We start from the raw sequence: 50064 nt of genomic DNA on the forward strand, positions 1-50064 counted from the left end.
GCTTGATCAGGGTATCCTTGCCGTTTCGCCCATGCTCGCCCCAAAAAATGATGAACACATGCTCCTTGCGGTCGCGGATCAGGCCGTAGCCGAGGAGCCGCCAGATGAAATCGACAAGCCGCTGGTTGCCGTCCATGCTCCGGAGCAGAAAAGCGTTCGTCTCCGGGCAGGGGTCTTCAAGCTCCAGCATGTCCGGCGCGTACTCGGTCAGGCAGGCATTCAGCAGGTAATCCTCCGGGCGCCCATCCCGAAGATCTCCCGTGCGAAGATCAACAACGCCGTTCGGACAAGGCAGGGAGTAATACTGCTTGTCGATGAAGTCCGGCATGATCAACAGGGGCTGGCGTGTCCTCCGCGTCATGACCAGCAGATCATCCTGTCCTGTCTTGCTTCGGAGCCGATCCACCCGACGGTATCCCTTGTCGGCTATGCCCTGTATCTTTTTTTTCAAGTCCTTTTCTTCATCGGAAACGGAATCGGCCTCCTGCTGCTTTTTGTCCGCAGCTTTCAGGTACCGCTCGCAGACATTTTCGATAGACTGATAGGCTTCGTTCCAATCGTCTTCGCGCCAGTGGTGGCGATTCCAGACGAGGAAGCGTTCCCAGTGCTTGACGTAAACGATCAACCCTCGGTGCAGTCGGTTGTAGAGCTTGGCGTCACCGATGCCGTTCTCTTGCATGTAAGCGAGCAGCTCATCCACGGGAATGTCAGGAGCCGTAACCTCTATCGGATGATAGAGCGATTGGCGGAGCGTCCGATCCTGCTCTACCTTTGCAAGCATATTTTTCTCTGAGGCGTTGAGCGTTTCGGCCTCACACCGCTTTTTGACCTGCCCGGCATATTTGTTCTTTTTCACTATAACACCTTAATTTTATTTGAAATAAATATGCCAACATTTTAGACAGCAGCTAACATCCCCAGAAAACATCTCGTTATTTTGGGGAGTTCATTTCGCAAGTCGTAGCCACAGTATGGGGTCGAACCGCCGTTGTTTTCTTCGCCAGCCCGGAAGGACCCGCGAAGGATATGGCTGTAGACTTCGCCCAAAGGACTCTTGTGGGCGTGCTTTTTTTGTGAGAGGGGATGTGGGGAGAGAGCTAACCTTGCTTGAAAAAAAACTCTGGTTAGCAATAGGTTAGCAAAAAGAAATGACACAAAACGAATCAGGAAAATAAATACTGTAAGGACAACTTGATATATGCAGAAATGGTTTATGCATGTGGATATGGACGCATTTTACGCTTCCATTGAGCAGAAAGACCATCCTGAACTGCGCGGCAAACCGGTCATCGTTGGCGGAGGCGGTCCCAGGGGAGTCGTCAGTGCGGCTTCCTACGAAATCCGGAAGTTCGGCGTCCATTCCGCAATGCCCATAGCACAGGCATTGCAGCTCTGCCCTCATGCTATCCTCGTTCCCGTGCGTATGGCACGCTATGCCGAGGTTTCCCGAACCGTCATTGATGTCTTGCGCTCGTATTCCCCCCGAGTCGAAAAAGCGTCCGTCGATGAAGCCTATCTTGACGCGACGGGGCTGGAACGGCTCTTTGGCCCTGTGGAAGACATGGCCCGGCGCATCAAACGCGAAGTGAAGGAAGTAACCGGAGGATTGACCTGTTCCATCGGGCTGGCCCCCGTCAAGTTTCTTGCCAAGATAGCTTCCGATCTGAACAAACCTGATGGGCTCAGCATCCTTTACCCAGATAAACTGCCCGCCTTCCTTCAGTCGCTTCCAGTGGAACAAATACCGGGTGTGGGAAAAACAATGGTCAGAGAGCTCCAAAGTCTTGCCATCCGCACTGCAGGCGATGTCCCCCGTTATCCCAAAGTGTTTTGGGAGCGCCGTTTTGGAAAAGCCGGCATAACCCTCTACGAACGGGCACAAGGTATTGACCCTCGCGAAGTGGAACCCTATACGCCTCCCAAATCAGAAAGCGCCGAAACGACGTTTGACATCGACACCCGCGATATAGGCTTCCTCAAGAGCTGGCTTTTCCGCCATGCGGATCGGATAGGGCGCACCTTACGGAAACAAAAGCTTCAGGGCCGCGTGATCACGCTCAAAATCAAATATGCAGATTTTCGGCTCATGACCCGCAGGATCACGCTTGATGCCCCGACCAGCGCTACGGAAACCATTTATGAAACAGCGTGTGATCTGCTCGATCACATGCGTCTTGAGGAGAAAATCCGGCTCATCGGTGTAGGCGTCTCCGGTTTCGACAGCCCGCCGCACCAATTGCGGCTCCCTACCATCGGAAAGGACAGTCAATCCAACGAAGAACGCCGCACCAAGCTGGACAAGGTCATGGACGAGCTTCAAGACAAGTTCGGCCAAACATCAGTCGTACGCGGGCGCCTCTTCCAGCAGGCGGCACAGCCCAAAAAACGGACCTGATCCTTTCCCTTCTGCGGGAAAGCCCCCTATCCCTCTTCCTTTCTCTTCGGCGCACTGCTATACTCTTCCGCCATGAACATCATTATTATGAATAATAGGGCCAGTTTTCTGGTCAGCTTTTGGAGTGTGCTCATCTCCCGCCTACAGGAAGAAGGGCATCAGGTAACGTGCCTCGTCCCTGCGGGCGATTCCGAAGCCGAAGCCACCCTCAAGGGGTTTGGGGCGAGTATCCGCAACTATCCTTTGGACAACAAGGGGCTGAATCCAGTCCATGATTTAAAAACTTGCCTTGCCCTGTACAGGATCTTCCGTGAGGAACGCGCCGATATCCTGTATGCGTCCACCATCAAGTCGGTCATTTACGGTATTCCGATGGCAGCTTTGGCGGGCATCCGATCCCGCTACGCCATGATTACGGGGCTCGGGTATATGTTTGAGGCCAACACCCCAGTAAAAAAGATGCTCACGTATCTGGCCTCCTCCCTCTATCGTATTTCGCTTTCTTTTAGCGATGCCGTGTTCTTTCAGAATACGGACGATGTCCAGACGTTTCGGGATTGGTATTGCCTGCCGCGCGGTGCCCATGTCGTCATGACCAAAGGTACGGGAGTGGATACGGACAAGTTTGCCGTGGCGCCTCTTCCCGAAGCCCCCCTTACATTCCTTCTTGTGGGAAGGCTTCTTGAAGCCAAGGGATTGTATGAATATGCTGAAGCGGCCCGTCTGGTAAAGAAACGGCATCCCAATGCCCGTTTCCAGCTTCTGGGTGCTCCCGAAAGCTCCAGGGGCGGAGTCCCTCTTGAAACGGTCAAGGGATGGGAACGGGAAGGTATTATCGAATACCTCGGCGTCACGCGTGATGTGCGCCCCTATGTCGGGCAGGCGAATGTTGTCGTTCTCCCCTCCTGGCGGGAGGGCTTGCCGTGTTCGCTCATGGAAGCCATGAGCATGGGACGTCCCATCGTGGCAACCGATGTTCCCGGATGCCGGGACGTGGTCGTCGACGGGAAGAATGGTTTTCTCGTGCCTGTACGGACCCCCGAGGCCTTGGCAAAGGCGTTGGAGTCGTTTTTGGAGGATAGCGCTCTGACGGCCCGTATGGGGAAGGAAGGAAGGTTCATTGCGGAAACAGAACTGGATGCCCGCAAGGCTGCCGATCTTATCCTCAGCGTCATGAAGTTGGTTTCGTAACGAGGATTCACTGGAGGTTTCCCTTGCTTATCAGCGGTTATCGCAAAGGGCTGTTTAAAGTTCTGGATGCCGTCTGCATCCTTGCGGCGCTCAGCATTACCGGGTGGTTTATGCTGCCTGCGGATCTTTCCGTTCTGGACGACTACACAGGGGCGTCGCTGTTCACCGTCGTCTCCTATCTTTTCTTCTTTTACGTGCTGGATGCCTATAACGTCGGGGCTGAAGATTTCAAGGACACCACAGGCCGGGTCCTCATAGCCTTCTTCCTTGGCGCCATCGCTTCCGCCTCCGCATTTTATGCGTTCCAGCACTGGCGTTTCGATCGCAGGACACTGCTGCTGCTCTTCAGCTTGTGCCTTTTGTTCTGCCTTGGCTGGCGTGCGCTCTATTACAAGCACATCGGCCGCTTTGTGCATAAAGCCAGAATCCTGCTCATCGGGACCGACCGTGCCGGGAAGGTACGCCAGACCATTTCCGAATCCCTGACCGACGCCGACATCGTCGGTTATGTGGGCGACTGCGATAACGACAGGGAAATCCCCTATCTTGGCACCCCCATGCAAGTTGAGGAAATCGCCAAACAGCAGAACGTCACCATGATTGTCTTGCTGCCCGACGCCCCCATCGACGAAGACATCGCTACCGAACTGCTACATGCCAAACTGCACGGGCAGATGATCGTCGATGTCCGCTCCTTCTGCGAACATATGGTGCACCGGCTCCCCGTCTCACAGATCAGCTCCGAATGGTTGCTCACGGAAGAAGGCTTTTCGCTCAATACCCGAGGTTCCCTGCGCCGCCTCAAACGGGCTTTCGACCTGTTCGCCACGCTCGGCCTGCTGATCTGCACATCGCCCATCATGCTTCTCACCGCCATTGCCATCCGTGTGGAATCTCCCGGCCCCGTCATTTACCGGCAGCGTCGCGTGGGCCTGTTCGGGCAGGATTTCACCGTCTACAAATTCCGCTCCATGCGTACCGACGCCGAGAAAAACGGTGCTGTCTGGGCCATGAAATCCGATCCGCGCGTCACCAAGGTGGGGAAAATCATCCGCAAGACCCGCATCGACGAATTGCCCCAGTTGTGGAACGTGCTCAAAGGGGAAATGAGCCTCATCGGACCTCGCCCGGAACGCCCTGAATTCGTCAAGGAACTGGAGAAGGAAATCCCCTTCTACAGCCTGCGCCACGCGGTCAAGCCCGGCGTCACCGGCTGGGCTCAGGTGTGTTACCCTTACGGCTCCTCCGTCGAGGATTCCCGCCGCAAGCTGGAGTATGACCTGTACTACGCCAAAAACATGTCCATCCTGCTGGACGTCCGGATCATCCTCAAGACCATCGGCGTGGTGCTCTTCCCCAAGGGCGCGCGCTAACCCTTCCCCTTCTCTCGTCAGGGAAAAGGCATACCGGAAAAAACGGTATGCCTTTTTTGTTTTCTCGGCACATTCTAACGCCTCAACGCCTCCAATCCCGCATTTATCATAGGGATACAGCTATCATGCGGTTGACGGACATCCCCGAAAAGGCTTCAGTGTGAAACAGGTACGGCAGAAAAAGAAGCCGTCCGTGCGGATGTGTCTTTTGCCAAGGACCCGTCTTGAACACAACGCTGACCAAAAGAAGGATGTATCCATGTTCAACCCAGAGGAAACCCAGTACGAAGTGCTGCGCCGCAGAGGCATCTGTCGACGTGATTTCCTGAAATTCTGCTCTATGGCGGCGGTTGCCTTGGGTCTTGGCCCAATGGGCCACCTCGAAATCGCCCACGCTATGGAAACCAAACCCTATCTGCCCGTTCTCTGGATCAACGGCCTTTCGTGCTCCTGCTGCACGGAATCCTTTATCCGTTCGGCGCATCCTTTGGCTTCCGACATCATCCTTTCCATGATCGCGCTGGACTATCAGGACACCATCATGGCGGCTGCGGGCGATCAGGCTATGGAATGTTTCGAAGAAGCCATCAGCACCTACAAGGGGCGCTATATCCTCGCGGTGGAAGGCAATCCGCCTCTTGGCGAAGAGGGCATGTACTGCATCGACGGAGGGCGTCCCTTCATGGACAAACTCCAGCGCGGAGCCGCCGGAGCCAAGGCCATCGTCGCATGGGGGACCTGCGCCTCATGGGGATGCGTGCAGGCTGCCCGCCCCAATCCGACTCAGGCGACCCCTATCCACAAAGTCATTCACGACAAGCCGATCATCAAGGTCCCGGGCTGCCCCGCCATCCCGGACGTTATGAGCAACATCGTCGCCTACATCCTGACCTATGATCAAATCCCAAAACTCGACTCTCAGGGACGCCCAGAGGTCTTTTACGGCAAACGCGTGCACGACCAATGCGTACGCCGCGCCCACTTCGACGCGGGCCAGTTTGTGGAATCTTGGGACGACGCCGCGGCGAGCCTCGGCTACTGCCTCTATAAAATGGGGTGCAAGGGGCCGACGACCTACAATGCGTGCCCCGTCACCCGGTGGAACAACGGGGTTTCCTATCCCATCCAGTCCGGCCACGGCTGCATCGGCTGTGCCGAACAGAACTTCTGGGATCACGGTTCCTTCTACAGCCGCATCACCAACATTCCCCAATTCGGAACCAACACGACTGCCGAAACCGTGGGCGTGGCCGCCGTCGCCGGCATCGGTGCCGGCGTGGTGACGCACGCGGCCATCAGTACCGCCGTGCACCTCAAGCACCGCTACGGCAAGGACAGCGACTGCTCCAAGGAAACCAAGACCGCACAGGCTGAAAAACCCGCTTCCAACGATTCCACCCCTTCTGAAAGGAACTGATCATGGCCTACGAATACACAACGCAGGGATACACCGTTAACGACTCGGGGCGGCGTCTTGTCGTCGACCCGGTTACGCGCATCGAGGGACATCTCAGGTGCGAGGTGAACATCAACGACGACAACGTGATCACCAATGCCGTCTCATGCGGGACCATGTTCCGGGGACTGGAAATCATCGTCAAGGATCGTGACCCCCGAGACATCTGGGCCTTTGTGGAACGCATCTGCGGCGTCTGTACGGGCACGCACGCACTCGCCTCCGTCCATGCCATCGAGGACGCGCTCAAAATCGACATCCCCGACAACGCGAACATCATCCGCAACCTGATGCAGCTGGCCTTATGGTATCATGACCACCTGGTGCACTTCTACCAGCTCGGCGGGCTGGACTGGATCGACGTGGTTTCCGCTTCCAAGGCCGATCCCAAGGAAACGTCCAGGCTTGCCCAAAGCCTTTCCCCGTGGCCGCAATCCTCTCCGGGCTATTTCGCCTCCGTAAAGGAAAAGCTGGTCCGCATCATCTCCACCGGTCAGCTCGGCATCTTCAAGAACGGCTATTGGGGGCATCCCGGCTACAAGTTCCCGCCCGAGGCCAACCTCATGCTGGTGGCCCACTATATTGAGGCTCTCGACTTCCAGAAAGACGTCGTCCAGATCCATACCGTCTTCGGCGGCAAGAACCCCCACCCCAACTGGTTGGTGGGAGGCGTGCCTCTGGCCCTCAACATCAATGGCAAGGGCGGGGCCGACGTCATCAACATGGAACGCCTAGAGCTCGTCCTGTCGATCATCAAGCGCTGCCGTGAATTCTCGGCGCAGGTGCTCGTCCCCGACAGCATCGCCCTCGCCAAGTTCTATCCGGAGTGGCTGCACCTCGGCACGGGCCTCTCCAACCAGTCGCTGCTGGCGTATGGTGCGTTTCCGTCCATCGCCAACGACTACTCGCAAAAAAGCCTGCTCATCCCCGGCGGGGCAATCATCAACGGCAACTTCAATGAAGTGTTGCCCGTCGACCTGTCCGACGAGGATCAGATCCGTGAAGAAGTCGGGCGCTCGTGGTACACGTATCCCAAGGGCGTTACCTCCCTGCATCCCTATCAGGGCGAAACCGTGCCTCACTTCGAGCTTGGACCCGCCACCAAGGGGAGCAGGACGGACATCAAGCAGCTTGATGAAAACGCGCCCTATTCGTGGATCAAGACACCCCGCTGGCGCGGCAACATGATGGAAGTGGGGCCGCTGGCAAGGACGCTTATCGCCTACCAGCTCAAGCAGCCGGACATCGTCGCCCGCGTCGACGATCTGTGTGCCCGGATCGGGGCGCCCGTCACGTCGCTGCAATCGACTATGGGCCGCATCCTCACCAGAGCGCAGGAAGCGCATTGGGCGGCCGACACCATGCAGGTCTTCTTCGACAAGCTCATAACGAACCTCAAGAACGGCGACAGCACCGCCGTCTTCACCAACAAGTGGGATCCCGACACATGGCCCCAGGAAGCCCGCGGCGTCGGCTTCACCGAGGCCCCCCGCGGCGCGCTCGGGCACTGGACGGTCATCAAAAACAAAAAGGTGGACGTCTACCAGTGTGTCGTCCCTACCACATGGAACGCCGCACCGCGCAGCGACGGCGGCCAGCTCGGCCCGTATGAGGCCGCCCTGCTCGGCACGAAGATGGATGTGCCCAAGCAGCCGCTGGAAATCTTGCGTACGCTCCACAGCTTCGATCCCTGCCTTGCCTGTGCGACGCACGTCTTGGGGCCGGACGGCAGCGAACTGCTGACGGTCCATATGGACTAAGGAGAACGCCATGAACGAACCTATTCAGGAAGAGAAACCCATCTATGTCTTCCAGCTGCCGATCCGCATCTGGCACTGGAGCATGGTGCTCTCGTTTCTCGTGCTTATCCCTACGGGGTACATCATCGGCAAGCCGTGGCATTCGCTGGACGGCGACCCGACCTATCTCTTTTACATGGGCTATACCCGCATGGCCCACTTCATCGCCGGATTCATCATCACCATCGGCCTGCTCTGGCGCATCATCTTCGCGTTCTTCGGCAACAAATACTCCAGACAGGTTTTCATCATTCCGTTCTGGAGAAAAAGCTGGTGGCTGGACCTGCTGTCGGACTTCCGCTGGTACCTGTTTCTCGACAGGACCCCGCGCGAGCACATCGGGCACAATCCGCTGGCCCAGCTCGGCATGATGACCTGCATCAACCTGCTCATCATCATGATCCTGACGGGCTTCGGCATGTACGTCCAATCGTCCGACTCGGTCATCCTCCAGCCATTCCATCTGGTGGTGGACTTCATTTACTGGATCGGCGACAGCGGGCGGGATCTGCACAGCTACCACCGCTTGGGTATGCTGTTCCTCATGTGCTTCATCATCATTCACTTGTATATGGTCATCCGTGAAGAAATCATGGGCAAATCCACGCTCGTCTCGACCATGTTCAGCGGATTCCGGCTGCTGCGCTCAGGAAAGGGAGGCTGATCATGGAACGGATCGTCGTATTGGGGCTTGGCAATATCCTCTATGGGGATGAAGGCTTCGGCGTCCGGGTCGCGGAACGGCTCTATTCGCGGTATGCCTTTCCCGACAACGTGGAAATAGTGGATGCCGGAACACAGGGGCACCCCTTGCTGGCCTTCGTGGAGCGGGCCACGCGCCTGCTGTTGCTGGACGCCGTGGACTTCGGGCTCCAGCCGGGGACCACCGTCGAGAAGGACAGCACAGGCATCCCGGCCTATTTGAGCGCGCACAAGATGAGCCTACACCAGAACAGCTTTTCCGAAGTGCTGGCCCTTGCGGAGCTGAAGGACTGCCTCCCGGAGGAAATCCGGCTGATCGGAGCCCAGCCTCTGGACATGACCTATGGAAACACGCTGAGCCCCCTGTTGCTGTCGCGGCTGGACACGTTGGTGGACATGGCGCTCCATCAGCTTCAGGCATGGGGCGTGCCCGGCCGTCCGGCGTGTCCCGAATCCGTATTCCAGAACCCTGAGATCTCGCTTGAGCGGTATGTTCCCTTGCCTGCCTGAGCGTCCTGCACGCTGACCCAAAGAGCGGGGAGAGGAAAACTCTTCCCGCTCTTTTCCATGCCTGCTCAAACACCAACGGGGCACACGGCGGATCGGCCACCGCTCTGGTGCAAGAAGTTTCCGTCCCCCACACTGACCGCTCCGCCGCAACAAAACCCTCTTTCCCCGCACTGTCCGCCTCTGGACATTCCTTCCACCCTACGGGTATGAGACATAAAAATATCCGATAGGGAGACTAAGGAAGTGAACATAGACGGGAAAGCGTATCGGACGATCTGGCTTGATGAGGCGGATCGCCTGCATGTCATTGACCAGCATGTGTTGCCCCATCGTTTCGAGACAGCGACGATCACGTCGTTCAGTGCGCTTTGTGACGCCATCCGGAACATGCTCGTCCGAGGTGCGGGGCTCATCGGCGCAACAGCCGGATACGGCATGTGGCTTGCCGCCTGCGAAGCTCCCGCGAAGGACACTGAAGCTTTCGACACGTTCATGTCCGACGCCGCAACCGCCTTGAAGCGAACCCGCCCCACGGCCTCCAATCTGGCATGGGCCGTTGACCGCCAGCTTGCCGCCATGACGCGGGGAAGTTCCCCGGAAGAAAAGCGGCATATCGCCAAAGTTACAGCCCAAGCCATCGCCGACGAAGACGCCGAGGCGTGCAAGCGCATCGGCGAACACGGAAAAACGCTGCTCGAAGCGCTGGCGGCAAAGAAAGCGAACGGAGCCCCCGTCAACATCCTGACGCATTGCAACGCGGGCTGGCTGGCCTTCGTGGACTACGGGTCGGCCTTGTCTCCCGTGTACGCGGCGCACAACGCGGGCCTTCCCGTGCATGTGTGGGTCGACGAAACCCGTCCCCGTAACCAAGGTGCAAGCCTCACGGCGTGGGAGCTCTCCCGGCACGGCGTGCCCCACGCGCTGATCGCGGACAATGCGGGCGGGCATCTCATGCAGCACGGGCAGGTGGACATCGTCATCGTCGGCGCGGACCGGGTTACCCGCAGGGGCGACGCTGCCAACAAGATCGGTACCTATCTCAAGGCACTGGCGGCGCACGACAACGGCGTTCCTTTTTATGTGGCGCTCCCCTCCTCGACGTTCGACTTTTCCCTTGATGACGGCGTGGCGGAAATCCCCATTGAAGAACGCGGAGCTGCGGAAGTCCGCATCATGAGTGGGAAAACGCCCGACGGCAGCGTGCTTGACGTCCAGATTTGTCCGGACGAAACCCCCGCCCGAAACTGGGCGTTCGACGTCACCCCGAATAGGCTCATCACAGGGCTCATTTCCGAACGCGGCGTCTGTCAGGCTACTCAAGAAGGCATCGACTCCCTGTATCCCGAATCCGCAGGAACGGCACGCCATGACAGCTGAGCCGATTGACGGCGTCGTCAAGTACCAAGCGAGCCATACAAGGGGAGACGTCGAGACGTCCCTCCGTACCTTGCCCGCTGGAATACGCGAAACGGCGCTTGATGCGCTGACGCTTTTTCCCGAGCTGGATGCGGCGCGCACGACGCTTCATGACGCGGGGCTCATCGGCGTTTACCCTTCCGGCATCGGTTACGGGAACGTCTCTTTGCGGCTGGCGGGGAACCTGTTTCTCATCAGCGGGAGCGGAACGGGCTCCAGCCGCCTTCTGGGAAAACAAGGTTACAGCCTCGTCCGCGCGTTTGACCCCCTCGAAAATACCGTGGCATCCTTCGGCCCCGTCCAAGCCTCTTCGGAGTCCATGACGCACGGGGCCGTTTATGGCGCGGCCAACAAAGCGCGCTGCGTCATCCACATCCACAGCCCATTCCTCTTTACGTCCCTGCTGGCGGAAGGCTTCCCCCGGACTCCGGAATCCGTCGCCTACGGAACCCCCGCCCTTTCCCGCGAAGTGGCACGCTTGATCACGGAAGAGCTTTCTCCTTCCGAAGGAATCTTTGTAACGGCCGGGCATAACGAAGGTGTTTTCGCGTACGGTGAAAGCATCGCCTCCACCCTCAACCTCATTCTTTCCCTGAACATGACAAAGGACTGATCATGGGCATCAAAGTAGGCATCATCGGCGGCAGCGGCCTCGACAACCTGAACATTTTTACCAACGCGCGGGATACATTTACCGGCACGGTATGGGGCGAGCCGTCCTCGCCGCTCCGGGAAGGCGAAATCGCGGGCATTCCCGTGGCCGTATTGGCGCGTCATGGGCGCAGCCATACGATTGCGCCCTCTTCAGTCAATTACCGGGCTAACATCCAGGCCCTCAAAGATGCCGGATGCACGCACATCCTCGCAACGACGGCGACCGGTTCCCTCCGGGAGGAAATCCGGCGCGGCGATCTCGTCATCCTCGATCAGTTCATCGACTTCACCAAACAGCGGAAAATGACGTTCCACGATTATTTCAAGCCGGGCCAGCCCGTCCATGCGCCCATGGCCGAACCGTTCGACGCCTCTCTTCGCCAAATCCTGATCGACGGCTGCCGCAAAAACGATTTCCCTTTCCATCCCACCGGAACCGTCGTCACCATCGAAGGCCCCCGCTTCTCCACCAAGGCGGAATCCCGCATGTTCCGGATGTGGGGGGCCGATGTCATCAACATGTCCGTTTCCACGGAAACGGCGCTTGCCAATGAAGCGGGCATCCCTTATGCCGCCGTGGCGATGTCCACGGACTACGACTGCTGGAAGGAGGACGAAGCCCCGGTAAGCTGGGAGGAAGTCTCTCTCGTCTTCAAGCAAAACGCCGAAAAGGTGACGACGCTGCTGGTTGAAAGCGTCCCCGCCATTGCGCAGGCCGCGTTGAAATAACTCCATCCGCCGCCTTAACGCCCGCAGCATACGCACGGCAAAACAAAGACAGCCCGAAAGGATTCCGGGCTGTCTTTGTTTCTTTCTGCGAAGCAGCAGGTCCTAGTGGAACCACCATTCCGAGCCTTCCGGCTGAACCGTCGTTCCGTGATAGGCAATCATCACGCCTTCGTTATCTTCGTTACGGTGGCAATATCTTTGGGCGAAGCGAATGGCGGTTGCCTTGTCCACATTTTCCGCAATCATTCCCGCATTCTTGTTTTCCGCATTCTTGCGAGCGACAAAAATGACGTCATAGGTCTTATTGTCCATCTGTCCTGTGCTCATATCGTCTCCGTTCGGATGAAAGCTTGAAGAAGCACCGAGACCATCCGGGAACGCACCGGGTGAAGGCTTCTCTTTGCATGGTTCTTTTTTGAGCCTGTTTGCGTGCACTTGTCAACCCTGCCGGACGAGCCCCTTTTCCCTTTTGGTCAGATCACCTCTCCGTGCGCGGCATATTGTGTATGGAATACCGATTTACAATCTTTCAACCTAGTTACTTTATTTAATAAATAGAAAAACAATTAGTTCTTGTCCTTTGCGCCACAATTGTCTATGACCGTAGAGCCGTACCTTGGTTGCCCTTTTGCAGGCAGCCGTTTTGACTACATCAATCGTAGAGGGGAGGAGATTATGTCAAAGAAACATTCCAAAATGAGCCTTCCGGTGCAGATGGTCATCGGGCTTGTCCTTGGCGTCATCGTCGGGAGCATGACTTCCGCCGAGTTTACCGCCGCCTACCTGCGCCCGTTCGGGCAGCTTTTCATCACCCTGATCCGCATGGTGGTCGTGCCTCTGGTCCTTGCCACGATTATTGCAGGGGCCGCGGGCATCCATGACCTGAGCAAACTGGGGCGCGTCGCCACCAAAACGCTCGTCTACTACTTCCTCACCACGGGCGTGGCCGTGGCCATCGGTTTGTTCCTCGCCAACATCATGCAGCCCGGCATTGGGCTGGATCTTTCCACGAAAGGCCTGGAGGCAAAGCAGATTACGCCGCCCAGCCTGATCCAGACCCTGCTCAACATCGTGCCTATGAACCCCATAGATGCCCTCGCCAAGGGCAACATGCTGCAGGTCATCTTCTTTGCCGTTATTTTCGGCTTTGCCCTGAGCTCCCTCGGCGAAACGGGCAAACCGCTGCTCCGTATTTTTGAACTCATCGGCGACGTGATGATCCGCATGACCAATATGGTCATGATGTATGCCCCCATCGGCGTGTTCGGCCTCATTTCCTACACCGTCAGCCAGCATGGCCTCAAGGTGCTCCTGCCTCTCGGCAAGCTCATCCTCGTCTCGGCCATCGCGTCCGTCCTGCACGTCATCATCTGTTACAGCCCGCTGGTCAAATATGTGGTCCGTATCCCGCTTCCCACGTTCTTCCGCGGCGTTTTCGAACCGTGGCTCATCGCCTTTACGACGTGCTCCAGCGCGGCGGCCCTTCCCACCAACTTGCAATCCGTACGCCGCCTCGGGGCCTCCAAGGGCGTTGCCAGCTTCTCCATCCCGCTCGGCAATACCATCAATATGGACGGCACCGCCATTTATATGGGCGTCGCGGCTGTTTTCGCCGCCGAAGTGTATGGCATCCCGCTGACCTTGAGCGACCAGCTTACCGTCATGCTCATGGGGCTTCTCGCCTCGATCGGCACAGCCGGCGTCCCCGGGGCTGGCCTTATCATGGTCAGCCTCGTCTTCACCCAGATCAGTATCCCGCTGGAAGCGTTGGCCCTGATCGCTGGCATCGACCGTGTGCTCGATATGATCCGCACCTCCATCAACGTCCTCGGCGATGCCACGGGTGCCCTGCTCGTTTCCAAGCTTGAAGGGGATCTGAATACGGAGCCTTTCGCGGAGAATGAGGATGTCAGTGAGCTGAACACCGGCACGGAAACCTTCGAATAATTCACCGCAACATCTTTGGTATTGAGGCGTCTTCCCCAAAAGGAAGACGCCTCTTCCTTTGATCCGGCTCAGTTGCGGTAGAAACCAACACTATTGATACGGCCCCATGCCATATGCGGACTTTTGCCGACCTGGTGGAGGCTACACCGCTCGACCGGAATACGCTTACGTGATATGTATGAAAAAAACGGGGAGGAGCATGGCCTGTTTCTTCCTGTTTTCCCCGTCCGGTTTTGTCCATTGTGGTCAAGGCCATTCCCCAACGGACGGGTTTTCCGACACTGAACCGTGAGGGGTACTCATGGGTAAAGAAAATAAAGAAGCGTTGCAGGTTACGAAAGAAATCATCGTCAAATTCATCGAAACCCAGCGTATTTCTCCGAGCAACTTTGCGGAACATTTCCCCGCCATCTACAAGATTGTTCTCGATACGCTGGAAGACAACGCGACACAGGATGACACCAGTGAACGCTGAAAACTCTCAAGAACTACTTGAAGAAAAAACCGGAACGGCGACCGACGCACACGCGGCAAAAGTTTCGGGGCTCTTCGCCCGTATCGTCAAATGGTATGATCCGCTAAACAGGCTCTTAAGCCTGGGTTTGGACCAAGGCTGGCGAAAATGCCTTGCCGATGCCGTACTTCCCGGGCAGGCGGAAGGAAAGCGGGTTCTCGATCTTGCTGCGGGTACGTTGGATGTTACATTAGCGGTGCGCAAGCGCCACCCCGCCGCACAGGTGCTGGCAATGGACTTTTGCCCTCCCATGCTGGTGCATGGGCAAAAGAAGCTTTCGGGAGAAGACAAAGACTTCGTTCTTTCCGTCGGGGCCGACGCACGAGCCCTGCCTCTCCCCGACGCGTGTATGGACGGCCTCACCATGGCTTTCGGCATCCGCAACATTGCCCCCCGCTCAGCCTCCTTCGCGGAGATGGCGCGAGTCCTCAAGCCCAGAGGCCGGGCCTGTATCCTGGAATTTGGGACGGGAAAGACGCGTATTTGGCTCGGCATCTACAATTTCTATCTGAAAAGGATATTGCCTGTCGTCGGCAGGCTTTCCGGAGATCCCGGTGCCTATGCCTACCTCGCCAGGAGCATCATCGAATTCCCCTCGGCGGATGCCTTGAGCGATGAAATGCGCGCGGCGGGTTTCAAACGGATTTACCATATTCCGTTGTGTTCGGGCATTGTCTGCCTGCATGTGGCAGAGAAAGGATAGAGGCATTGCTGCGGCAGGAAACACAGGAATCATGCAGACTGGTTTGCTGAAACAAGGAGAGGACTGTGAAAACATTTTTCTTTTTTGGCGACTCCATCACTCTGGGGGTCAACGATACCCTTGCCGGAGGCTGGATCGGAAGATTTGCCGGATTGGCGTCCCAGCGCGCCGGCCTTCCCGTCCCGCCTTCCACCTTCTACAATCTGGGCGTCCGCAAACATTCGAGCCTTCAAATCCGAGAACGCTGGGCTTCCGAATACCGCTCCCGTGTCAATGACGCCACCGTGCCCTATTTGATTTTCTGTTTCGGCACCGTAGACATGGCGGCTCCCAACGGCAATGTCGCTGTCCCTATGCAGGAAAGCACCCAAAACGCCCAAGCCATTCTTTCCGAAGCGCAGATGGAAGCTCCGGTCCTCATGATGGGGCCTCCCCCGGTGAAAAACCCGAATCACCTGGAACGGCTGAACAAATTGAACGAAACCTATGCCGGGCTCTGCCTCGATCTCGGTGTCGCCTATCTTGATCTTCTCAAAGGGCTCCCCGCCGTATACGTCGCCGATCTGGATGACGGGCTCCATCCGGGAAAAACGGGAAACATGCTGATTGCCGAACAGCTTCTCAATGCCCCAATCGTACAGGGCTGGATCCGAAGCTGAACCGCCCATACCCATAACAAAAGCGCCCGCTCATGATGCATGAGAGGGCGCTTTATTGTATTCCTCCAAAGCAATCTGTGCCGGGAAGCGGGAAATGCGGAAGCGATGGGACAGGTACAAAAGCCTTTGAAAGGGAAGGACGTACTCAGCACAGGCAGAGCGAGAGAAGGGAGGGAAAGCTTTTTTCAAAACTTTTCCCTCCCTTCTCCATACATATCTTTCAACGTTAAAAGGGGCTAGGCTTCAACTTCCTCGCCGTTCAATTCCGCACGGAACTTGCGAGACAGACGGAACACGACCACCTTGCGGGGAGGGAGCGTAATGGTTTCATCCGTTTGAGGATTGCGGCCCTTGCGCGCTTCCTTGTCGTAAGCCTCGAATTTCCCGAATCCGCTCACCAAGAGGGCATCATCCTTCTTGATGGCCTGCTTCATCAGACCAAGCAGAATTTCCACCGTGTTCTTCACATCAGCGCGATTTCTGTCGGTCTTCTCATAAATGGCTTCTACAATATCCGCTTTGGTCAGTGCTCTGTTCATAGTTCCTCCATACTTCCCAAAATGTTCGAGCATCCAGAGCATTCCACAAGTATCGTTTCCTCCGCGAGACATTCCGTCGCAATGCCCTTTGACGAAAGGCCTCTCTTGAGGAGAACTGGAGACTCTTCGTTGTTGCCGACTCCCAAATATGCTTTTCTCAACGCCCTGTGCAACCCGTCGTCGCTCCTATCGGGCCCCTACACAGTTTTTTTGTAAAGAAAAACAGGCAAAACCACTTTTCTCGCTCCTTTTCGGACACATCTTCCCCCAAAGACGCACTATCACTCGAAACGAGGTTTGCCTGTCCCTAAGTATACTCTCTATTTATCTATAGTTCAAGAAGATTGCACGCCTACAGCGGGAGAATATGACCCTTTTCTGCTCATCCTTGAAATCGTCGGTTATAGTTTTTCCCGGATGGCGTCAGCAAGGGCCGCCATCTCCTGCATATCTTGATATGCTCCCTGCGGCCACGCCGTATAACCGTCATCAGCAAAACGAGGAATGAGATGCCAGTGCACGTGCGGAACTTGCTGCCCCGCAGCGGAATAGTTATTCTGAACGACATTCAGACCTTCCGCACCCGTCGCCTTCATAACGGCAGATCCCACCTGCTTCATAGCAGCAAATAACGTTTCGCCTATACCAGCGGGCATATCGAACAGCGTTTCCATATGCCCCTTAGGAACAAGCAGAGTATGTCCTTTGTTGACGGGGCTGATATCCAGAAAAGCTATCAGCTCTTCGGATTCAAAGACGGATGTGCAAGGGATATCCCCTCGTGCGATTTTACAAAAAATACAATCTTCATGTTGTGATGCAGGCATAGCGGCTCCTTTTTCTTACCTCGGGCTCGACCTCCACGGTGAACTGTGGAATAGTCTCTGAACAAAACACTGTGTACAAATCGATAAGCGCCAAGGTATACCAACACTTATCGTCTAATACCAAACAAATCAACAGGTATGAAAAAAAACTCTTCCACGGGACGCCATGCGCGCGAGTGCCTTTTTCCGGTCGGCAACCCCGGCTCATCAGACCCGCGACAGCGTCCCGCCATCGTCCCTTTCTTTTTGCCTTTTGCAGGCTGCCCACATCGTTGCCTCTTTTGCGCTCAAGACAAGCAGACGGGGCACACGCGACCTTCTGATTGCCTACCATACCCACAAGCTCTTGCCAATCTTTTGTCCGAGTTAGAGACGCATCACATGGAGCGGACGGCCTCTCGTCCCATCGAATTGGCCTTCTACGGCGGTACGTTCACCGCTCTCCCTGAACGCCTCCAGATGGAATGTCTGGCGTTGGCCATGCAAGCCAAAGAAAAAGGCATCGTATGCCGGGTCCGGTGTTCGACGCGCCCTGATGCGCTCCGCCCGGATCGGTTGCAGGCATTGCGCCATGCGGGACTGGATCTTGTTGAGCTGGGAATACAGTCATTCCATACCGAAGCGCTGTTGGACGTGCAACGGGGCTACAATGGCGATAGGGCACGGGAAGGCTGCCGTTTGATCAAGGAAAGCGGCCTCAAACTCGGCATCCAGCTACTCCCCGGTATGCCCGGCTCCACTCCGCAACGCTTCTCTGAAGATGTGGAAGAGGCCCTTGCGTTTTCTCCTTCCTGTTTGCGTTTTTATCCCTGTCTCGTCGTGGATGGTACGCCGCTGGCGGAACGGTGGAGGATAGGCCAATATGCGCCCTGGGAACTGGACACGACCATAACCACCCTCGGGAAAGCCCTTGCCTCTGCATGGGCACGGAGAATCCCCGTCATCCGGTTGAGCCTCGCCCCGGAGCGCGAACTGGATGAATCCGTATTGGCGGGGCCCCGCCACCCGGCACTCGGCAATATCATCCAAAGTGAAGCGCTGTTCGAAACGGTCCGTTCGCATTTCGCTTTGAACGGCTTCCTGCCGCCGGATGAACTCTTCTTCCCCCAATATTGCCAAGGCTTTTTCTCTGGCCATAAGGGGAGCCTGCTTCCCCGCTGGGAGAAACTCGGCATTCAGCCCTCATCCATCCAATGGGTTGAGGGTGAATATGCTTCGTTGCGCTGGAACAAGCCCTTAGAAGAGGTGTTATCATAGGAACGAGATCCTTCATGGGCTCTGCTCTCCGGAAAATACCCACGAAACGGCCTCTCTCAGAGCTTGCCTTGTGTGGCAGGTCTGTTATCATTCTTCGCTTGCGTTGCTGAGGTTTGGCTTTTTCTTTTTTCGACTGGCTGCCCAACATGCCGTCGGCTCTGCTTGCCGGAGACCGTACGAGACAATCCCTCGTAACGCCTTTGCCGTTTTTTGTTTGAAAAAATTTCCGCTCCGTACCGGGCAACCATCGTGCTATGTCGATTCGGCTTTCCGATACCTATCAAATAGGGACGTTCCCGGAGCCCGGAGTTCTCGTTTCACCTTTTCACTTTTGGACATCACATGACCGAACAAATGCAAGAGGCCAAGGCCACCCCGGCTGCCCAGAAGGCCAAAGCCAAGTCTCACCCCTCCAACACCATCCAGACGTCTTCTGAAATCATCTCCGTCGACGAGCCCGAAAACGCCCTCCCGGAAGTCTCCCTCGCCGATCTGCCTCAATTGCTTCAGACAGCCTGCGCCAAGGCCGGGTGGAACAACCTTATGCCCGTGCAGTCCCGCGCTCTCCCCTATCTGCTCGAAGGAAGGGATCTCATGGTCCAGTCCCGTACGGGCAGCGGTAAGACGGGAACCTACCTGCTTCCGCTCATGGCCCGCCTGAACCCGGCCATGCCCGCCGTACAGGCGCTCATTCTCGTTCCGACCCGCGAGCTTGCCGTTCAGGTGGAACAGGAAGCCAAAACGCTTTTCAAAGGGAGCGGCTTTACCGTGGCCGCCGTCTATGGCGGAGTCGGCTACGGCAAGCAGATGGACGCGCTCCGTCAGGGGGTCAGCGTTGTTGTGGGGACGCCAGGCCGTGTGCTTGACCATCTCCTGCGGCGCACGCTCAACCTTGATCATATTTCCGCTCTGATTTTTGACGAAGCCGACCGTATGCTTTCCATCGGCTTCTATCCGGATATGAAAGAAATACAGCGGTACCTGCCCGAAACGTCCATCCATGCGATGCTGTTCTCGGCTACCTATCCGCCCCATGTGCTCAAGCTGGCGGGAGAATTCCTGACCGATCCCCAGATGCTCTCCCTGTCCACGACGCAGATCCATGTGGCGGAAGTCCAGCATCTCTATTGCGAATGCAAGAGCATGGAAAAGGATCGCACGCTGATCAAGATTCTGGAAGTCGAAAACCCGGCCTCCGCCATCATTTTCTGCAATACCAAGGCTACGGTGCACTTCGTGACCGCCGTATTGCAAGGCTTTGGATTCAACGCCGACGAGTTGTCCGCCGACCTGTCCCAGAGCCGCCGCGAAGATGTCCTTTCCCGGCTGCGCAAGGGCACCATCCGGTTCCTCGTCGCCACGGACGTGGCCGCACGCGGCATTGACATTCCCGAACTCTCCCATGTGTTCCTCTACGAGCCGCCGGACGACAGGGAATCCTACATCCACAGGGCGGGACGCACCGGGCGCGCCGGAGCCGCCGGTGTGGTCATTTCCCTCGTCGACATCATGGAAAAAATGGAACTCCAGCGGATCGCCAAGTATTTCAAGGTACCGCTCACCCAACACATGGCCCCTACGGACGAAGAAGTCGCCCATGCGGTCGGTATGCGGGTTACGGCCCTCCTCGAAGCCCGTTTCCGGCAGCTCAACGGGCTGGAACGTGAACGCATGAAGCGTTTTGAGCCGCTGGTGCAAAGCATCGCGGAAGATCCGGAACAACGGCATTTGCTGACGCTGCTTCTCGATGATTGTTACCAGAAGAGCCTCAACCCCACGGCATTCCTTCCGGCGGGTACGCCGCGTAAGGAATCGGAGGGTGCAGCGCGGCCCCCCAAGCCCCATACCGGCGGCGGGCGGCGCGGCCCGCGGGAAAACGGTCCTCGCCGAGAAGGCGGCCGACGCGAAGGCCAGCCATTCTCCAAGGAAGGCAAGCGCGAAGGCGGCCGCGGCTTTAAGGGGCGCAAACGTTCTTCCGACAAACCTTCCGACTGATTCCGGAGCGGATTGTGTCAACAGTCTCTCAAGGCTCTCTGCCCGATATGACGGAAGAGGTGCTGGGAAACTTCTCCGCCATACTGGAAAGTATGGATTTTGCCCAGGAGCTCGAGCTCCTGGGCATACGGAAACTGCATTTTCGCCAGAGAAAACGGGCCATCCGGGAACTGCGCGCCATGGGTATCGGCCTCTGGCGTCTTGGGCTGAAACGCTCATTCCCCTCCGATGGCGAGTTCCTCTTCGAACGTTTCATGCTTGGGCTATACGAACAGGCACATACCAATAAAGAACGGGAACAGGCCAACGCCTTTGATCTCCTCGTGCGATCGTATATCGACAAATTCGGGGAGCGCGGCGATACGGACTTTACGACCGTAAGCGGGCATATCGTTTCCCTCTTCCGGCGCAAGCCTGGAGACACTGCGGCACAGCGGCTCAAGCTGGCCCTGCTCATGCGGAACACCTATACCGATATCTTTCGCCATCTTATCTGAGCAAACGCGTTTTCACACACAGCGCTCCGAAAGAGAGGACGTCATGCGCGTAATCATCATTACCTCGTCCAGCAACCGCAGCGGCGGTACACGCCAAGCAGTCTACCAAGCCCAGGGGTTGAGCGAACGGGGCCATGATGTGGCACTCTGTCTCCCCCATGATTCGACGCTCTGGGAATTGCCCAATGCGACATCCAATCCCCTCTGGAATATGTTGCCGGAAGATCCGGCGCAACACCGTACCTATGTGGAAAGCCTCTTCCCCTCGCCGGATACGCCGACCATCGTTCACGCCTTTCACAATAAGGCTGTAAAACGCGTTGCATGGTGGGGCCTGTTTTGGCGGAACCGGAAGCTGGCCTGCGTCGCACATCGCGGCGTCATATACCGCCCGGGTAATCCCCTCCCCTACCTTTCGCCTTCAATGAAGGCCTTCCTTCCCAATTCGGAAGCCTGTGCCCGGGCAATCAGCTGGTGTTGCCCCAAGCACAAAATCCACGTCATCCCAAACGGCATTCCCGATGATCGCGTGATTCCCACGCGCCCCGCCTCCGCCGTAAAACAGGAACTGGACATCCCCGAGCAAGCCCTTATCTTTACCTATGTGGGAAACAATAATCCTGCCAAGGGGATAGAACCGCTTCTGAAGGCTTTTTCCTCCGCTTGCCTTGACGCATATCTGGTCATGGTGGGAGCCAACCCCGATCTCTGGCTTCCTCTCTGCGATACGCTGGGAATCCGAGAAAAAGTCCGTCTCATAGGGCAGACCGAACGCGTCAGCGATTACCTCCAAATAGCCGATGCATTTGTCTTCCCTTCAAAGAATATGGACTCGGCTCCCAATACGCTTCTCGAAGCCATCCGCATGGGGTTGCCCGTAGTGGCGGCGACAGTGGGCGGAGTTCCTGAAATAGCTCAAAATAATGGGCTGCTGGTTCCGCCGGATGATACGGAAGCCTTAACGCGAGCCTTACAGGAAATGGCCTCTGATCCTGAGCGCCGGAAACTGTGGGGAGCGAACAGCGCCCGCAGAGGGCAAAGCTACTCCGTCGAAGCGCGATGTGTCGAATTGGAAAAAATATATCATTCCGTCCTGTAACCTGCTCTCGGAGCAAAAGGAAACGTTATGGATCTGTTGCAGAGCATCGGAAAAACGCCGCTGATACGGCTCGCCAAACTGACCGCAGGTCTTGACGCGGAGATTCTGGTCAAAGTCGAATCCCGCAACCCGGGAGGCTCCATCAAAGACCGTGCCGCCCTCCGTATGATTCAGGGGGCTCTCGAAAAGGGCACCCTCAAGCCGAACGGAACCATTGTCGAACCGACCAGCGGAAACACCGGCATCGGCTTGGCGGTCGTATCCACATGCATGGGGTTCAAGCTTATCCTGACCATGCCGGAATCCATGAGTGACGAACGCAAAGCCCTGCTCCGCGGTTTTGGGGCGGAACTCATTCTCACCCCCGCCGCGAAGGGTATGGGTGGGGCCGTTGAGGAAGCCCAGCGGCTGGCCGCCACGGAAGGCTATGTACTTCTGGATCAGTTCTCCAATCCGGATAATGCGGAAGCGCACTACCGCACGACGGGTCCGGAAATCCTCTCGGACGCCGGAACGGTGGATGCCTTTGTTGCGGGCGTCGGCACAGGCGGAACCATCACGGGGACAGGGCGCTACCTGCGCGAACACCTTCCCTCGGTGGGGCTGTTCGCTGTCGAGCCTGCGGAATCGGCCGTCCTTTCGGGCAATCCCGCAGGGCCGCACCTTATTCAAGGCATTGGCGCCGGTTTCGTTCCCGCGTTGCTGGATCGCTCCCTGCTGACCGAAGTGCTGCCTATCCCCGGCCTGGAAGCCATCAAAATGGCCCGGCGCGTCATGACGGAAGAAGGCATTTCCTGCGGCATTTCATCCGGCGCCAACGTCGCGGCGGCGCTTCTTCTGGCGAACAGACCGGAATGGAAAGGAAAGCGCATTGTGACGGTTCTGCCCGACACCGGCGAGCGCTATCTCTCCACCCAGCTTTTCAAAGCGTAACAGCTGACATCCCCCAATCACTCAAAACAAAAAGGACGGCGTTTCAACGAGCCGTCCTTTTTGTTTTGGGCTGTCACATTCGCTTATCCGCTAAAAATCCGCTGAGTCCAATAAGAGCGTTACCGGCCCCCAATTCGTGAGGGAAACGTCCATGTCCGCAGCGAACACACCCTGCTGGACTCGTCCCGGCAGCCTGGATCGCACATCTTCCACAAAGTGCTGAAACAACGGTTCCGCCACACCCGGAGGCGCCGACAGGTGGAACGAGGGGCGCCGCCCTTTTCGCGAGTCCGCGTACAGCGTGAACTGGGAAACCAGAATGATTTCTCCGCCGGCTTCCTCTATCCCTCTGTTCATCTTCCCCTCATCATCAGGAAAAATGCGGAGCCCCACCATCTTTTCGATCAGCGTATTCCAGAGCTTGCCGCCGCGCAGATCAATCGTATCCTCCGGGCCAAAACCAACGAGGACAACCAAGCCCTTGCCGATGGATGCCACGTTCTGACCTTCAATGGTGACTTTTCCCTCACGGACCCGTTGAAGAAGCAGTCTCATGCGTTTCCGTCCGTCTTCTCGGGTTCGCCCTGCGTTTTTGCTTCCTTTTCTCCGATTCCAGCCTCCGGAGCGGAAACCTCTTCCTTCGAGGTTTCTTCGGGGACAAGCTGTTCTTTATCCTGTTCCGTATCGCTCTTGTGCAGTTCCTCTTCCCGCAGGATGCGCCGCAACACTTTGCCGACCATCGTCTTCGGCAGTTCCTCACGGAATTCGATCAAGCGAGGCACCTTGAAGGAAGCCAGTTTCTGGCGACAGAAGGCCACGACTTCCGGTACGGTCAGATTCGCCCCTTCCTCCGGGACGATATACGCCTTGACGGTTTCACCACGGGAGCGGTGATTAACGCCCACGGTAACGGCTTCCCGAATTTTGGGGTGCGTGTGGAGGACTTCATCGATTTCACGAGGATAGACGTTATAACCACCGACGATGATCAAATCCTTTTTACGGTCGACAATGTAGAAATAACCTTCTTCATCCATGTAGGCGATATCGCCGGTGTACAGCCAGCCGTCGCGGATGGTCCGGGCGGTTTCTTCCGGGCGGTTCCAATAGCCCTTCATAACCTGCGGCCCCTTGATGACCAACTCCCCGATCTCATTGTGAGCCAAAACCCTTTCACCGTCTTCCGTGTCGACAATACGGGCGAGGGTTCCGGGAACCGGCACACCTATGGAACCCGGCTTCTGCTTCCCAAACACGGGGTTGGCATGGGTAACGGGCGAAGCCTCGGTCAGCCCAAAGCCTTCCGTAATGGGCGTGCCCGTCACTTCTTCAAATTTCTTCAGCCATTCGACAGGCATGGGGGCTGATCCCGAAATACAGAATATGATATGGTGCAGATCGTACTGGGCCAGATTTTTCTGCTGCAACAGGGAAATATAGACGGAAGGAGCGCCGATGAACGCCGTGAACTGGTACTTTTTGAATGCCTCCAACATGTCGGCGGGGACATACCGCGGCATGGGGACCACTCGTGCGGCCATCCTTGCGGGCAGCAACAATGTAATCGTCAAACCGAACACATGGAACAAAGGCAACAGGGCCAGAAACACATGTTCCTTTTCCGGGGGCTGCTGAATGATCGCCATCAGCTGGGTAAGGTTGGCCAATAGGTTCGCGTGGGTCAGCATGGCCCCCTTGGAAAGCCCCGTGGTCCCCCCCGTGTACTGCAACAAGGCGATGGTCTCATGAGCATCCGTCACTTCCACGCTCAGGCGCTCGGTCGTTTTGAAAAGGTCCTTCCACGCTACGACCTCTTTTCCGTCAAACGGAACGGGAACCCATGTACCCTGCCGCCGGGCCGAAAACGGCTGCAGCCAGCTCAAGGGAAATTTCAGCGCATCACGGACACGCGTCACATAACAGACGTCCAGTTCGAGCTGTTCCCGCAGAGCCCCGATCTTGGGCCAAAAAATATCAAGGGTGATGAGATGTTTTGCGCCGGAATCCTTGATCTGATGCGTCAGCTCGGATTCCATATAGAGAGGGTTGGTCATGACGGCGACCGCTCCGGCCTTCATGACACCCCAGAATGCGATGAATGTCTGAGGGAGATTCGGGAGCATGATGGAAACGCGATCTCCCGGCCTGACCCCGCGCCGCCGGAGCGAAGCGGCCAGTTTTTCAGCTAATTCTTTCAATTCCCTATAGGAAATATGCGTATTTTGAAAGACGATGGCTTCACGCTGTCCGTATGTTTCCGCCGCAGTGTCGAGAATATTTTGCAGCCCTCCCTCGGGGATGACTATGTCATGCGGCACACCTTTGTCGTAAGAAGAAAACCAAGGACAGTCCATGCCCTGCTGAAGGTCGCTCATAACGGCTCACGATGCGAAAAAGGTTAGAATTACCCCACGGAAAGGGCCCGTACTGCTTGTTACACCAACATACAAAGTTTTACAAGAACGACATGGAACTTTCATTCAACCCAGAGGGTTATCTGTTATTTTCAGTATACTTGTCGGGATATTAAATTTTACATAATTTTAAGTTTTATGCGTCTCTATTGCCACGAAGCCCCGTAACCACGGCGACGGCCTTTATCCCCAGCCGTTCACCTGTAAAACCAAGCCCTTCCTCCGTCGTCGCCTTCACATTTACCGCTCCCATGTCCAACCCGAGCAGCCTTGCCACATTCCGCCGAATCATTTCCCTATGCGGGCCGACTTTGGGAATCTGAGCAATGACAGTCAGATCGACATGGGTAATGTGCACATTGGCCTTCTGGACGTGTTCCAGAACCGTGTCCAGCAACACAGCCGAATTGACATTGTCGAATGCAGGATCGGAATCAGGGAAGAATGTTCCGATATCCCCCGCCCCGATACACCCAAGCAAGGCATCCATCAACGCGTGCAGTAAGACATCTCCATCGGAATGGGCCAGCACATCCGGCGAACCGGCAATGGGCACCCCCCCCAACCGCATAGGCCGGGCAGGCTGTCTCGCTTCATTGCCATCAGCATACTTATGGACATCATACCCGTAACCGACACACGGGATACGCTCTCCTGTCATCCGCAACATTTCCAAATCCTCGGGCGTGGTAATTTTTTTGTTTCCCGCTTCTCCCTCCGCGACATGCACGGCGTGTCCGCACAGTTCAAGCAAACTGGCGTCGTCAGTGACAACCCAGCCTTCCTGTTCCGCACGCTGATGGGCAGCCCGCAGAAAAGCGAGGGAAAAACCTTGCGGGGTCTGAACCGCCATCAGATGTTTCCGATCAGGTGTGGCAACGACCTTTTTTTCTTCATCCATCACTTTAATGGTATCCACCACGGGAATGCCGGGGATACATGCGGCGACACACTCCCCCGAAGCTTCACCATGCAGCCCGTCCAGTATCCGGTTGACCAGCACGGGCGAAACAAACGGCCTTGCCGCATCGTGGATCAGGACCTCCATGCAATCATCCGGCAAAGCGGACAAGCCGTTTCGGACGGAGTCTTGACGCAACGCTCCGCCAGCGACAACCTTCCAAGGAATCCCTAGGGACGCATTCCGCATCAGGCCCGCTACCCGTTCGCGCTCTTCGTCGATGCACGCTTCCGGAAACACGAAAACAAGCCCCTCCACGCGCGCGCATCGGGAAAAGACGAGCGCCGATTCCCAATACAACGGAGCGCCTTTCCAATCCAAGAATTGCTTGGCAAGCCCCCCTGTGGCCGAAGCCAACCGGTTCCCCTGCCCCGCCGCGAGAAGAAGTGTCCACGCCATGAATGACCTCACTTGTGTGCTGAATGCGAGAAAGCCCCGGTGAAGTCTGCATATGCAAAAACCGTCACCGGAGCCTCAAATCGGGAGTCGGACTATAAGCCGGGTTCTGTACCACTCCGCCCTTGCGGGCGGCATGGCGACTGTCATTCCTCTAGGAGCACAGTTACCTGTACCCTCAAGCAACCTACCCGGAAGCGTTGATCGGGCCGATCCGCTTCCCTATTTGGTCTTGCTTCGAACGGGGCTTGCCGAGCTCGTCACGTCACCGTGCCGACTGGTGGGCTCTTACCCCACCGTTTCACCCTTACCGCCCGAAGGCGGCGGTTTGCTTTCTGTGGCGCTCTCCGAGGATCACTCCCCCTGGGCGTTACCCAGCGTCCTGCCCTGTGAAGCCCGGACTTTCCTCTCCGTCCGTCACGCCGAAACGCGACGGACGCGGCGACAATCCATCCGGCTCCCGAAAACTCAAAAACTATTCGGCGTGGTGCGCCATTTCATCAGCCGTCTGGTTGGTCTCTTCGTTGAAGTGCTCCACCCAGTAAATCAAGCGCTGACAGTTGGGGCAGTTGATGATCTTATGGCCTCCCTGCAGTTCAATGAACGTCTGCGGGGGGATCATGATCCGGCAACCGGAACAGACCCCGGCGGTCACGGGTACGATCACGGGATGGGACAGACGGCGGCGGATGAACTCATAGCGGTCAAGGACGGGACGCGGCACAGCGGAGCCAGTTTCGGAACGCACCTGAGCCAGCTCATCCAAACGCTTGCGGGCTTCGTCCTGCCGCGTTTCGAGGCTGATCTGCTTGGCTTCCAGCTCGGCCTTGAGGTCGGCCCATATAGCGTCGACTTCCTGCAGAGCGTTATCCTGATGCAGCTTTTCTTCCAACAAGGCGGTGCGTTCCTCTTCACGGGAACGGTTCACCTTTTCCATATTGTCCATTTCCCGGGCCATAGCCTGATATTCCCGGGAGTTGGATACCTGCATCATCTTGTTCTTGCTCTTCTTGATGCGGCTGCTGTCGTCATCAAGTTCGCCGGTGATGCGCTTTTCCTGTTCCTTCAAATGCGCAAGCTTTTCCAGCACCCGCTCGCGCTGCGTGTTCGTGGCGGCGAAACGGTTTTTGAGATCTTCCAATTCTTTCGGGGCCTGTTCGAGTTCCATCTCCACGGAATGGATGGCATCGTCCACGCGCTGAAGGGCCACGAGTTGGCGGATTTGTTCGAGATAAAGGCTCACAACTCTTCTCCTGAAATCTGATAACGGATTACGCCTCAGTCTGTGGGGGAAAACGGCGCAAGAGGATCCTGCGCGGGCACGAACTGCACGGCGACATCAGACACATTCTCTTTCAATTGCAGGGCAAAACGCCGCATCATCTCTTCTTCAAGGCTGAAATGCCCCACATCCAGCACTGGAAGGGGAAGATCAAGCGCGGTATGATACTTCAAGTCACCGGTAATGAGCAAGTCCGCGCCACATGCAGCGGCCTCAGGCGCAAGCGAACTTCCCGATCCGGGGCAGATGGCAATGCGGCGGATGCGCTCAGGCAAGGCCCCAGCCAAGCGGGGGCAACTCCCCACCAGCCATAGGGCCAACATTTTTTTCAGATCTTCCGGGGTCATGTCAACCGCACAATCGCCGACGACGCCGAAGCCGCAGGCATACGAACCGCCGCCCCGCTCCATTGTCCCCGTCTGTTCCAGCACGGTCAGCGGCAATGGCATTCCATGCCCTGCCTCGCCATCCTTCGTGTCAGAAGAAGGAATACGGCAAAGCCCCAGCTCGTCCGCCAACCAGGAAACCGGACCCAAAGGATTCGCATCAAGGGACGTATGCGCCGAATACAGCGGCACATCGGCCCGAAACAACAGCGAAAGGACTTCATGGTAGCTGTCCAGCCGATCGGTGAACCGCCCCTCCATCGTCAACGGGTGATGGGCCAAAATCATTTCAGCCCCCCCGGACAACGCGATGCGGATGGATTCCGGCGTCGGATCAAGGCACACGGCGAGGCGGTTGATATCCTGCCGTGCGGAAGCGACCTGAACACCCGACTTATCCCACGGCGCGGCGATCGCGAGCGGTGCCGTCCGTTCAATGAGCGCAATGAGTTCCGACTGTTTCATGCTTCCAATTCCTCTGTCTTGCCGAACCGGCGCATCCTAGCTGTGGTTGACTGGGTTCTCGCGCAGGTACCGGACAGCGTTCGCAAAGAGTGCGGTTCCGGGCACGGCGACTTCCCCGCGTGTCCAGCCGGGATGGTTGGTGGCGTGGTGGAACGCTTCGGGGTGCGGCATCAGGCCGAGGATATGCCCGGTCGGGTCCGTCAGGCCGGCAATGGCCAGTGGAGAACCGTTGGGATTCCAAGGATGCTCCTGCGTGGCTTCGCCCGTTTCAGGATGCGTATACTGCAAAGCAATCAGGTTTTCGTCCTGCAACCGCTGCAAAGTCGCGGCATCGCGGGCCACGAGTTTGCCTTCGCCATGACGGACAGGCATCGGCAGCACGCCGTGGACAGCCAATCCTTTGGTGAAAATACACGGACTGTCGGGGTTCGGCTTGAGCTGGACCCATCTGTCCTCATAGCGGGCGGAGTCGTTATGGCTGAGGGAAACCTGCCGCTCAAAACGCTTCCCGTCCAACGCGGGGAGTACGCCGAGCTTGACGAGCAGCTGGAATCCGTTGCAGATTCCCAGCACGAGGCCGCCCGCATCGACGAACCGGTTCAAGCTGTCCAGCAGAGGCTGGCCTTCCGCGTCGGAAAGATGCAGCCAGCGCTGTGCCGCGGCCTGTGCCGCCCCGAGATCGTCGCCATCAAGGAATCCGCCGGGGAAAACAAGGAACTGATACTCGCTCAGGCGGACCTTCGCAGCCACAATGTCGGAAAAATGCACCACATCAGCCCTGTCCGCACCGGCCAGACGTGCGGCATGCGCTGTTTCCTGATGCGAGTTGGTGCCGTATCCGGTAATGACCAGCGTGTTGACCTGACTCATTGTCCACCCTTTTCCTGCATAAAAATTAAAAGCTTACTTACTGAAAAAGCGATAACGCGCCTGCATGATCCAGTTGGGTTCCCTCGCCAAGAAAAAAAGGGAGCCAGTCTGGAATGGGGGATTTACTTTATGCGGGTGTTTCTTTTCAGTCAATGGCTGTTTTTTTTCTGAAAACGGCCTATAGTTGGCGGATATTGTTTGCGTGCATCTGAATGGCCTGCTGAGGAGCAGAGGAATTACGGCTTTGGAACAGACGGAGTGTCCCCACATTTCCCAATCAAAGGCGTTGCTTTTGTTACAGAACCAGCCGCATGTCGACCCGCTCAGGCGGGCTTTTTGTGTTCGCGTTCTCTCCTTTTCTGATGTATCCTGTTTCAGAGCGAGTTTCGTACACTGTATCCCCTCCGTCACGGCGGGAAAATCATAACTCGAGGTTTTTCATGAAGACCAAGTTTATCTTCATCACTGGTGGCGTCCTTTCCTCTCTCGGCAAAGGGCTTTCGGCGGCTTCCATCGGCGCGCTGTTGAAAACGCGCGGGCTGACCGTGACCATCCAAAAACTTGATCCCTATATCAACGTGGACCCCGGAACCATGAACCCCTATCAGCACGGCGAAGTGTACGTTACGGATGATGGGGCGGAAACGGACCTCGATTTGGGGCACTACGAACGCTATCTCAATACGGCGCTCTCCCAGAAAAACAACACGACCTCGGGTTCCATCTACTATAAGGTCATTACCAAGGAGCGCCACGGCGACTACCTTGGCGGAACGGTGCAGGTGATCCCCCACATCACTGATGAAATCAAAAACGCCATCCTCAGCCTCGCCAAGGATGAGCCCGAAAATCCCGCTCCCGACGTCGCCATCATCGAAATCGGCGGCACGGTGGGCGATATCGAAGGCCTCCCCTTCCTTGAAGCCATCCGCCAGCTCCGCTCCGAACTGGGCTGCGACAATTGCCTGTACATCCATCTGACGCTCGTGCCCTATCTCCGTTCCGCCGGAGAACACAAGACCAAGCCCACGCAACACAGCGTCAAGGAGCTCCGTTCGATCGGCATCCAGCCTGACATCATCCTCTGCCGCTGCGAAGAGCCCGTCCCCGCCGACCTCCGCGCCAAAATCGCCCTGTTCTGCAATGTGGACAAGGACGCCGTGTTTTCCGCCGTGGATGTAAGCAACATCTACGAATTGCCATTGAAACTCTATGAGGAAGGGTTGGATCAAAAGGTCGCCATCATGCTGCGCCTGCCCGCCCGCAACGCCAAGCTTGAGCCGTGGGAAGAGCTGGTCCACAACGTCAAGAATCCGCAGGGCCGGGTCACCATCGCCATCGTCGGCAAGTATGTCGAACTGAAGGAAGCCTACAAGAGCCTTCACGAAGCTTTGGTGCATGGCGGCATCGCCAACAGGGTCGCCGTGGATCTGCGCTATGTGAATTCCGAAGAGGTGACCGCCGAAAACGTCGCAGAGACCTTCAAAGGCGCTGACGGCATCCTCGTGCCCGGCGGCTTCGGGTACCGCGGCGTCGAAGGGAAAATCGAATCCATCCGGTATGCCCGTGAAAACAATGTGCCCTTCTTCGGGATCTGCCTCGGTATGCAGTGCGCGGTCATCGAATTCGCCCGCCACGTCGTCGGCATCGAGGAAGCCAACTCCGAAGAATTCAACCCGTTCGCCAAGGACAAGCTCATCTACCTGATGACTGAATGGTACGATTTCCGCAAAAAGGCCGTGGAGCGCCGCGATGCGGAAAGCGACAAGGGAGGGACCATGCGCCTCGGTGCGTATCCCTGCGCCATTTCGGAAGGGACGCACGCTTTCGAAGCCTACAAAACGGCCAATATCAACGAACGCCACCGTCACCGCTACGAATTCAACAACGCCTACCGGGAACGCCTTGCGGATATGGGCATGGTTTTCAGCGGCCAGTCCCCCGATGGCACGCTGGTGGAAATCGTTGAAATCCCCGATCACCCGTGGTTCCTGGGCTGCCAGTTCCATCCCGAATTCCAGTCCCGCCCGATGAAGCCCCATCCGTTGTTCAAAGACTTCATCCGTGCGTCTTGCCTGGCTCGCAAGAAGTAGACTTCCCTTCCATAATGCTTATTCCTTTGCGGTCATTCCGGCGACAAAACCGGAATGACCGCAAGGTCGTCTCCAAGCGAGAACTCCTTTCAACGCTAAGGAATGCCCATGATGACATCGGACGAACTCTATGGTCAGCTTCGGAAGGACCACTTTATTTTTGCGGGCCCCTGTGCCCTGGAAAGTTTCGAATTGGCGCTGGACACGGCGCATGCCGTAGCCGAAGCCAGCAAGGAAGCCGGACTGTTTGCCGTCTTCAAGAGTTCGTGGGATAAGGCCAACAGAACCTCAGGGAAAGGTTTCCGCGGTCCGGGCCTGGTCAAAGGCATGGAGTGGCTGGCTCGGATTAAAGAGGAAACGGGGTTGCCCGTTGTGACGGACATCCATCTGCCCGAACAGGCCGGACCTGTAGGTGAGGTAGCAGATATCCTTCAGATTCCCGCTTTTTTATGCCGCCAGACGGATCTGCTCTTGGCGGCGGCGCGGACGGGGCGCGTCGTCAACGTCAAGAAAGGCCAGTTTGTGGCTCCGTGGGATATGGGCCCCGTGCGCGATAAAGTGACCGCGGCTGGCAATGACTGCATCCTTCTGACGGAACGGGGCTCCTCTTTCGGATACAATAACCTCGTGGTCGACTTCCGTTCCATACCTATTATGCGGGCATTGGGCGTCCCGGTGATCTTCGACGCGACGCATTCCGTTCAGCTTCCCGGAGGGCAAGGCAGCTGCTCCAGCGGTGAACGGCATCACGTGCCCACATTGGCCCGTGCCGCCGCAGGGGCGGGAGTGGACGGCATTTTCATGGAATGCCACCCGGATCCCGACAAGGCCCTGTGCGACGGCCCCAACAGCTGGCCCGTAGCCAAGCTTCCGGCGCTTTTGAAGCAACTTTCAGCCATATGGAACATTCCTTATGACTTGTAATACTCTCTATCCCGATGGGACCGGGATATCCGGCCACTCTCCCACTCCCCGGCGCGAATCGATTGAAAGCCTCGCCAAGCACATCCGGCTTCTCGTCCTGGATGTGGACGGCGTCATGACGGACGGCGGCCTCTATTATGACGCCAACGGGCTGGTCATGAAGCGGTTCCATGTCCTCGACGGCATCGGCATCCGGCTGGCTAAAACGGCGGGTATTGAAGTCGCCGTCCTGTCGGGCATGGATGTGCCCTGTGTCGTGAGACGGCTGGAAGTCCTTGGCGTGGCCGAGTATCATGGCGGGGCCGACAACAAATGTACTATTCTGGATGGGATGCGCAAACGGATGTCCCTTGAGTGGCAGGAAATCGCCTATCTTGGAGATGATTGGGTCGATCTCGCACCAATGTCCCGCGTGGGGCTGCCCGCTGCCGTCGCGAATGCCATGCCGGACGTCAAAAAACTGGCGAAGTTCGTGACGCAAAAAGAAGGCGGATGCGGCGCCGTCCGGGAATTTGTCGACTTGCTGCTGACTTGCCAAGGGAAACGGGAAGCTCTGCTTGAGCACTGGATGCGCTTGGAATGAAACGTTCACGAATCCTGCTTATTACCGCGCTGGTGGCGCTTCTCGCCGGAGGTTGGTACGTCGCGAAACGTGGCGGAGAAACAACGCTGATCGGCAGATTGCTTGATGTCGCCAACAAGGGCGGCATTAAGTCCCTTGACGGGGCGAAGCTTCAAGGCAACGCCACGCAATCCGGCAATCCGCTTGAGGAAGTGGCTGGGTTGGCCATCAAGGGGATCAATCTGTTCCAGGGAAATAAAGGCTTGGAGCTGTGGCGTCTCAAAGCGAGCTGGGCCCATATGTCCCAGAACGGTGACACGATCGATGTGGACAAACCCGTCGTCCGTTATGCGCTCGGCGAAGGCTCCGCAAGCAACCCCGACGACGATGTTCTCGATGTGCAGGCCCAGCTGGGGAAAATCACCGACAACCAGCGTTTTCTCACGCTCTGGGATGATGTCGTCATCACTCGCTATGATGACGTCATCACCAGTTCGCGCATGAATTACGACGCCAATAAACGCCTCATGACCTTCCCCGAGGGGGCTGCGCTTGAAAGCCCCACGGCATCCGGGACGGCCACCTTTTTTACATGGGATCTTGCTACCAACGAAATGCATGGTTCGGGAGGCGTGCTGGTCGTACTCAAGCCCCGCCCCGACGCCCCAAACGCCAATGCAGCACCTTCTCCGCGCGAACCGCAAGCCAATCCACAGCAAGAATAGCCTCAACCTGCAAGGAAATAAGCCCGTCATAGATCCAACGGATTACAGCTAGGAAAACATCATGAAAAAACTTTTTTTAGGTATAACCACACTGAGTTTGAGCCTCTTCTGCTCCGCCCCGCTGTGGGCGGCACCGGTGACGCCCCCAAAACCCGCCAAGAATGTTGAAACGCGGATCACATCCGATCAATTGACCTATCTTGCTGAAAAGCAACTTGTCATCTTTGATAAAAACGTCCATGTGGTACGTCCCGACATTGAAATATGGGCCGATAGGATCACGGTTTATTTGAAGCCACCCAAAGGCGACGCCCAGAAGAAAGAAGGCGAAAAAGGCGGTATGCCTGCCGGAATGGCAGCCGGTGACGTCGATCGCATCGTCGCCGAACGGAATGTGCGCATGAAGAGTGAAAACCGCAACGGAACTTGCGCGAAGGCAACCTATACGATGGATGACGGCGTTCTTCTCATGGAAGGCGATCCTCGCCTGACTGATGGCGAAAACACCGTTACCGGGGAAACCATCAAGTACTTTACGGAAGAAAACCGCAGCGAAGTCATGGGCGGGTCCAAGAAGCGCGTCGAAGCTGTCTTTTCCGGCTCTAAAAACTCCAGCCCGATCCGAGGGAACCGCTGATGGCCCGATTGTCCGGCGTTGACTTGCGCAAATGGTACGGCCAACGTGAGGTCGTACGCGGTGTTTCCCCCGAAGTGAACCAAGGGGAAATCGTCGGTTTGCTCGGCCCGAACGGGGCGGGTAAAACCACTTCGTTCTATATGCTGACCGGGATCATCAAACCGTCTTCCGGACGGGTTCTCCTTGAGGATCAAGATATTGGCACGTGGCCGCTCCATGAGCGCGCACGTGTGGGCATTTCTTACCTCCCGCAGGAGAGTTCCGTCTTCAGAAAACTTACGGTGCGTCAAAATCTTCAGATTATTCTGGAGCATACGGGCCTTCCCCGTAAGGAGCAGAAAGAAAGGGCGGATGTATTGCTTGAAGATTTCGGTCTCACCCGACTGGAAAAATCCCACGCCATGCACCTGTCCGGAGGAGAACGCCGGCGTCTGGAAATCGCCCGTGCGCTTATCCGGGAACCGAAATTCGTCCTGCTCGACGAACCGTTTGCCGGCATTGACCCTCTTGCGGTGGGTGATATCCAAGGTTTGGTGCGCGCCTTGCGCGATCGTGGGATCGGAGTTCTCATCTCTGACCACAATGTCCGTGAAACACTGACGATTTGCGACCGGGCCTACCTCATGGTGCAGGGGCAGGTCGTTCTTTCCGGGACACCGGAAACCATCGTCAATAACGAACAGGCCCGGAGCGTGTATCTTGGAGAAGGTTTCTCGCTCTGAGACGCCATATTCCGTCATTCTCTGTGATTATAAAAAAAGATCGTGTGCTCCGGTACCGATCTTTTTTTGTGAGTTGAATACGATAACCAGTCTTTTTCTCATTTCTTTTTCATCCAATAAACATCTCCGAGAAAAGAACAGAGAAAAAAAGCGTCCCTGTTCTTGCAACATCTCTAAGCATGTGGCATAATCCCTGCATGTAAGGCATAAAGATGCCCTGTTGCTCTTCGCCTGACGGTTACCGTCGGTTCCCCTCCTCTCACAAGGTGTACCTGCGGGTTGGACAGACTCTTATGACAACGGGATATTTGCATGGCATTGGAACTCAGACAGCAGCTTAAACTTTCACAACAGCTGGTGATGACACCACAATTGCAGCAGGCTATCCGCCTATTGCAGCTATCCCGTTTGGAGCTTGTGGAAACGGTCCAGCGCGAGCTGCTGGAAAACCCGTTCCTCGAAGAAATGCAGGATGAGCCATCCAACGAGCCGCCCGTAGAAGTCCGTCCCGAATCCCCGCGAGATGAGCCTACATACGATCGGGAAGTGGCCCGCTCCGAAGACTGGGAAGACTATCTCGGAGAATTCGCAAGTACCCCGCAGCAAGTCCAGCCCAGAGACTATGAACTCCCCGAAGAAATGAGTTCTCTGGAGGCCAGATATGCCTCCAGCCCCACTCTTGAAAGCCACCTCATGTGGCAGCTCCGCCTTTCCTCCCTCTCCGATGACCAGAAAGAACTCGGTGAAATCATTATCGGAAATCTTTCTTCTTCCGGTTACCTTCAAGCATCTCTTGAGGAAATGGCGGAGATGGCGCGGGCGGATTTTGCTGGCGAGACTTCGACCGCCGAAGCGAAAGATAAAGCATGGCCCACTGTCGAAGAGGTGGAGACGGTCCTTAAGGCCATCCAACTATTCGATCCGGTAGGTGTCGCCGCCCGAACTCCGCAAGAATGTCTCCTCATCCAGATAAAAGCATTGGGATATGACAGGGATCAGGTACTTGTCGATCTCGTGCGCGATCACCTTGAAGATCTGGAATCCCACAGATACAAGCCCCTGCTCCGCAAATTCCGGCTGGATATGGATGAACTCAAGGAATATTTGGATATCATCCAGTCCCTTGATCCCATGCCCGGAGCGAGTTTTGGCGAAGGCGTGTCCACCTTTGTCAGCCCTGACGTCTTTGTTTACAAGGTGGACGGGGAATTCCTCATTGTCCTTAATGAGGACGGCCTGCCGAATCTGCACTTGAGCCCTGTGTATGATAACGCATCGGAAAACGCGTCAAGCAAGGAAAAAGAATACTTCAACGAAAAAATCCGTTCCGCAGCGTGGCTTATCAAAAGCCTGCACCAGCGGCAGCGGACATTGTATAAGGTCGTCGAAAGTATTGTTAAACACCAGCGCGGCTTTTTTGAGGAAGGGATCAGCAAATTCAAACCGCTTATCCTGAAAGACATCGCCGATGATATCAACATGCACGAATCCACGGTCAGCCGCATCACGACCAACAAATATGTGGCAACGCCCTTCGGCGTGTACGAACTCAAATTCTTTTTCAACAGCGCGCTAGAGCTGGATGACGGAAGCCAGGTGGGTTCGGAGAGCGTCAAGGCGCTCATCAAGAAATGCATCAGCGAGGAAGATCCTAAAAATCCTCTCTCCGATGAACGCATCGGCGAAATTCTCAAGGAACACTTGAAAGTGAACATAGCCCGGAGAACGGTAGCCAAGTACCGGATGGCAATGGATATTCCGTCCTCGTCCAGGAGAAAGGCCCATTTTTAGCCGTTCGAGGCCGCTTGAGAACCCTTGACAGGACCCCTAAAAGGCTGTTGTAAAGAAGTCATGCCTGACAAAGCAATGTCCGTTGCGGATATCTCGGTATCCGCTGTGCGGACCGGTTATCAGCCAAAGGAGGCTTCATGCACATTTCCTTTACTTTCAAGAATTTCGAGCCGTCTGAACATTTGCGTAAGTATGCCCGCCGCCGTATGGAGAAGCTGGGAAGATTCTTCGGCAAGAATCCCGCTCTTGATGCGCAGGTGAATATGGCGGTCGATAAGTTCCGCCAGCGCGTGGAAGTTCAGCTTACCGGTGACGGCATCAACATTGCCGCCAGCGAAGTCTCGGAAGATATGTACGCCTCCATCGACCTCGTTCTTGATAAGCTGGAAGCTCAGGTCAAGAAGTTCGTTTCCCGTAATAAGGAAATCCATCGTAAGGGACGCGCTAACGATATCGATGTATACACATTTGAAGTGACGGAAGAAGATGGAGAACGCACGATCACCGGGCGAGACCATTTTTCTCCCAAGCCCATGAGCCCCGACGAGGCGGCCATGCAGCTTGATGCAAATGACTTTGAATTCCTCACGTTCCTGAATTCGGAAAATGATCGCATCAATGTCATCTATCGGCGTAAGAACGGTAACCTTGGACTGATAGATCCCATCTTCTAGGGCTTGTGCCGGTACACAAAGCGATTTCAACAAGCCCGTCCGGGGAGTCTCCACCGGACGGGCTTACTGTTACTACGGAAAATACCATGACGGATGATCAGCCTCTCCTTCCTGAACATGCCGCGGAAAAGCCGACGGACTCCGCTTCTGAATGTCCCAAAACGAATGCGGATAAGCCGATTTTCATCATCACCGGCCTCTCCGGCGCGGGCAAAAGTACTGTGCTCCATGTCTTCGAGGACATGCGCCTGTTCACAGCGGACGGGGTGCCTCCGGAACTCATGCCCGAAATGGTACGCCTTCTGCAAAGTTCCTCCGTTGAGCCTTCTCATGGCATAGCTCTCGGTTTCGATCAGCGGCGCAGCGAGTTCATGGCCGAACTTGATCAGGCGCTGCATCGGCTGTCCGGCATGGGATTCCGCACAAAGATCCTTTATCTGGAGGCGGATCCGGCCGTCATCATGCGGCGCTATGCCACAACCCGCCGTCCCCATCCGCTTGAACGGGAGGGGGTCGGTTTGGAACAAGCCGTACGCGAAGAAATGGAACGCCTTGCCCCCGTCCGGGAAATCGCCGATAAGGTCATCGACACATCTTCCTTTTCCATCCATGACTTGCGGCGGATCATTCAGCGCAAATGGAACAGCACCCTAGAGCGGCTTCATACCATCAAGGTCAATCTCATTTCCTTCGGATTCAAATACGGCGTCCCCCGCGAAGCGGATCTCGTCTTTGATCTGCGTTTTCTCCCCAACCCCTACTTCGTTGAAGAACTGCGGCCACAGACGGGAAAAGAGAGCGCCATAGCCGAATATGTTTTCAGTGAACCTTCGGGTAAAGAATTCAAAAAGCGGCTTATTGATTTTTTATCTTTTCTTCTGCCTCTTTATGATGCTGAGGGGCGCTACCGCATCACAATCGCCTTAGGATGTACGGGAGGGAAACACCGTTCCGTGGCGATGACTGAGGCACTCATGCGGGCACTCAAACGGCAAGACTATACTGTTTCCGTGGAGCATCGGCATATGGAGCTCGGCTGATCCGCTCGTTTGGGATTTGCTTTTTCCGCTTCGAGGCATTAGAGATACGGCCTGTCATTACACATCAATGCCATAGGGAATGTGAACATGCTGCCTCTCGAAACCCTCGGAGCGTTTTTTGTTACCGCCATAGTGATGGGGCTGGCCCCCGGACCCGATAACATTTTTGTTTTAACCCAGTCCGCCCTGTATGGCTTTCGGGCCGGTATCGTGACCACGTTAGGGCTGATGACCGGGCTCTTCGGGCATACGGCAGCCGTTGCCCTCGGCGTTGCGGCACTGTTTCAAACATCCGAGATGGCCTTTACAGTCCTGAAATGTGCAGGGGCGGCCTACCTGCTGTATCTGGCATGGCTTTCTTTCCGTAGCGGCGCCTCCAGGGCATGGCTGGAGCAAAGTACATTTCCCGGATACTGGGCCCTGTATCGGCGGGGTGTGATCATGAACATTACCAATCCCAAGGTCACACTTTTCTTTCTCGCCTTCCTTCCACAGTTTGCCAAGCCGGAACTCGGGAATGTCCCGCTTCAGATCGTCACCCTTGGCCTCCTCTTCCAGCTCGCTACGCTGGCCGTCTTCGGAGGCGTTTCATTCCTTGGCGGCAGGCTTGCCGAATGGTTCAACGCTTCCATCCGAGGTCAGATCATCCTCAACCGGATCACCGCCTGCATCTTCACCGCATTGGCGCTCCTGCTTATCTTCTCTTCCCGATGAGAAAAAGCCCCGTCATGCGGGGCTTTTCTTCTTTGTAGCTCTAAACTAAAGTGCTAAAAACCGCTTGATATTGCGGTAAAAAATATTCTCAAGAGCGCTCTCCGGCAATCCACAGACTTCCGTTCGCAACATTTCCACCCGGTAATGATGGAACGGCGCATCGCTCCCCCAGAAAACCCGTTCGCTACCGACCGTATTGTAGGCCTCGCGGATTTTGGTGTGCATGGGCATACCCGATGTTTCGAGGTACACATTGTCGTGTTTCTTGGAAAGATCAATGGCGGCCTGAATATAGATGCCGTTTCCATGTCCCATGTGGACCATCACGATCCGTACTTTTGGAAAATCTTCCGCAAGCTGAATGATGCTGTGGGGAAGGGAAAAAGGTGGATGCCCCGAATGGATGAATACGGGCAAATCCATCTGTTGCGCCACTTCCATCAGAGGATGCACCACGGCGTCATTAGCCGTAAAGGCATTGAGAAGAGGATGCAGCTTAATCCCCTGAAAACCGTGCTCACGGACTTCGCGGATGACCGTTTCGACGGCCTTGTCCCCTTCGTATGGATTGGCCCACGTAATCCCCACAAAGCGATCGGGGAAACGTTTCACAGCCTGCTCCACTACAGTATTGTCCATATAGCTCACAACGGACTTTTCGATACCGTACCGATCCATCTCGGCGACCATCTGCTCGTCCGTATACCCAACGTCGGCCCACCCGCCGAAATAGCCCACATGCGAATGCGCGTCGATCTTTTGCATCATGCCCTCCTCAAAAGGATACCGCCCGACGGCGTTTCATGTGACCTACGCCCGCCAGGAACAACGGTCAAGCAAGTCTCCCCTTCTCATCCGTCCGGCTGGACTCACCACTCTTTTTCGCCTACACTTCTTCCCTGTGCCTCTGTCCAAAAACTGCCGAGCCTTGTCCCAGGAATCAACCAGAGAAGTTCTGCCATGCACGAAATGTCTGTCGTTACAAGCCTGTTATCCATTGTCCGCGAAGAGATGGAAAAGCATGACGTCCATCGTCTGCTACTGGTACGGGTACGATATGGAGCACTCTCCAACATCGTCCCGGAAGCCCTTTCCTTTGCCTTTGAGGCGCTTACGGCGGGAACCGACTTCGAAGGCGCTGTGCTGGAAACCGAAGAGGTTCCCATCACTCTCAAGTGTTCCCAATGCGGACATACTTTCCCGGCCGTCAAGGGAGAGCATTTCTTTGCGCCGTGTCCAGCCTGCGGCGAGCAATACGGGCATTCAATGGAAACGGGCCGCGAGCTGTACGTCCAGCATATCGAGGCGGAATAAAGGAGCTTATTGTGGAAATACCTGTCATTCGTAATGTTCTTGAAGCCAACGGAAAGCTGGCGGCAAGCCTGAAAGATCAGTTTGCCAAACACGGCATCCTTGCCCTGAATCTCATAAGCTCTCCCGGTGCGGGCAAAACGTCTCTGCTGGAGCGTACGCTTACGGATCTGGCTTCCGAATTTCGCATGGCCGTCATTGAAGGCGACCTCCAGACGGACAACGACGCACGCCGCGTCGCCGCCACCGGGGCCAAGGCCGTGCAGATCAATACGGACGGCGGCTGCCACCTCGACAGCAACCTTGTCATGGAAGCTCTAGGTGCTTTCGATCTGAACGAGATCGATATCCTGTTCATCGAAAACGTGGGGAACCTCGTTTGCCCCGTCGAATTCGATTGCGGCGAAGACGCCAAGATCGCCCTGCTCAGCGTAACCGAAGGCGACGACAAGCCTGAAAAATACCCACTCCTTTTCAACCGTGCCAGTGCGATGGTCCTCAACAAGATCGATCTCCTGCCCTATGTGGATTTCGATGTAGAGGTTGCCGCCCGCCATGCCCGCCACCTCAATGCGGATCTGGCCCTCTTTGAGGTTTCTTGCCGCACGGGCGAAGGGCTCGAAAAATGGTACTCTTGGCTGCGCCAAGCGGCGAAAGCCAAAAAGGGCGCTTGATTATCCCGTTTTTGGGATCATAAGATCAAAAAAAAGCCTCCCGGATTTCGAGAGGCTTTTTTTGCATCAACGATCTATCCGTTACATATGGACATGCACGCCGAAGGCATGGTTACCGACAGGCAGCAGCGGGGGGAGTTGAAGGCGCTTGAAGGCACTCCTACGCATAAGGGATTGCACACGATTGACATCTTCAGGCGTGACGCCGGGCAGCTCAATATCCTCAGCCCGCTTCGATTCTTCAATCAACGCATGAAGGATCGAATCCAGCATATCGTACTCGGGCAAAGAATCCTGATCCTTCTGGCCCGGACGCAACTCCGCCGACGGCGCCTTATCGAAGATGTTCTGAGGAATGGCGCACATCCCTTCGCGCTCATTGAACCATTGCGCGAGCTGGTACACTTCCGTCTTGTACAAGTCGGCAATGGGAGCCAGACCGCCGCAGGTATCCCCATACATCGTGCAATACCCGGCGGCCACTTCGGACTTGTTCCCCGTAGCCAAAAGCATCCAGTGGAATTTGTTGGAAAACGACATCATGATCACGCCGCGGATGCGGGACTGGATGTTCTCTTCAGTGACATCCCGTTCCCTTCCGGCAAAGGCGGGGGCAAGCGCTTTTTCAAAGGCTTCCATCATCGGCGAAATCGGAACCGTGAACGTTTCCATCCCCAGATTGGCGGCCAGTGCCTCGGAATCGGTAATGCTTCCCTCACTCGACCACGGGGACGGCATCATCACCCCGTGCACGTGGTCCTTGCCCAGCGCGTCGACGGCAAGCGCCGCGACAAGTGCGGAATCCATGCCCCCGGAAAGGCCGAGAACGACATCCGTGAAGCCGTTTTTCCGAACATAATCGCGGATGCCGGAGGTCAGCAGTTCCCAGACCGATTTCCAATCCTTGGCAGGAATACTCGACATTATTTCAACCTCGACTTCAAGATATCGCCCATGGCATATACCTTGCCGCCCGGCTGCCCTGGCAACCAGCTCGCGGCACGCAGCGCACCCTGAGCGAAGTTTTCCCGCGAGTGCGCGTGGTGCGTCACCTCAATGCGCTCTCCGGGGCCCATGAAATAGACGGTATGCACGCCGACCACATCACCGCCGCGGATGGCCTGAACGCCGATTTCCTTCTTGGGGCGCTCTCCGATGATGCCTTCGCGGTGGTAGCAGGCAACATCCTTGAGGTCCCAATCTCTGGCCGAAGCCAAAGACTCGGCGAGGCGCAACGCCGTACCGCTTGGGGAATCCTTCTTGCGGTTGTGATGCAGCTCGACCATTTCCAAGTCATAATCCGGGCCGAGCATCTGCACGAGTTCGGGCAACAGTTCCAAAAGGACATTGACACCGACGCTCATGTTCGGGGACCAAAACACCCGTCCGTTTTGGGCGATTGCATCCAGCTCCGCCTTTTGCTCCGGGGTGAAGCCCGTCGTCCCGATGACGATAGGGTTGCCGTTCTTGACGGCGCACCGGGCATTGGCAAGGCTCGCTTCCGGTGCCGTAAAATCGATCACGACGGCCCCGGGAACCTGCGGGTACACGACTTCGGGATCCGTTCCGGCGAGGCATCCCCAATGGGCCAGCGCGTCCAGCCTTTCCGGACGTTCCAGTACGGCCGCAAGCGTCATGCCCTGCTCTTTCGCAAGATTGGCAATGGTCGTACCCATGCGCCCGGAAGCGCCCATCACGATAATAGAAAGACTCATTTTCCCCACCCTCTTTCCTTATTCAGAATCCTGTGCCGCGTTTTCGGAAGAAGACGCCGTCACCTCATTGTCCGCCTGCAACAGAGCTAGAAAACCGGCTTCGTCCACGATGCGGATGCCTAATGCCTGAGCCTTTTCGCGTTTGGAGCCCGGTTCATCCCCGACGACCAGCAGATTCAGCCTGCGGGAAACGCTGCCAGCGATTTCCGCACCTGCGTTTTCCGCCATCTGCTGTGCCTTTGAGCGGGGAATGGACAACGATCCGGTGAAGAGGATCTTCTGCCCGGCGAGCGGTCCCACTGGCATGGAAGCCACCGCCGCCTCCTGGCGCACAGGCCACAGCCCGAGCTCCCGCAACCGCGCCAACAAGGCCACGTTGGGCTCGTCGTCAAAAAATGCCTTAATGGAACTTGCCACTTCCGGGCCGATATCCGGCAAATTCTGCAATTCTTCAGGGCTCGCCGCTCTCAGCACGTCCATATCGGCGTACGTCGCCGCCAATGTTTTCGCCGTCTGCTCACCCACATGCCGGATGCCGAGCGCGCAAAGAAGACGCTGCAACGTCGCTTCTTTTTTAGCCCGATCCAACGAATCCACAAACTTGGTGGCGAGTTTTACACCCATCCGCTCATAATGCAAGAGCTCGTCAACCCTGAGCGTAAAGAGATCGGCAGGGGTTTTGACCCGTCCCGAAGCGACAAGCAGTTCGATCCAGCGCTGGCCGAGCCCTTCGATATCGAGTCCGGCCTTGGACACGAAATGCGCCAACGATTGCCGGATCATGGCGGGACAGGAAACATTCACGCACCGCCAAGCCACTTCCCCTTCCAGACGGGACGCGGCCTGGCCGCAGGACGGGCATACATGGGGGAAAACGAAAGGCTGCGAATCCGGGGCACGTTCCGAAAGTACGGCCCGCACCACTTCGGGGATGACATCCCCGGCGCGCTGGACCACCACACGATCGCCGATTCTGACGTCCCGATTGCGGATTTCATCCTCATTGTGGAGGGTTGCCCGGCTGACAAGCACACCGCCGACGTTCACCGGCTCCAATTCGGCCACCGGGGTCAGAACCCCCGTCCTCCCCACTTGAACGGTAATATCCAGCAACAGGGTCGTCGCCTGCTGCGCCGGAAACTTCCACGCAACGGCGAACCGCGGAGCCCGCGCCGTATAGCCCAGCGCCTCTTGTGCCTCAAGGTCATTGAGCTTCATGACCACGCCGTCGATCTCGTACGCCAGCGACTCCCGTTTTTCACTCAGCGAGGCGTAATAGGCTTCCACTTCTTCGGAACCCCGGCAGAGGCGGCCTCCGGGCGGCGTCTCGAACCCAAAGTCACGGAGCCGTCCCATGACCTCCTCATACGTACTCCACGGCTGCACCCCACCGAACCGGACATCCCCAAACCCATACGCCAAAAACCGCAACGGACGGGACGCGGTAACCGAGGTATCCAGCTGGCGTATGGAGCCGGCCGCAGCATTGCGCGGATTGGCAAATGTCTTGAGATTTTCCTTCCGCAGCCGCTCATTGAGCAAGGCGAAATCCCTTCTGCGGAAAATGACTTCCCCCCGCACTTCAAGACGCTCAGGGGCATCGCCGTGCAGCACTTTGGGCAAGTTGCGCACCGTCTGCATGGCCTCCGTCACGAGTTCGCCGACTTCGCCGTCTCCGCGCGTCAGTGCTTCGACAAACCGCCCGTTCTCATACACAAGCTCAAGGGCGAGGCCGTCCATTTTCGGATCACACCAAAAAGTATGCTCAAGCCCTTCCTGGGCGTTGTCCAGGCGCTTGAGAAAGCCCTGCCACTCCTCCGCATCGAACACGTTGTCCAGGCTGTACATCCGCCGCGTATGGGCCTTGGTTTCCAGCGACGACAACACCTGTCCGCCGATCCTGTTCGTCGGAGAATCCGGCGATCGCCATTCGGGATGCCGCTCTTCCAGCCTCAGAAGCTCCTGAAAGGCGGCATTGTATTCGTCGTCGGTGATTTCCGGCGCATCCAGCGTATGATACCGATGGTTATGGTAAATCACAAACGCACGGAGCTCTTCCAAACGTTTTTTATCGGCATCCTCGACCAAAAGGGATTGCAGCGTCCCTTGATTCATGGCGTCATCCTTCGTTGCCCCGCTGCCGAGGCTAAGCAATCAAAAACTGTTCCCGAAGCTGCTTGATGCGATCCCGCAAGGCAGCCGCCTTCTCGAATTCCAGATCCCGGGCGGCATCGCGCATCTCGCGCTCAAACTGCTTCAAATACCGGGCCACGTTCTGGGCCGTGATGTCCACGGATGCAGAGGCTTCCGCAGGTTGTTTGGCCTGTTTCCCCCGCCCCCGCTTTCCCTTTCCTTCGCCTGAGGAGGTGTACAGGGAGTCAAAAGGAGTGGCAAGCGGCTTACTGATGGTCGTCGGCGTAATGCCGTGCGTTTCGTTCCAGTCCTGCTGCTTCGCGCGCCGACGGGCCGTTTCGCCCATAGCCGCGCGCATGGACGCCGTCACCGTGTCCGCATACAGCAAAACCTTTCCGCCGGCATTACGTGCCGCCCGTCCGAACGTCTGGATAAGCGATCCGGTGGACCGCAAAAAACCTTCCTTATCCGCATCCAGGATAGTGACAAGGGAAACTTCGGGAATATCCAAGCCTTCGCGCAGCAGATTGATGCCCACCAACACATCGAACTCACCCGCCCGCAGGGCTTTGATGATGGCCATGCGTTCCATCGTGTCGATGTCCGAATGCAGATAGCGGGCCGCAACGCCCATCGAATTCAGATATTCGGTCAAGTCCTCGGCCATGCGCTTGGTCAGCGTCGTGACCAGCACGCGCTCATGCTTTTCCACACGGGCCCGGCATTCCCCAAGCAGATCGTCGATCTGCCCCTTTACGGGGCGGACCTCGACTTCGGGGTCAAGCAAGCCTGTCGGGCGGATGATCTGTTCCGCCACGATCCCCTGCGAACGCTCCAGTTCCCATTTGCCCGGCGTTGCCGAAACATAGACTACCTGGTTCAGACGTTCCAAAAATTCATGAAATTCCAACGGCCTGTTATCCAAAGCGGACGGCAGCCGGAAGCCGAAATCCACCAGCGTCGTTTTCCGGGAACGGTCTCCCTTGAACATGCCGCCGACCTGCGGAATACTGATATGGGACTCGTCGGCGAACAGCACAAAGTCATCCGGAAAATAGTCGAGCAAGGTGGCAGGGGGATCTCCCTCCTTGCGGCCATCCAGATGCCGGGAATAGTTCTCGATGCCGGTGCAGTAGCCCAATTCCTGCATCATTTCCAAATCAAGCTGCGTGCGCTGTTCCAGGCGCTGCGCCTCAACCAGCTTGTTCTGGGACTGGAACAAGCGCAGCCGCTCACCAAGCTCGTCCCGGACGTCGGACATGGCCCGCTCCAGGTTATCCCTGTCCGATACGTAATGGCTTGCCGGGTAGATGACGGTTTTCCCGATATTCCCCAAGATTTCACCTGTCAGCGGGTCGATCTCCCGGACGGCTTCAATCTCGTCTCCGAAAAATTCCAGACGCAAGGCACGTTCGTGCTCATACGCCGGAATCACTTCCAGCACGTCGCCGCGAACCCGAAACGTTCCCCGGTGAAAATCCATATCATTGCGTTGGTACTGAACATCCACAAGCTTGGTGATGATTGCGTCCATGCTGACACGTTGACCGACCTCGACCGGAATGATCAAACGGGCATAGTATTCCGGAGAGCCAAGGCCGTAGATACAGGACACTGACGCGACGATGATAACATCCCGGCGCGTCAGCAGGGCATGGGTAGCCGCGTGCCTGAGCTTGTCGATGTCGTCGTTGATGGCCGAGTCCTTCTCAATATACGTATCGGACGCGGGAACATAGGCTTCCGGCTGATAATAGTCGTAGTAGCTGACGAAATATTCAACGGCGTTTTCCGGAAACAACGCGCGGAATTCATTGTAAAGCTGTGCTGCCAGGGTCTTGTTCGGGGCAAGCACCAGCGCGGGCCGGTTGACCTGAGCGATGACGTTGGCCACGGTGAAGGTCTTCCCCGATCCGGTAACACCAAGCAGGACCTGATCCCTGACGCCCGCTTCGATGTTGGAAGCGAGCTGCTCGATGGCCGCAGGCTGATCGCCTGTGGGGACGTATTCGGTCCGCAGCTTGAAAAGTGGAGTTTCGGTTGTATTCATAGGTGTTAAATAAGCGTCTCTTCCCCCGCAGGCAAGAGGAATCATCGTTGGAGCTCACCTTACATGCCGGCTGCGGTTTTTCCCCTCTCAGTTGTCCGAATCCACCGTGCCCTCCCCTTTTCGGTCATAACTGTTTGCGGGGTCAGTATTGTCGTCTTCCCTTGCATGGGATAAAACGAAAAAAGCCACTCACCAAAGGACCGTTTTTTCGAGCCTCCCCTCTCACCTTGTTCTGGAGCTACACGGATGCAAAAGGATTTTTTGCATACATAGAATTGATTGCCTTTTTCTAGCTCTTTCTGCAATATACAACCTCTTGCAATCACAGCATTCCAATTTGTACATGCTTTGTTGTGGTATGCGCGTCTGGTTAGTTGTTCAGTTAGCATTTCTGATCTTGGGTTAGCAAAAGGTAAGCACAAATGGCCATCCGTGAGAAGACTAAGTACACCGGCGTATACGTCCGCACAAGCACAACGAGACGCTATCAGGGAAAGCCTGATGCCTGTTTCGAGTTTACCTACAAGGCCGATGGCAAGCTGATCTGGGAAAAAGTCGGCTGGAAGAGCGAGGGCTATACCGCTGTACTTGCCAGTGAACTCCGTGCTGAACGCATTCGCCAGTTTCGACATCCAGAGATGTTTCCGAACACAGCTAGAACTCCGATCCTCACATACGGTCAGGCGTGGAAAATTTTCAGCGAAAAACGCCTCCCATTCTTGAAGAGCGGCAGTCAGCGGATACTTAAATACCACTACGCCATGCATATCGAGCCCTTTTTTGCCAATACGCCTTTGCACAAAATCACGAGCCTTGAACTTGAAACCTTCAGGGCGACGCTGATGAAAACCACAACCATTCACCGCACTGACAGGGGGAAAAGCTATACTCTGGGGCGTACTCTTGCACCTTCTACCATCAAATCCATCTTGATGGACATGCTCAACGTATTCAGACGCATGATCGAATGGGGTATGTATTCGGGGCAGGTTCCCAAAATAAGCCAAATCCCGGTTGATAATGCGAGACAACGCTTTCTTACGCCTGTCGAAGCGGATCGCCTGCTCGGGGTACTCGAAATCCTTTCCTGCCGCGTGTATCGTGTTGCGGTCATTTCTCTGCACACAGGTATGCGTGTCGGTGAAATTCTGCGTATGCGCGGGCAAGACTTGGACTTTGAGCACCATCTGATCTACATCGACGGGAAAACGGGCAGGCGCGAGGCGTTCATGGACGAAACGGTTTCCAATCTGTTGCGGAGCATTGTCCCATCCCGAAATGGAGACTTCTTTTTTACGACAAACCAAGGTGCTGCGCCTCACCCCACTTCTCTGAGCAAGACCTTTACCAAGGCCGTAAACATCCTCGGCCTGAACGACGGCGTTACCGATCCCCGCTTCAAAGTGGTGATCCACACGCTTCGCCATACGTTCTGTTCGTGGCTGGCCAGCCAGAATGTCCCCCTTTACACCATCGGCAAGCTGGTGGGGCATGCAAACCTGCGCTCGACGCAACGGTACGCCAAACTCACCGACGACGCCAAATGGGATGCCTTGAAGCTCATTGAAAAAACAGCCAAGTCTATTCATCATACGTCCTGACCTTTCTGGCTTCCATGTACTTGTCCAAATCTCGGCGGGCATACAGCACTTTGGCTCCGTCCTTAATGAATATCGGGCCTTTCCCTTCGCTACGCTTACGTTGCAAGGTTGCTACAGGGGTACTGCAATAAATCGCGGCGGCCTTCTCGTCCATGTACTCGCAGTATGGGACGGACGCCAGCCGGATGAAAGGCTCCAGTTCCGTCCGTAAGGCCCGGATGATGTCCCCGCCGACTCCGGGAGGCAACCCGTCATCCGGGATCATTGCGCGGCGGATAGCCGCTACGAGTTCTTCGGCCTGATTCCGGCTCATGAATCCTCCATGCGTCCGATGAGCGCCGGGACGCACACGGCTGTCTTGATGATTTCCTCGGCGGTGCGCCCGTCCTCGAACTTCTCGCCGGGGCTGATGCCCTGGATGCGGGGCTTCGAGAGCCCGAACCCCATCATGACCCGGCGCACGTCCGCCCTGCCCCGCCCGACGACGAGGTGCCGCCCGTTGACGAGGTAGAGCGACGGCTTGCGGCCTTCGGGCTTCGGGCCGATGACGGCATCGCTCAGGCGCACGATGCCCATGATGGCGTCTTCCTCATAGTCGGCTTCGCCTTCGGGGATGATCTCGCCATAGAGCGCTTCCACGCGCTCCTCCAGTTCGCGCATCCCGTCCAGCAGCCCCGGCCGCACGGCGCGGGCCACGGCCTCGCCCCTCGCGTCGCAGATCACCGAGCG

Annotated in this window: 48 protein-coding genes, 1 other RNA gene and 1 pseudogene; 32 read left to right on the top strand and 18 right to left on the bottom strand. The window is 56.5% G+C overall.

The window, feature by feature from the left end; genetic code table 11:
- A pseudogene (locus tag T370_RS0109925) lies at positions 1 to 856 on the bottom strand (DNA primase family protein); the annotation flags it as partial.
- Between the two features lie 342 nt (positions 857 to 1198).
- Here T370_RS0109925 and T370_RS0109930 point away from each other — a divergent pair.
- From T370_RS0109930 to mtnP, 10 genes are all read left to right on the top strand, one after another.
- A complete protein-coding gene (locus tag T370_RS0109930; protein ID WP_029435624.1) occupies positions 1199 to 2395 on the top strand; it encodes a DNA polymerase IV in 1197 nt (398 codons plus the stop codon).
- 72 nt (positions 2396 to 2467) lie between these two features.
- Complete coding sequence (locus tag T370_RS0109935; protein WP_029435625.1) at positions 2468 to 3586, top strand: glycosyltransferase family 4 protein; 1119 nt, start codon at positions 2468 to 2470, stop codon at positions 3584 to 3586.
- A gap of 23 nt (positions 3587 to 3609) precedes the next feature.
- Positions 3610 to 4959, top strand: a complete 1350-nt coding sequence (locus tag T370_RS0109940) for a sugar transferase (RefSeq protein ID WP_005026848.1) — start codon at positions 3610 to 3612, stop codon at positions 4957 to 4959.
- A gap of 259 nt (positions 4960 to 5218) precedes the next feature.
- Complete coding sequence (locus tag T370_RS0109945) at positions 5219 to 6376, top strand: hydrogenase small subunit (protein ID WP_029435626.1); 1158 nt, start codon at positions 5219 to 5221, stop codon at positions 6374 to 6376.
- A 2-nt stretch (positions 6377 to 6378) separates the two neighbouring features.
- On the top strand, positions 6379 to 8175 hold the full coding sequence (locus T370_RS0109950) for a nickel-dependent hydrogenase large subunit (protein ID WP_029435627.1): 1797 nt from the start codon (positions 6379 to 6381) through the stop codon (positions 8173 to 8175).
- Between the two features lie 10 nt (positions 8176 to 8185).
- Positions 8186 to 8878 (top strand): Ni/Fe-hydrogenase, b-type cytochrome subunit, encoded by a 693-nt coding sequence (gene cybH / locus T370_RS0109955; RefSeq protein WP_029435628.1) that lies wholly within the window; start codon positions 8186 to 8188, stop codon positions 8876 to 8878.
- A 2-nt stretch (positions 8879 to 8880) separates the two neighbouring features.
- Positions 8881 to 9426: a HyaD/HybD family hydrogenase maturation endopeptidase gene (gene hybD, locus T370_RS0109960; RefSeq protein WP_029435629.1), complete on the top strand. Its 546-nt coding sequence runs from the start codon at positions 8881 to 8883 to the stop codon at positions 9424 to 9426.
- A gap of 243 nt (positions 9427 to 9669) precedes the next feature.
- Positions 9670 to 10803, top strand: coding sequence for an S-methyl-5-thioribose-1-phosphate isomerase (mtnA, locus tag T370_RS0109965; protein WP_005026837.1), 1134 nt, complete (start codon positions 9670 to 9672; stop codon positions 10801 to 10803).
- Positions 10793 to 11455, top strand: a complete 663-nt coding sequence (locus T370_RS0109970) for a class II aldolase/adducin family protein (RefSeq protein ID WP_029435630.1) — start codon at positions 10793 to 10795, stop codon at positions 11453 to 11455. Before mtnA ends, T370_RS0109970 begins: the two co-directional genes overlap by 11 nt.
- A 2-nt stretch (positions 11456 to 11457) precedes the next feature.
- Entirely contained in the window at positions 11458 to 12225 is a 768-nt protein-coding gene (mtnP, locus tag T370_RS0109975; protein WP_029435631.1) for an S-methyl-5'-thioadenosine phosphorylase, read from the top strand.
- A 102-nt stretch (positions 12226 to 12327) separates the two neighbouring features.
- Here mtnP and T370_RS0109980 read toward each other — a convergent pair whose 3' ends face one another.
- Positions 12328 to 12552, bottom strand: a complete 225-nt coding sequence (locus T370_RS0109980; RefSeq protein WP_005026828.1) for a hypothetical protein — start codon at positions 12550 to 12552, stop codon at positions 12328 to 12330.
- Positions 12553 to 12900: 348 nt separating this feature from the next.
- Between T370_RS0109980 and T370_RS0109985 the strand changes: the two genes are divergently transcribed.
- The 4 genes from T370_RS0109985 (at position 12901) to T370_RS0110000 (ending at position 16048) form a co-directional block, all read left to right on the top strand.
- A complete protein-coding gene (locus tag T370_RS0109985) occupies positions 12901 to 14172 on the top strand; it encodes a dicarboxylate/amino acid:cation symporter (protein WP_016360843.1) in 1272 nt (423 codons plus the stop codon).
- A 301-nt stretch (positions 14173 to 14473) separates the two neighbouring features.
- Positions 14474 to 14647, top strand: a complete 174-nt coding sequence (locus tag T370_RS25510) for a hypothetical protein (protein ID WP_005026824.1) — start codon at positions 14474 to 14476, stop codon at positions 14645 to 14647.
- Positions 14637 to 15389 carry a ubiquinone/menaquinone biosynthesis methyltransferase gene (locus tag T370_RS0109995; protein ID WP_016360842.1) on the top strand — a complete coding sequence of 251 codons (753 nt, stop codon included), beginning with the start codon at positions 14637 to 14639 and terminating at the stop codon, positions 15387 to 15389. The genes T370_RS25510 and T370_RS0109995 overlap by 11 nt, the downstream gene beginning before the upstream one ends.
- A gap of 65 nt (positions 15390 to 15454) precedes the next feature.
- Entirely contained in the window at positions 15455 to 16048 is a 594-nt protein-coding gene (locus T370_RS0110000; protein ID WP_029435632.1) for a GDSL-type esterase/lipase family protein, read from the top strand.
- A 236-nt stretch (positions 16049 to 16284) separates the two neighbouring features.
- On the opposite strand, the gene T370_RS0110005 is transcribed toward T370_RS0110000, so the two are convergent.
- The gene (locus tag T370_RS0110005; RefSeq protein WP_005026817.1) at positions 16285 to 16587 is read right to left on the bottom strand and encodes an integration host factor subunit alpha; all 303 of its coding nucleotides are present in this window, start codon (positions 16585 to 16587) and stop codon (positions 16285 to 16287) included.
- Between the two features lie 401 nt (positions 16588 to 16988).
- The gene (locus T370_RS0110010; RefSeq protein WP_029435633.1) at positions 16989 to 17414 is read right to left on the bottom strand and encodes an HIT family protein; all 426 of its coding nucleotides are present in this window, start codon (positions 17412 to 17414) and stop codon (positions 16989 to 16991) included.
- A 246-nt stretch (positions 17415 to 17660) separates the two neighbouring features.
- Between T370_RS0110010 and T370_RS0110015 the strand changes: the two genes are divergently transcribed.
- From T370_RS0110015 to cysK, 5 genes are all read left to right on the top strand, one after another.
- Positions 17661 to 18671, top strand: a complete 1011-nt coding sequence (locus T370_RS0110015; RefSeq protein ID WP_412096498.1) for an elongator complex protein 3 — start codon at positions 17661 to 17663, stop codon at positions 18669 to 18671.
- Positions 18672 to 19013: 342 nt separating this feature from the next.
- On the top strand, positions 19014 to 20666 hold the full coding sequence (locus tag T370_RS0110020) for a DEAD/DEAH box helicase (RefSeq protein ID WP_029435635.1): 1653 nt from the start codon (positions 19014 to 19016) through the stop codon (positions 20664 to 20666).
- Between the two features lie 14 nt (positions 20667 to 20680).
- Positions 20681 to 21163: a hypothetical protein gene (locus T370_RS0110025; protein WP_005026809.1), complete on the top strand. Its 483-nt coding sequence runs from the start codon at positions 20681 to 20683 to the stop codon at positions 21161 to 21163.
- A gap of 43 nt (positions 21164 to 21206) precedes the next feature.
- Positions 21207 to 22262 (top strand): glycosyltransferase family 4 protein, encoded by a 1056-nt coding sequence (locus T370_RS0110030; RefSeq protein ID WP_029435636.1) that lies wholly within the window; start codon positions 21207 to 21209, stop codon positions 22260 to 22262.
- A 27-nt stretch (positions 22263 to 22289) separates the two neighbouring features.
- A complete protein-coding gene (gene cysK / locus T370_RS0110035; protein ID WP_005026804.1) occupies positions 22290 to 23195 on the top strand; it encodes a cysteine synthase A in 906 nt (301 codons plus the stop codon).
- A gap of 90 nt (positions 23196 to 23285) precedes the next feature.
- Here the strand turns inward: cysK and dtd are convergent, their stop codons facing one another.
- From dtd to T370_RS0110065, 7 genes are all read right to left on the bottom strand, one after another.
- Positions 23286 to 23750: a D-aminoacyl-tRNA deacylase gene (gene dtd, locus T370_RS0110040; protein WP_005026803.1), complete on the bottom strand. Its 465-nt coding sequence runs from the start codon at positions 23748 to 23750 to the stop codon at positions 23286 to 23288.
- Positions 23747 to 25570: a long-chain-fatty-acid--CoA ligase gene (locus tag T370_RS0110045; RefSeq protein ID WP_029435637.1), complete on the bottom strand. Its 1824-nt coding sequence runs from the start codon at positions 25568 to 25570 to the stop codon at positions 23747 to 23749. Before T370_RS0110045 ends, dtd begins: the two co-directional genes overlap by 4 nt.
- Before the next feature lie 175 nt (positions 25571 to 25745).
- Positions 25746 to 26969 (bottom strand): 2-C-methyl-D-erythritol 4-phosphate cytidylyltransferase, encoded by a 1224-nt coding sequence (ispD, locus tag T370_RS0110050; protein WP_029435638.1) that lies wholly within the window; start codon positions 26967 to 26969, stop codon positions 25746 to 25748.
- Positions 26970 to 27048: 79 nt separating this feature from the next.
- Positions 27049 to 27427: RNase P RNA component class A (rnpB, locus tag T370_RS23580), an RNA gene on the bottom strand.
- Positions 27428 to 27441: 14 nt separating this feature from the next.
- Complete coding sequence (locus T370_RS0110055; RefSeq protein WP_029435639.1) at positions 27442 to 28209, bottom strand: zinc ribbon domain-containing protein; 768 nt, start codon at positions 28207 to 28209, stop codon at positions 27442 to 27444.
- Positions 28210 to 28244: 35 nt separating this feature from the next.
- On the bottom strand, positions 28245 to 29099 hold the full coding sequence (locus tag T370_RS0110060) for a Nif3-like dinuclear metal center hexameric protein (RefSeq protein ID WP_029435640.1): 855 nt from the start codon (positions 29097 to 29099) through the stop codon (positions 28245 to 28247).
- Positions 29100 to 29135: 36 nt separating this feature from the next.
- The gene (locus tag T370_RS0110065; protein ID WP_005026795.1) at positions 29136 to 29969 is read right to left on the bottom strand and encodes a phosphoribosylformylglycinamidine synthase subunit PurQ; all 834 of its coding nucleotides are present in this window, start codon (positions 29967 to 29969) and stop codon (positions 29136 to 29138) included.
- A gap of 440 nt (positions 29970 to 30409) precedes the next feature.
- Between T370_RS0110065 and pyrG the strand changes: the two genes are divergently transcribed.
- From pyrG to T370_RS0110115, 10 genes are all read left to right on the top strand, one after another.
- On the top strand, positions 30410 to 32062 hold the full coding sequence (gene pyrG, locus T370_RS0110070) for a CTP synthase (protein ID WP_029435641.1): 1653 nt from the start codon (positions 30410 to 30412) through the stop codon (positions 32060 to 32062).
- 102 nt (positions 32063 to 32164) lie between these two features.
- A complete protein-coding gene (gene kdsA, locus T370_RS0110075; protein WP_029435642.1) occupies positions 32165 to 32986 on the top strand; it encodes a 3-deoxy-8-phosphooctulonate synthase in 822 nt (273 codons plus the stop codon).
- Entirely contained in the window at positions 32976 to 33569 is a 594-nt protein-coding gene (locus T370_RS0110080) for a KdsC family phosphatase (protein ID WP_034506215.1), read from the top strand. Before kdsA ends, T370_RS0110080 begins: the two co-directional genes overlap by 11 nt.
- Complete coding sequence (gene lptC / locus T370_RS0110085; protein WP_029435644.1) at positions 33566 to 34273, top strand: LPS export ABC transporter periplasmic protein LptC; 708 nt, start codon at positions 33566 to 33568, stop codon at positions 34271 to 34273. Before T370_RS0110080 ends, lptC begins: the two co-directional genes overlap by 4 nt.
- A 61-nt stretch (positions 34274 to 34334) precedes the next feature.
- Positions 34335 to 34910: an LptA/OstA family protein gene (locus tag T370_RS0110090; RefSeq protein ID WP_005026787.1), complete on the top strand. Its 576-nt coding sequence runs from the start codon at positions 34335 to 34337 to the stop codon at positions 34908 to 34910.
- On the top strand, positions 34910 to 35632 hold the full coding sequence (lptB, locus tag T370_RS0110095; protein ID WP_029435645.1) for an LPS export ABC transporter ATP-binding protein: 723 nt from the start codon (positions 34910 to 34912) through the stop codon (positions 35630 to 35632). Before T370_RS0110090 ends, lptB begins: the two co-directional genes overlap by 1 nt.
- A gap of 312 nt (positions 35633 to 35944) precedes the next feature.
- Positions 35945 to 37423 carry an RNA polymerase factor sigma-54 gene (rpoN, locus tag T370_RS0110100; RefSeq protein ID WP_029435646.1) on the top strand — a complete coding sequence of 493 codons (1479 nt, stop codon included), beginning with the start codon at positions 35945 to 35947 and terminating at the stop codon, positions 37421 to 37423.
- A gap of 137 nt (positions 37424 to 37560) precedes the next feature.
- Positions 37561 to 38097, top strand: coding sequence for a ribosome hibernation-promoting factor, HPF/YfiA family (gene hpf / locus T370_RS0110105; RefSeq protein WP_005026779.1), 537 nt, complete (start codon positions 37561 to 37563; stop codon positions 38095 to 38097).
- Positions 38098 to 38183: 86 nt separating this feature from the next.
- Entirely contained in the window at positions 38184 to 39137 is a 954-nt protein-coding gene (gene rapZ, locus T370_RS0110110) for an RNase adapter RapZ (protein ID WP_029435647.1), read from the top strand.
- A gap of 87 nt (positions 39138 to 39224) precedes the next feature.
- The gene (locus T370_RS0110115; RefSeq protein ID WP_005026775.1) at positions 39225 to 39851 is read left to right on the top strand and encodes a LysE family translocator; all 627 of its coding nucleotides are present in this window, start codon (positions 39225 to 39227) and stop codon (positions 39849 to 39851) included.
- A gap of 45 nt (positions 39852 to 39896) precedes the next feature.
- Here T370_RS0110115 and T370_RS0110120 read toward each other — a convergent pair whose 3' ends face one another.
- A complete protein-coding gene (locus T370_RS0110120) occupies positions 39897 to 40616 on the bottom strand; it encodes an amidohydrolase family protein (protein ID WP_029435648.1) in 720 nt (239 codons plus the stop codon).
- A 195-nt stretch (positions 40617 to 40811) separates the two neighbouring features.
- Here T370_RS0110120 and T370_RS0110125 point away from each other — a divergent pair, with 195 nt between their 5' ends.
- Together T370_RS0110125 and hypB are read left to right on the top strand one after the other, a co-directional pair.
- Positions 40812 to 41165 carry a hydrogenase maturation nickel metallochaperone HypA/HybF gene (locus T370_RS0110125; protein ID WP_009378575.1) on the top strand — a complete coding sequence of 118 codons (354 nt, stop codon included), beginning with the start codon at positions 40812 to 40814 and terminating at the stop codon, positions 41163 to 41165.
- An 11-nt stretch (positions 41166 to 41176) separates the two neighbouring features.
- Positions 41177 to 41836: a hydrogenase nickel incorporation protein HypB gene (hypB, locus tag T370_RS0110130; protein ID WP_005026769.1), complete on the top strand. Its 660-nt coding sequence runs from the start codon at positions 41177 to 41179 to the stop codon at positions 41834 to 41836.
- Between the two features lie 81 nt (positions 41837 to 41917).
- Here hypB and nadE read toward each other — a convergent pair whose 3' ends face one another.
- From nadE to uvrB, 4 genes are read right to left on the bottom strand one after another with little or no spacing between them, the layout of a single operon-like run.
- Positions 41918 to 42760: an NAD(+) synthase gene (nadE, locus tag T370_RS0110135; RefSeq protein ID WP_029435649.1), complete on the bottom strand. Its 843-nt coding sequence runs from the start codon at positions 42758 to 42760 to the stop codon at positions 41918 to 41920.
- Positions 42760 to 43551, bottom strand: a complete 792-nt coding sequence (gene dapB, locus T370_RS0110140) for a 4-hydroxy-tetrahydrodipicolinate reductase (protein WP_005026765.1) — start codon at positions 43549 to 43551, stop codon at positions 42760 to 42762. The genes nadE and dapB overlap by 1 nt, the downstream gene beginning before the upstream one ends.
- Positions 43552 to 43569: 18 nt before the next feature.
- A complete protein-coding gene (gene ligA / locus T370_RS0110145) occupies positions 43570 to 45666 on the bottom strand; it encodes an NAD-dependent DNA ligase LigA (RefSeq protein WP_029435650.1) in 2097 nt (698 codons plus the stop codon).
- Between the two features lie 31 nt (positions 45667 to 45697).
- Positions 45698 to 47734: an excinuclease ABC subunit UvrB gene (gene uvrB / locus T370_RS0110150; protein ID WP_005026761.1), complete on the bottom strand. Its 2037-nt coding sequence runs from the start codon at positions 47732 to 47734 to the stop codon at positions 45698 to 45700.
- Positions 47735 to 48156: 422 nt separating this feature from the next.
- On the opposite strand from uvrB, the gene T370_RS0110155 reads away from it, so the two are divergent.
- Positions 48157 to 49335 (top strand): tyrosine-type recombinase/integrase, encoded by a 1179-nt coding sequence (locus tag T370_RS0110155; protein ID WP_029435651.1) that lies wholly within the window; start codon positions 48157 to 48159, stop codon positions 49333 to 49335.
- Here T370_RS0110155 and T370_RS0110160 read toward each other — a convergent pair.
- Together T370_RS0110160 and T370_RS25380 are read right to left on the bottom strand one after the other, a co-directional pair.
- Positions 49316 to 49648 carry a MerR family transcriptional regulator gene (locus T370_RS0110160; protein ID WP_009378582.1) on the bottom strand — a complete coding sequence of 111 codons (333 nt, stop codon included), beginning with the start codon at positions 49646 to 49648 and terminating at the stop codon, positions 49316 to 49318. The genes T370_RS0110155 and T370_RS0110160 overlap by 20 nt on opposite strands.
- A partial coding sequence (locus T370_RS25380; protein ID WP_029435652.1) for a hypothetical protein occupies positions 49645 to 50064 on the bottom strand: 420 nt, incomplete at its 5' end. The genes T370_RS0110160 and T370_RS25380, both read right to left, overlap by 4 nt.

The sequence above is a fragment of the Bilophila wadsworthia ATCC 49260 genome (genome assembly GCF_000701705.1).
GTDB classification, from domain to species: domain Bacteria; phylum Desulfobacterota; class Desulfovibrionia; order Desulfovibrionales; family Desulfovibrionaceae; genus Bilophila; species Bilophila wadsworthia.

What these genes read in the sequence shown, in the direction of transcription:
- T370_RS0109930 (WP_029435624.1), top strand. Translation starts at nt 1,199, where the DNA reads ATGCAGAAATGGTTTATGCATGTGGATATGGACGCATTTTACGCTTCC.
- T370_RS0109935 (WP_029435625.1), top strand. Translation starts at nt 2,468, where the DNA reads ATGAACATCATTATTATGAATAATAGGGCCAGTTTTCTGGTCAGCTTT.
- T370_RS0109945 (WP_029435626.1), top strand. Translation starts at nt 5,219, where the DNA reads ATGTTCAACCCAGAGGAAACCCAGTACGAAGTGCTGCGCCGCAGAGGC.
- T370_RS0109950 (WP_029435627.1), top strand. Translation starts at nt 6,379, where the DNA reads ATGGCCTACGAATACACAACGCAGGGATACACCGTTAACGACTCGGGG.
- cybH (WP_029435628.1), top strand. Translation starts at nt 8,186, where the DNA reads ATGAACGAACCTATTCAGGAAGAGAAACCCATCTATGTCTTCCAGCTG.
- hybD (WP_029435629.1), top strand. Translation starts at nt 8,881, where the DNA reads ATGGAACGGATCGTCGTATTGGGGCTTGGCAATATCCTCTATGGGGAT.
- T370_RS0109970 (WP_029435630.1), top strand. Translation starts at nt 10,793, where the DNA reads ATGACAGCTGAGCCGATTGACGGCGTCGTCAAGTACCAAGCGAGCCAT.
- mtnP (WP_029435631.1), top strand. Translation starts at nt 11,458, where the DNA reads ATGGGCATCAAAGTAGGCATCATCGGCGGCAGCGGCCTCGACAACCTG.
- T370_RS0109980 (WP_005026828.1), bottom strand. Translation starts at nt 12,552, where the DNA reads ATGAGCACAGGACAGATGGACAATAAGACCTATGACGTCATTTTTGTC.
- T370_RS0109985 (WP_016360843.1), top strand. Translation starts at nt 12,901, where the DNA reads ATGTCAAAGAAACATTCCAAAATGAGCCTTCCGGTGCAGATGGTCATC.
- T370_RS25510 (WP_005026824.1), top strand. Translation starts at nt 14,474, where the DNA reads ATGGGTAAAGAAAATAAAGAAGCGTTGCAGGTTACGAAAGAAATCATC.
- T370_RS0110005 (WP_005026817.1), bottom strand. Translation starts at nt 16,587, where the DNA reads ATGAACAGAGCACTGACCAAAGCGGATATTGTAGAAGCCATTTATGAG.
- T370_RS0110010 (WP_029435633.1), bottom strand. Translation starts at nt 17,414, where the DNA reads ATGCCTGCATCACAACATGAAGATTGTATTTTTTGTAAAATCGCACGA.
- T370_RS0110020 (WP_029435635.1), top strand. Translation starts at nt 19,014, where the DNA reads ATGACCGAACAAATGCAAGAGGCCAAGGCCACCCCGGCTGCCCAGAAG.
- T370_RS0110030 (WP_029435636.1), top strand. Translation starts at nt 21,207, where the DNA reads ATGCGCGTAATCATCATTACCTCGTCCAGCAACCGCAGCGGCGGTACA.
- cysK (WP_005026804.1), top strand. Translation starts at nt 22,290, where the DNA reads ATGGATCTGTTGCAGAGCATCGGAAAAACGCCGCTGATACGGCTCGCC.
- dtd (WP_005026803.1), bottom strand. Translation starts at nt 23,750, where the DNA reads ATGAGACTGCTTCTTCAACGGGTCCGTGAGGGAAAAGTCACCATTGAA.
- T370_RS0110045 (WP_029435637.1), bottom strand. Translation starts at nt 25,570, where the DNA reads ATGAGCGACCTTCAGCAGGGCATGGACTGTCCTTGGTTTTCTTCTTAC.
- ispD (WP_029435638.1), bottom strand. Translation starts at nt 26,969, where the DNA reads ATGGCGTGGACACTTCTTCTCGCGGCGGGGCAGGGGAACCGGTTGGCT.
- T370_RS0110060 (WP_029435640.1), bottom strand. Translation starts at nt 29,099, where the DNA reads ATGAAACAGTCGGAACTCATTGCGCTCATTGAACGGACGGCACCGCTC.
- T370_RS0110065 (WP_005026795.1), bottom strand. Translation starts at nt 29,969, where the DNA reads ATGAGTCAGGTCAACACGCTGGTCATTACCGGATACGGCACCAACTCG.
- pyrG (WP_029435641.1), top strand. Translation starts at nt 30,410, where the DNA reads ATGAAGACCAAGTTTATCTTCATCACTGGTGGCGTCCTTTCCTCTCTC.
- kdsA (WP_029435642.1), top strand. Translation starts at nt 32,165, where the DNA reads ATGCCCATGATGACATCGGACGAACTCTATGGTCAGCTTCGGAAGGAC.
- T370_RS0110080 (WP_034506215.1), top strand. Translation starts at nt 32,976, where the DNA reads ATGACTTGTAATACTCTCTATCCCGATGGGACCGGGATATCCGGCCAC.
- lptC (WP_029435644.1), top strand. Translation starts at nt 33,566, where the DNA reads ATGAAACGTTCACGAATCCTGCTTATTACCGCGCTGGTGGCGCTTCTC.
- T370_RS0110090 (WP_005026787.1), top strand. Translation starts at nt 34,335, where the DNA reads ATGAAAAAACTTTTTTTAGGTATAACCACACTGAGTTTGAGCCTCTTC.
- lptB (WP_029435645.1), top strand. Translation starts at nt 34,910, where the DNA reads ATGGCCCGATTGTCCGGCGTTGACTTGCGCAAATGGTACGGCCAACGT.
- rpoN (WP_029435646.1), top strand. Translation starts at nt 35,945, where the DNA reads ATGGCATTGGAACTCAGACAGCAGCTTAAACTTTCACAACAGCTGGTG.
- hpf (WP_005026779.1), top strand. Translation starts at nt 37,561, where the DNA reads ATGCACATTTCCTTTACTTTCAAGAATTTCGAGCCGTCTGAACATTTG.
- rapZ (WP_029435647.1), top strand. Translation starts at nt 38,184, where the DNA reads ATGACGGATGATCAGCCTCTCCTTCCTGAACATGCCGCGGAAAAGCCG.
- T370_RS0110115 (WP_005026775.1), top strand. Translation starts at nt 39,225, where the DNA reads ATGCTGCCTCTCGAAACCCTCGGAGCGTTTTTTGTTACCGCCATAGTG.
- T370_RS0110120 (WP_029435648.1), bottom strand. Translation starts at nt 40,616, where the DNA reads ATGCAAAAGATCGACGCGCATTCGCATGTGGGCTATTTCGGCGGGTGG.
- T370_RS0110125 (WP_009378575.1), top strand. Translation starts at nt 40,812, where the DNA reads ATGCACGAAATGTCTGTCGTTACAAGCCTGTTATCCATTGTCCGCGAA.
- nadE (WP_029435649.1), bottom strand. Translation starts at nt 42,760, where the DNA reads ATGTCGAGTATTCCTGCCAAGGATTGGAAATCGGTCTGGGAACTGCTG.
- dapB (WP_005026765.1), bottom strand. Translation starts at nt 43,551, where the DNA reads ATGAGTCTTTCTATTATCGTGATGGGCGCTTCCGGGCGCATGGGTACG.
- ligA (WP_029435650.1), bottom strand. Translation starts at nt 45,666, where the DNA reads ATGAATCAAGGGACGCTGCAATCCCTTTTGGTCGAGGATGCCGATAAA.
- uvrB (WP_005026761.1), bottom strand. Translation starts at nt 47,734, where the DNA reads ATGAATACAACCGAAACTCCACTTTTCAAGCTGCGGACCGAATACGTC.
- T370_RS0110155 (WP_029435651.1), top strand. Translation starts at nt 48,157, where the DNA reads ATGGCCATCCGTGAGAAGACTAAGTACACCGGCGTATACGTCCGCACA.
- T370_RS0110160 (WP_009378582.1), bottom strand. Translation starts at nt 49,648, where the DNA reads ATGAGCCGGAATCAGGCCGAAGAACTCGTAGCGGCTATCCGCCGCGCA.